The sequence below is a fragment of the Roseateles sp. YR242 genome (assembly GCF_900109745.1).
Lineage (GTDB): Bacteria > Pseudomonadota > Gammaproteobacteria > Burkholderiales > Burkholderiaceae_C > Roseateles.
Map to the genome: position 1 here is coordinate 1 of NZ_FOAV01000016.1, position 57,671 is coordinate 57,671.

General features: G+C 63.6%; 48 protein-coding genes (1 of these 48 running past the window's edge). 20 read left to right on the forward strand and 28 right to left on the reverse strand.

Translation table 11 applies throughout. The annotated features are described in order from the left end of the window. Together BMY53_RS21975 and BMY53_RS21980 are read left to right on the forward strand one after the other, a co-directional pair. The coding region (locus tag BMY53_RS21975) for an IS66 family transposase (protein ID WP_143074120.1) at positions 1–283 on the forward strand (283 nt) is incomplete at its 5' end. Positions 284–402: 119 nt separating this feature from the next. Continuing rightward, positions 403–867 carry a DUF5655 domain-containing protein gene (locus BMY53_RS21980; RefSeq protein ID WP_143074181.1) on the forward strand — a complete coding sequence of 155 codons (465 nt, stop codon included), beginning with the start codon at positions 403–405 and terminating at the stop codon, positions 865–867. Between the two features lie 59 nt (positions 868–926). On the opposite strand, the gene BMY53_RS21985 is transcribed toward BMY53_RS21980, so the two are convergent. From BMY53_RS21985 to dnaA, 16 genes are all read right to left on the reverse strand, one after another. Continuing rightward, positions 927–1,793: a hypothetical protein gene (locus tag BMY53_RS21985; protein WP_092948718.1), complete on the reverse strand. Its 867-nt coding sequence runs from the start codon at positions 1,791–1,793 to the stop codon at positions 927–929. After that, positions 1,790–3,451 (reverse strand): AAA family ATPase, encoded by a 1,662-nt coding sequence (locus tag BMY53_RS21990; protein ID WP_092948720.1) that lies wholly within the window; start codon positions 3,449–3,451, stop codon positions 1,790–1,792. Before BMY53_RS21990 ends, BMY53_RS21985 begins: the two co-directional genes overlap by 4 nt. Positions 3,452–3,465: 14 nt before the next feature. Beyond that, the gene (locus BMY53_RS21995; protein ID WP_092948722.1) at positions 3,466–4,944 is read right to left on the reverse strand and encodes a serine/threonine-protein kinase; all 1,479 of its coding nucleotides are present in this window, start codon (positions 4,942–4,944) and stop codon (positions 3,466–3,468) included. After that, positions 4,941–5,519 (reverse strand): hypothetical protein, encoded by a 579-nt coding sequence (locus BMY53_RS22000; RefSeq protein WP_092948724.1) that lies wholly within the window; start codon positions 5,517–5,519, stop codon positions 4,941–4,943. The genes BMY53_RS21995 and BMY53_RS22000 overlap by 4 nt, the downstream gene beginning before the upstream one ends. Further along, positions 5,512–7,197 carry an ATP-binding protein gene (locus BMY53_RS22005; RefSeq protein ID WP_092948726.1) on the reverse strand — a complete coding sequence of 562 codons (1,686 nt, stop codon included), beginning with the start codon at positions 7,195–7,197 and terminating at the stop codon, positions 5,512–5,514. The genes BMY53_RS22000 and BMY53_RS22005 overlap by 8 nt, the downstream gene beginning before the upstream one ends. After that, entirely contained in the window at positions 7,194–8,348 is a 1,155-nt protein-coding gene (locus BMY53_RS22010) for a hypothetical protein (RefSeq protein WP_092948728.1), read from the reverse strand. The genes BMY53_RS22005 and BMY53_RS22010 overlap by 4 nt, the downstream gene beginning before the upstream one ends. Continuing rightward, positions 8,349–9,182, reverse strand: a complete 834-nt coding sequence (locus BMY53_RS22015) for a hypothetical protein (RefSeq protein ID WP_092948730.1) — start codon at positions 9,180–9,182, stop codon at positions 8,349–8,351. It lies immediately after the preceding gene. After that, a complete protein-coding gene (locus tag BMY53_RS22020) occupies positions 9,179–13,456 on the reverse strand; it encodes a hypothetical protein (RefSeq protein ID WP_092948732.1) in 4,278 nt (1,425 codons plus the stop codon). The genes BMY53_RS22015 and BMY53_RS22020 overlap by 4 nt, the downstream gene beginning before the upstream one ends. Positions 13,457–13,511: 55 nt before the next feature. After that, positions 13,512–14,525, reverse strand: coding sequence for a hypothetical protein (locus BMY53_RS22025; protein ID WP_143074182.1), 1,014 nt, complete (start codon positions 14,523–14,525; stop codon positions 13,512–13,514). Between the two features lie 257 nt (positions 14,526–14,782). Beyond that, positions 14,783–16,324, reverse strand: coding sequence for a restriction endonuclease subunit S (locus BMY53_RS22030; RefSeq protein ID WP_092948736.1), 1,542 nt, complete (start codon positions 16,322–16,324; stop codon positions 14,783–14,785). Next, positions 16,324–18,450, reverse strand: coding sequence for an HsdM family class I SAM-dependent methyltransferase (locus BMY53_RS22035; protein ID WP_092948738.1), 2,127 nt, complete (start codon positions 18,448–18,450; stop codon positions 16,324–16,326). The genes BMY53_RS22030 and BMY53_RS22035 overlap by 1 nt, the downstream gene beginning before the upstream one ends. A 32-nt stretch (positions 18,451–18,482) precedes the next feature. Beyond that, positions 18,483–18,923: a hypothetical protein gene (locus tag BMY53_RS22040; protein WP_143074183.1), complete on the reverse strand. Its 441-nt coding sequence runs from the start codon at positions 18,921–18,923 to the stop codon at positions 18,483–18,485. 3 nt (positions 18,924–18,926) lie between these two features. Next, positions 18,927–21,071: a helix-turn-helix domain-containing protein gene (locus BMY53_RS22045; protein WP_092948742.1), complete on the reverse strand. Its 2,145-nt coding sequence runs from the start codon at positions 21,069–21,071 to the stop codon at positions 18,927–18,929. Between the two features lie 290 nt (positions 21,072–21,361). Continuing rightward, positions 21,362–23,881, reverse strand: coding sequence for a DNA topoisomerase (ATP-hydrolyzing) subunit B (gyrB, locus tag BMY53_RS22050; RefSeq protein WP_092948744.1), 2,520 nt, complete (start codon positions 23,879–23,881; stop codon positions 21,362–21,364). Between the two features lie 134 nt (positions 23,882–24,015). Then, positions 24,016–25,140 carry a DNA polymerase III subunit beta gene (gene dnaN / locus BMY53_RS22055; protein ID WP_092948746.1) on the reverse strand — a complete coding sequence of 375 codons (1,125 nt, stop codon included), beginning with the start codon at positions 25,138–25,140 and terminating at the stop codon, positions 24,016–24,018. A gap of 105 nt (positions 25,141–25,245) precedes the next feature. Continuing rightward, a complete protein-coding gene (gene dnaA, locus BMY53_RS22060) occupies positions 25,246–26,787 on the reverse strand; it encodes a chromosomal replication initiator protein DnaA (RefSeq protein ID WP_404947903.1) in 1,542 nt (513 codons plus the stop codon). Between the two features lie 515 nt (positions 26,788–27,302). Between dnaA and rpmH the strand changes: the two genes are divergently transcribed. The 5 genes from rpmH to mnmE all read left to right on the forward strand — a co-directional run bounded on the left by rpmH (position 27,303) and on the right by mnmE (position 31,682). After that, entirely contained in the window at positions 27,303–27,437 is a 135-nt protein-coding gene (gene rpmH, locus BMY53_RS22070; protein WP_058937081.1) for a 50S ribosomal protein L34, read from the forward strand. A 61-nt stretch (positions 27,438–27,498) separates the two neighbouring features. Further along, entirely contained in the window at positions 27,499–28,047 is a 549-nt protein-coding gene (locus BMY53_RS22075) for a ribonuclease P protein component (protein WP_255370330.1), read from the forward strand. Positions 28,048–28,049: 2 nt separating this feature from the next. Beyond that, positions 28,050–28,364, forward strand: a complete 315-nt coding sequence (gene yidD / locus BMY53_RS22080) for a membrane protein insertion efficiency factor YidD (protein ID WP_092948752.1) — start codon at positions 28,050–28,052, stop codon at positions 28,362–28,364. Beyond that, positions 28,361–30,055, forward strand: coding sequence for a membrane protein insertase YidC (gene yidC / locus BMY53_RS22085; protein ID WP_092948754.1), 1,695 nt, complete (start codon positions 28,361–28,363; stop codon positions 30,053–30,055). Before yidD ends, yidC begins: the two co-directional genes overlap by 4 nt. A gap of 244 nt (positions 30,056–30,299) precedes the next feature. Beyond that, positions 30,300–31,682: a tRNA uridine-5-carboxymethylaminomethyl(34) synthesis GTPase MnmE gene (gene mnmE / locus BMY53_RS22090; RefSeq protein WP_092948756.1), complete on the forward strand. Its 1,383-nt coding sequence runs from the start codon at positions 30,300–30,302 to the stop codon at positions 31,680–31,682. Positions 31,683–31,693: 11 nt separating this feature from the next. On the opposite strand, the gene BMY53_RS22095 is transcribed toward mnmE, so the two are convergent. From BMY53_RS22095 to BMY53_RS22115, 5 genes are all read right to left on the reverse strand, one after another. After that, the gene (locus BMY53_RS22095) at positions 31,694–32,236 is read right to left on the reverse strand and encodes an adenine phosphoribosyltransferase (protein ID WP_092948758.1); all 543 of its coding nucleotides are present in this window, start codon (positions 32,234–32,236) and stop codon (positions 31,694–31,696) included. A gap of 116 nt (positions 32,237–32,352) precedes the next feature. Then, positions 32,353–33,843: a sensor domain-containing diguanylate cyclase gene (locus BMY53_RS22100; RefSeq protein WP_143074184.1), complete on the reverse strand. Its 1,491-nt coding sequence runs from the start codon at positions 33,841–33,843 to the stop codon at positions 32,353–32,355. 179 nt (positions 33,844–34,022) lie between these two features. Beyond that, positions 34,023–35,285 carry an acyl-CoA dehydrogenase family protein gene (locus BMY53_RS22105; protein WP_092948762.1) on the reverse strand — a complete coding sequence of 421 codons (1,263 nt, stop codon included), beginning with the start codon at positions 35,283–35,285 and terminating at the stop codon, positions 34,023–34,025. 23 nt (positions 35,286–35,308) lie between these two features. Continuing rightward, a complete protein-coding gene (locus BMY53_RS22110; RefSeq protein ID WP_092948764.1) occupies positions 35,309–36,043 on the reverse strand; it encodes a histidine phosphatase family protein in 735 nt (244 codons plus the stop codon). A gap of 137 nt (positions 36,044–36,180) precedes the next feature. Continuing rightward, positions 36,181–38,175 (reverse strand): monovalent cation:proton antiporter family protein, encoded by a 1,995-nt coding sequence (locus BMY53_RS22115; protein ID WP_092948875.1) that lies wholly within the window; start codon positions 38,173–38,175, stop codon positions 36,181–36,183. 359 nt (positions 38,176–38,534) lie between these two features. Between BMY53_RS22115 and BMY53_RS22120 the strand changes: the two genes are divergently transcribed. Beyond that, on the forward strand, positions 38,535–39,806 hold the full coding sequence (locus BMY53_RS22120) for a Glu/Leu/Phe/Val family dehydrogenase (protein WP_092948766.1): 1,272 nt from the start codon (positions 38,535–38,537) through the stop codon (positions 39,804–39,806). Positions 39,807–39,852: 46 nt separating this feature from the next. On the opposite strand, the gene BMY53_RS22125 is transcribed toward BMY53_RS22120, so the two are convergent. The 3 genes from BMY53_RS22125 to BMY53_RS22135 form a co-directional block, all read right to left on the reverse strand. After that, positions 39,853–40,230: a ribbon-helix-helix domain-containing protein gene (locus tag BMY53_RS22125; protein WP_092948768.1), complete on the reverse strand. Its 378-nt coding sequence runs from the start codon at positions 40,228–40,230 to the stop codon at positions 39,853–39,855. Between the two features lie 147 nt (positions 40,231–40,377). Next, positions 40,378–40,956, reverse strand: coding sequence for a DJ-1/PfpI family protein (locus BMY53_RS22130; protein ID WP_092948770.1), 579 nt, complete (start codon positions 40,954–40,956; stop codon positions 40,378–40,380). Positions 40,957–41,049: 93 nt separating this feature from the next. Beyond that, complete coding sequence (locus tag BMY53_RS22135) at positions 41,050–41,829, reverse strand: phosphatase PAP2 family protein (protein WP_255370331.1); 780 nt, start codon at positions 41,827–41,829, stop codon at positions 41,050–41,052. 231 nt (positions 41,830–42,060) lie between these two features. Between BMY53_RS22135 and BMY53_RS22140 the strand changes: the two genes are divergently transcribed. The 6 genes from BMY53_RS22140 to BMY53_RS22165 all read left to right on the forward strand — a co-directional run bounded on the left by BMY53_RS22140 (position 42,061) and on the right by BMY53_RS22165 (position 47,642). Then, positions 42,061–42,714 (forward strand): response regulator transcription factor, encoded by a 654-nt coding sequence (locus tag BMY53_RS22140; RefSeq protein ID WP_092948772.1) that lies wholly within the window; start codon positions 42,061–42,063, stop codon positions 42,712–42,714. A gap of 68 nt (positions 42,715–42,782) precedes the next feature. Then, complete coding sequence (locus BMY53_RS22145) at positions 42,783–44,093, forward strand: sensor histidine kinase (RefSeq protein ID WP_092948774.1); 1,311 nt, start codon at positions 42,783–42,785, stop codon at positions 44,091–44,093. Positions 44,094–44,506: 413 nt separating this feature from the next. Continuing rightward, positions 44,507–45,496, forward strand: coding sequence for a KpsF/GutQ family sugar-phosphate isomerase (locus BMY53_RS22150; RefSeq protein ID WP_092948776.1), 990 nt, complete (start codon positions 44,507–44,509; stop codon positions 45,494–45,496). After that, complete coding sequence (locus tag BMY53_RS22155) at positions 45,496–46,092, forward strand: KdsC family phosphatase (RefSeq protein ID WP_092948778.1); 597 nt, start codon at positions 45,496–45,498, stop codon at positions 46,090–46,092. The genes BMY53_RS22150 and BMY53_RS22155 overlap by 1 nt, the downstream gene beginning before the upstream one ends. Then, on the forward strand, positions 46,092–46,841 hold the full coding sequence (gene lptC, locus BMY53_RS22160) for an LPS export ABC transporter periplasmic protein LptC (protein ID WP_092948780.1): 750 nt from the start codon (positions 46,092–46,094) through the stop codon (positions 46,839–46,841). The genes BMY53_RS22155 and lptC overlap by 1 nt, the downstream gene beginning before the upstream one ends. A 27-nt stretch (positions 46,842–46,868) precedes the next feature. Further along, on the forward strand, positions 46,869–47,642 hold the full coding sequence (locus tag BMY53_RS22165) for an SDR family oxidoreductase (RefSeq protein ID WP_092948782.1): 774 nt from the start codon (positions 46,869–46,871) through the stop codon (positions 47,640–47,642). A gap of 167 nt (positions 47,643–47,809) precedes the next feature. Here the strand turns inward: BMY53_RS22165 and BMY53_RS26095 are convergent, their stop codons facing one another. After that, complete coding sequence (locus tag BMY53_RS26095) at positions 47,810–48,307, reverse strand: RNA recognition motif domain-containing protein (protein WP_092948784.1); 498 nt, start codon at positions 48,305–48,307, stop codon at positions 47,810–47,812. 314 nt (positions 48,308–48,621) lie between these two features. Here BMY53_RS26095 and BMY53_RS22175 point away from each other — a divergent pair, with 314 nt between their 5' ends. From BMY53_RS22175 to BMY53_RS22195, 5 genes are read left to right on the forward strand one after another with little or no spacing between them, the layout of a single operon-like run. Beyond that, entirely contained in the window at positions 48,622–49,389 is a 768-nt protein-coding gene (locus BMY53_RS22175; protein ID WP_310732127.1) for a helical backbone metal receptor, read from the forward strand. Then, on the forward strand, positions 49,386–50,075 hold the full coding sequence (creB, locus tag BMY53_RS22180) for a two-component system response regulator CreB (RefSeq protein WP_092948786.1): 690 nt from the start codon (positions 49,386–49,388) through the stop codon (positions 50,073–50,075). The genes BMY53_RS22175 and creB overlap by 4 nt, the downstream gene beginning before the upstream one ends. 6 nt (positions 50,076–50,081) lie before the next feature. Beyond that, the gene (gene creC / locus BMY53_RS22185) at positions 50,082–51,554 is read left to right on the forward strand and encodes a two-component system sensor histidine kinase CreC (RefSeq protein WP_092948788.1); all 1,473 of its coding nucleotides are present in this window, start codon (positions 50,082–50,084) and stop codon (positions 51,552–51,554) included. A gap of 51 nt (positions 51,555–51,605) precedes the next feature. Further along, the gene (gene creD / locus BMY53_RS22190) at positions 51,606–52,994 is read left to right on the forward strand and encodes a cell envelope integrity protein CreD (protein ID WP_092948790.1); all 1,389 of its coding nucleotides are present in this window, start codon (positions 51,606–51,608) and stop codon (positions 52,992–52,994) included. 39 nt (positions 52,995–53,033) lie between these two features. After that, positions 53,034–54,704, forward strand: coding sequence for a GMC family oxidoreductase (locus BMY53_RS22195; protein WP_092948792.1), 1,671 nt, complete (start codon positions 53,034–53,036; stop codon positions 54,702–54,704). 42 nt (positions 54,705–54,746) lie between these two features. Here BMY53_RS22195 and BMY53_RS22200 read toward each other — a convergent pair whose 3' ends face one another. Continuing rightward, positions 54,747–56,123, reverse strand: coding sequence for a leucyl aminopeptidase family protein (locus tag BMY53_RS22200; protein WP_092948794.1), 1,377 nt, complete (start codon positions 56,121–56,123; stop codon positions 54,747–54,749). 352 nt (positions 56,124–56,475) lie between these two features. Continuing rightward, the gene (locus BMY53_RS22205; protein WP_255370332.1) at positions 56,476–56,898 is read right to left on the reverse strand and encodes a thioredoxin family protein; all 423 of its coding nucleotides are present in this window, start codon (positions 56,896–56,898) and stop codon (positions 56,476–56,478) included. A 238-nt stretch (positions 56,899–57,136) separates the two neighbouring features. On the opposite strand from BMY53_RS22205, the gene BMY53_RS26100 reads away from it, so the two are divergent. Continuing rightward, positions 57,137–57,298: a hypothetical protein gene (locus tag BMY53_RS26100; protein WP_177200997.1), complete on the forward strand. Its 162-nt coding sequence runs from the start codon at positions 57,137–57,139 to the stop codon at positions 57,296–57,298. A gap of 50 nt (positions 57,299–57,348) precedes the next feature. Here BMY53_RS26100 and BMY53_RS22210 read toward each other — a convergent pair whose 3' ends face one another. Then, on the reverse strand, positions 57,349–57,671 hold the end of the coding sequence (locus BMY53_RS22210; RefSeq protein WP_092948796.1) for a DEAD/DEAH box helicase. Its footprint extends 1,963 nt past the window's final position; only the last 323 of its 2,286 coding nucleotides appear in the window; its start codon lies beyond the right edge, outside the window — the gene reads right to left on this strand; it ends in the stop codon at positions 57,349–57,351.

Sequence of the window (57,671 nt, forward strand, 5' to 3'; positions counted from 1 at the left end):
CAAGCTCAAGCGCTACGTTGAGGACGGCCGCTACAGCATCGACAACAACGTCCAGGAGAACGCGATCCGGCCGTTCTGCGTCGGCCGACGCAACTGGCTGTTCGCCGACACCGTGGCCGGGGCCAATGCCAGCGCAAACCTGTACTCGCTGCTGCAAACCTGCCAGGTCAACGGCATCGACGGCTACCGCTACCTGCGCGCACTGTTCGTTGCGCTGCCCAAGGCCCAGACGGCGGACGACTACGCCGCATTGCTGCCCTGGCGCATCGACCTCGCGGCCTGAATCGCTTCTACCCCGACAACTCGTTGGCGCCAAGGGCGCAGTTCATTGACCGCTTACCAGAGTCTTACAGCAAGTTCGACATCGACACGGCTGAGGTCGTCCCTCTCAGGATCGAGCTGATGCGGTACCGGTACTACGAAGACGGTGTCTTTGCGCTCGAGCCGATCAACCTGCCGGAGGAGAAGTTGTTCTCTGCACCTCTAGCCAAGGCCGAGGCGGAGAAGGCTGCCGATGATGTGCCGCCCTCAGCGGGGGGGCTCCTGCACAAGGCGACGCCGGCGACGCGCGAGCTGTTCGAACAAATGCGCGAGAAGGTTCGCGCCATGGACGACGCGATTGTCGAGAAGGCGACGGCCTTCTACGTCGCGTTTCGGGTGTCCAACAACTTTGCAGAGGTACACATCGGCAAGAGCCAGTTGAAGATCCACCTGCGGCCTATCGACTACGTGGATCCAAAAGGCTTGGTGGACAAGATCCCTGAAGGCTACAACTGGACCATGGATCGCCGGATCTACCTGAAAGGGCCCGAGGATCTTGAGTACGTCGTTGGCATCATCGAGCAGTCTTACAAGAACGTGCTGTAGCCCGCAGGATTAAAAATTCGGAAGCTCAACCCAAGAGCAGACGACAGCACCTCCAGCCTCTATGCAAGCGCACTGTCCGCAACTCTTCCCGGCACTGCGAACCTTCCTGCGATCCATGCCGTAACTGGCGGATCAAGCAGGCCGGAGAGGAAGATCGAATCCCAGTTGTTTTTGCCCCCGTGTAGGTCGTCCAGACAATCACGTTCGCCTGCAAGGATTGCCTGGACCTCAGCCTCGGTCGCAATGTTCTTTGCAAAGGCTCGCACGATCAAACTGGGCCTGCGAATCAGCTTGCTCCAGCGATCGCGCACATACCCGACAACCGCTGATCTTTTCACGATGCTATCAACATGAAATTTGATGGCTGGATAGTTTGCATGCGCGTTGGAGACCAGCAAGACGAGGGAGACCTTGGGCACTGCTCCCAGATCCTCGAAATGAGCGCTCACCAGTCGCTCACCAAGACAGTTGTCGAAGTACGGATGTAAGACGCGTTCGCCCGGATTGGGGCCGAAGAGGATCTCGCCGCGCCTGCTGTTGCAGTTGCAAGCTGGGATGAGATTCTTCGAGAAGACCGAAAAGATCGGATAGCCGTTCTTGGGCAGGTAGTGATCCAGCGTACCACTGTGCATGGATCCACACATTGGGCATACCAGGTGCTTGCTTGACTCCCGCATCTTGGTGATGTGGGCCAAATCCGCCGGAGGATCCGCATAGTGCCCCTTAAGGAAAGTGGCCAAGGCATCGCTGATCGCTGGATTCTGGACAAGGGTCGGCGCACCGTTCACCGCCACATACTGTGCGTAGCTGGCTTGGACGGTGCCGACCAATGGTTGGAGGTGCGGATGGCTGCCAACCCTCGCGTTGTTGGATAGACCGGCAAATGCAGCGGCGTCATCGTAGGGAGGCGGCTGAACCCTATTCATCCGCGCCCCTCCCCTTCGATTGCTGCCCTCAGGTCATTCAGGATCTCGAGAGAAAGCTCCTCCTTGTACATCTCACAGATCTGAGGCCAAGATGCACCACTTGCCAGCAGCCTACTCCTGACGTCGGCAGCCAACTTCGAAGGCTCATCCTCTCCAAAGACAAAGTATGAGATCGCACCCACGTCAGCACCGAATGTGCGGAGCGTTGGTTGTTGCGCGTTGACGAAGTTGTTACTGTCGACGCTCAGCACAGTCACCTGCTCCCTAAAGACCTCGCGAACGAAGTATGCGGAGTGCGTTGCAATGATGGCTGCCGAGCCGGTCGCCTCCAGCAGACCGTCTAGCAGCAAGACGAATCGGCTGATGAAGTTGGGGTGAAGGTGAGTTTCCGGCTCATCCATCAACAGCAGAGAGCCGTTCTCAATTTGCAAGCTCACCTGCGCCGCAAACTTGAGGAACGAGATCTCGCCACTGCTCAGCGGGTAGCCTTCGCCATCTACCACGCGTATGGGTTCCCTCCTGGAATCGATCGACGCGAAGCGCTCCAACATGCGTTGCTCCGTCCCCCGGGGCAGCTTGGCCAGCGGCACATAGTCGCTCGATGTCGAGCGCGTCGGGAGGTGCAGCTCGTCAGACTTCGTGATGGCGCTGAGTGCCTCCGTAAAGATCTGCCATCGAGACTTCCCGGCAACCATCTGTGTAGATCGGGCCACCTGAACGATCAGGTCGGAGAGATATTCATTTCGCCGCGACCGGCGAGACCGATTCATCGAGTACCGCTGGTACCAGATTTGCGGGCGCTTCCGCTTGTCACTTGGGAAAACAGACTCGGCCTCGTTTGTTGGCGCGAAAGCAAGCAGCCGATTGATCAGTGGTCGTCCGCCGTCCGTCCCATCGGTAAGCGCGGCCGCTCCATCGAGAGCGGCGCGAGCAATACGGCCAAGTGTCTGGCTCTTGCCAACACCATTCTTCCCGATGATGACGGCGATGCGCTTCGGCAGGTTTGCCGCATGATCGAAGCTGAACCGCAGGTGATGCTCGTTCTGTCGACCCGGCAACTGAAAACGAATGGCCAACACTGGTGACAAGATGCCCGTCTGCTCGCTCGATAGGCCCCGCAGCAGAGAGCCAGCGTTCTTGTATGCGAAGTAGGAGTCAGAACTTCGCATGAAGGACAGGGAGAACACCTCCGACTGGATAGCCAGATCGAGGATGGCTGAGGTCGACTCAAATTCGTTCAGAGCAACGAGGTCGTTCAGCGCAGTCAGCGCTTGCACCGCGTCGTCTGCATCCAGAGTCTGGACAAGCCGCCGATAAGCCTCCATGTCCGGCAGCATGGTGAAAAATTGGTGATCAGGCGTAGCCGCGACCGTCGACCTGCCTTCTGTCGACACCAACTGCTGGAGCAAGTCCTTGCCGTTTTGCTTCGCTTCCGGGTTAATGAACCCAATGAAGCCGCTCGCCTCGACCGCCTCTTGGGAAGACCGCATACGGATCCGGTAGTCGACCCGTGTGTGGTGCCCAAAGTCGTTCCAGCCGTCCGACGACGGTACTACGAGGATGGTGTCCGGCGGCAGTTCCGCTGTCAGCGCTTCACGCTGCCCAAAGAGGACACGAAGGGCGGGTGAGTTGCCCTCGGTGGATTGCTTTTGCACCATGATCAGCTAACAAGTCACCAGATTCCCAGCGCCTGGTACCGCTGGCGTTTCACTTCAAGATCAGCGGCATCTCGAACGATCCTTAGTGCGTGCTTGAGATAGCCGACCGCGGCCGGGTAATCTCGCATCTGCTCGCACACTTGAATCAGCTTAATGAGAACCTGCGACTTCGAGGGCGCGGCGCGGTTGATTCGTTCCAAGAGCTGGCGAGCGAGGGCGAATTCCGCTTGCAAGCCGTGCAGCGACGCCTGCAGGAAGTCGAGGTCCAGTGATTCACCGTCAAGCGCACGGGCTTGGATCAAGAGCTCCCCTGCCGAATCCACTTCGCGCAACTTCAGCATCACCCTGATGGCCAAGTCGCGGATGCTTCGCGCGTCATTACCACTGACCCCAGCAAGGCTGGCGGCCTCCCGTTCAAAAGTCGCCTTGAAGTCAAAGAAGCGATTCGCCCGGTACAAGGCATTCAACTGCTGAAGCAGAGCAGTGAGGTCCCTTGATCGCTGGTACTCTGTAGCCGACAGCTTCGCTGCCCGCAGGTAATCCTTGGCTTCCAAGGCGCCGACAACTGCCGTTGACCAGTCTTCGTGCGGGGCACTTGCCGCGATGGGCAACGAAAGCCGCGGTTGAGACAGTTGCAGGGCTCGCGCTGACGCGAAAGCTTGCCGAAGTTCAACAACCGTGCCGAACCGGCCAGCGGGATCCTTTTCCAGGCAGCGCAGGACTACCTGCTCCATTTGAGGATGTATGCCGCCGTTGATCTCAGTGGGTCGTCTAAAAGGTGCATGACGTCGGACCTGTGCAGGTGTGTCATGCGGCAGTTGTCCGGTCAGCAGTTGATACAGCAACACACCTAGGCTGTAGATGTCTCCGCGGAGTAGGGCGTCGAAGGTCCCCTTACGGGAGGCGCTGTCGGAAAACTCCGGTGCTGCATACAGCACCGTCCCGCCGTTTTCTCGGGTTCTGACATAGATCTCGTCTGGCAACGCTGAACTGCCGAAGTCAGTCAACTTCACCAGGTCTGAGGCTCCAATCAGAATGTTGTGAGGCTTGATGTCGCCGTGCGAAACGGGTGGCGTCAACGCAGCCAGAAACTCGACGGCAGCCAGCACCTGGGCGAAAATATTGAAGAGCCGTTCAAATGTGTCACCGAACTGCTGGCTCCTTTGATCAAGCTTCTGGGCCAGGCTTTGGCTGGGGAAGTATTCCATCTCAATGAAGAACCACTCGTTCTCCGGTGGAATCCGCCCCATGTCCGTGATCCTGACCACGTTGAGATGAGGCTCGATCTCCAGCAACTCCTTGCCTTCGGCCAGGTGTCGATCCTCCTTGGTCAAGTCCTTAGGGATCTTGACCGCAACAACTGCTCCGTCAGCCAGCCGCTCGGCCCGCCATACCCAGCCGTGGCTGCCGTCCCCGAGGCATTCCAGAAGCAGGTACTTTTCACCGAGCTTCTTGTTGGTCCCGGGCAGAAAGTGCGCTGACTTGAGATTCATACCAACCTCTCGCACCGGGACTGGGTCAATGCGAGCGTCCCGTCGCGCTGGACATTGAAAATCATGCGATGGAACAGCACTGCCGCCCCACGGATCGGGGCTACCTGAACGCCCACTGCAGTCTTGAACCCCATTGCGCAACGCGCAGCAAGCTTCTTCGTGTCAGGCGCCGCAACGACCCCTTTGCTCCAGGCCGACAACACGAGAAGCTTAGGCACACCTTCCCATCGAGAGGATGCATCGCGCAGGTTGCGCACCTTCGCGTCTAACTTCAGCTCACCCGGCGAAGATCCGTCATAGCGCTCGAATTCAACCAGAACTTCTGGCGTTCGATCCCCTCGTGAGAACCAGACTGCGTCCGATCGGATATCGGCGCTGTATGAAGTCGGCACGGGGCACTCACAGACTGCCATGAAGCCCAGCTCCTGCCCCAGAGCCGTCCATGCGCTGCAGCCAAGGCTATGCACCAGCACATCTTGGTCCCGCACCCCCCACTCCGTGAGCATCGGGTAGGCCTTGGCAACGAAGTCGAGCGACGACATGGCTGCCACCACTTTGTCGAGCAACTCACTCATCAAACGAACCCCAGACGCGCAAGACCTCCGGCGATTCCCCGCCATGGATCAGTGCCTTTCCGCCAACCTTCACGAGGAGCGGCGCAGGAATCGACCGGCCGCAGATCAGGGCCTCGCCGGTCGACAAGCTGGGCAGCTCCTCCAAGTCGGCTTTGCTCACCATGTCTGAAGCCTTGGAGATGAACCGTTGGTCGTCCGGGTTCTTCAAACGCATCGTGATCAAGGTATTGCATTGCGAGGTCACGTCTGCGTCCAGCTTCGAGGGCCGTTGGCTCACGATCCCGAAGCCCACGCCGAACTTCCGCCCCTCGCCGGCAATCTTCTTGATCACCCGATGGCTGACGGCATTGCCACCGGCTGGCGCGAAGTTGTGCCCCTCCTCGTACACCAAGAAGCACGGACGGAGCGGATCGTTCTTGCTAGAAGCTGCGCGCAGTATTTCGCTGGACAGCAATGCGCATATGACTTGCTTTGCAGTGTCACTGAGCCCTTGCAAGTCCACAACGACCAGGCGGCCCTGTTTGTTGGACGGGCGACCAATCATCTTGTAGATGTCCGTCGGCATAGCCATCGTCGCGGAGTAGAAGCTTTGTGCCTCATTCAGAACGCGAGACAACTTCATCGAGGCCACCGCGGCGCTACGTCCACTGAGCGCCTTTGACTCAGCTTCGGACAAATCGTCCCAGCCGCGCAGTTCTTCGATGCCGTCACCGAGCAGATGCCTCAGCCGGTTGATGTCACGCGGCTCGGCCTTGTCCGCCGTGCGCCAGTATCGGATCGCCACGTCCAGCACCCGTTGCTGAGGCTCGGACAGTCCGGGCAAGATCTCCGCGATGTCATCCATCTCGAAGTGGTCAAACTGCAGCGCAAGCTGGATGTTCTTGTCGGCGTACTTGTACTTGAACGACTCATTCTGCGGCGTGTAGACATGGATGCCGGCACCCGCCTTCTGCAAGCGTTCGAACGTCTCGCGAATTCTGGGTAGCGCCTGCTCATCGCGCTTGTCCCGGTCGCCGTCGCCGCGCTCGTTGAAATTCAATTGCCCCTTGGCCAGTGCCTTGCCGTACTCGCCGTGCGGGTCAAACACCACCACGGTTCCGTTGTGCAGGGCTACCAGGCGCTCGATGATCCGCCCGACCGTGTACGACTTGCCCGAACCTGTCATCGCCAAGACCGCCATGTGCTCGGTCACCAGCTTGTTCACGTCCAGGAACACGGGGACTGTGTTCTCCCCACGTTCATAGCCCACCAGATTGCCGATGTGCAGGCTCGTGTGCTCGTTGAACTCGTAGAAGTCGCTCAAGAACTGGAAATCAACGGTTTCCACTGCTGCGCCCGGGTCCAAGGGCCGGCGTGGAATCTTGATCTGCCGAGAGATCGGATCGCGGTAACCGATGAGTTCGATACTCGCGGCCAAGTTTTCACCGGTGACATGTGCGCCAGGCAGCAGCTCGAGTTCGGTCACCCCCTCGCCAAAGCCTGCGTTGAACAGCATGTTGGATCGCTGGATGCGCGTTACACGGCCCAGAACGGCGACAACTCCTTCATCTCCCCGCTCTTGATGCATGACACGAACGAATTCGCCTCTGCGAACAGAGAACGAATCCTGGACGACCATCGTCAGCTGACTGGCTTCACCCGTATTTCCGACCAGTTTTCCGAGAACTTTGTGCTTCATGATTCTGTTCCTTCGTCTAAGCCAGACAACCACGTGGTCTCTACGTCGTTGCCTCGTAAGGCGTCCCCTAAACCCTTCTGGTAGTAAGCCGTGAACTTCTCCAGGATGCCCAACTGCTGGCGGCTGAGCAGCTGCGGCAAGGGCATCGCCTTTCGCTGACTCTGCATGTCCAACACCATCAGGCGCCAGGCAACCGTGTCCAGGCGGTCTGACGTCCAATCCTTCTGATCACCAGCCAACTGGGCGAGCCGAATCTCTCCAGGTCGGGAGCTTCGGTAGTGAAAGCCGATCACACCTTGCACTGCTTCGGAAGCAGGCTCCATGCGCGACCGATCCTCAGGGTTTTCAGCCATTCGGAATGCAATCGTGCGGGTGAAGCCGCCCAAGATACCGTTGATGAAGCGGGTGTCGCCGATGCCAACGAGACGCTCTTCAAGGCCCTTTAATTTTTGAACACCCGCATCATCTAGACCGTCGCTGACGAGCACCAATTTGCGGCCTTCTTCAGTCCGCAAATCTTGGCGCGCGATGCTCACGATGGCACTGAAACGTTCCACCAAGATGCTCACAAGTACGGGGCCGTTCACATTCCAAGGAAACAGCTTTGCGCGATGCTCCCGCCAAAACTGCTTGATCACGGCCCGCGTTTTCTCAAACTCGGCCCAGTGGCGAACGTTGCGCTTCAGCGGCGTCATCTCGCGGCTGATGAACAACGGCGTATCAATGAGAATCAAGTTGACGGGTCCGCCCTGCTGCAGCAAGCGCTCAACAAGCGCATAGCTGTTTCGCATCTCCACTAGATCCAGTCGCTTGCGCTGCGCCTCGAAGTCGATGTCGTCTAGCTCAGACACCGAATCCGTGCCGACCGTACTGACCTTGTTCTCCTGGATCGAAAGGTCGGTCCGCACCGCCGCAGACGCGTAGATGTACCCGCCCAGCGCCTTGCTGATGCAGGAGTGGCTCGCAACACCTGAAACAGCCAGGTCCACCGTCACCACTTTTGGGACGGCACGAATCAAGCCAGCCTCGCGGAACATGGGCGCAATACGCTCGATGTCTCGGATCTGCTTCAGCAAACGGCCTGCACTACCCGGAAGCCGTAGCTGACTATCGATCGCCAGGGCCTGGGCTAAGTTCGTGTTCTTCGCCATCTACACACCTTCCTTCATGCGGGCGGCGTAGCCCCAGAATGCACTTTGCCGCAGCAGTTCCAACCCCTTCGTGGTGAGCCCACGCTCCTCGACCAGACCCATCGCGTGCAGCCGGCCGTAGATGTCGGGCAGGTCGAAGCCGCGCACATCCATCAACTGCACAGGCTGTCGCTGCAGAGCTGCCACCAGTGCATCGGGCGTTCCAACTCCGTACGCATAGCAGCACACCATCACGGCGAAGTCTCGCGGTGTTGGCGTAGCCACGGCCTCCGCGTCAGCGGTGACTACAGTCTCGGCCGCCTTGCCGACATGCGAGAACAGGGCGGCCAGCCATTCCTGAACCAGCAGGCCTGAGTCCAGCAGCGTGATCGACCAGATGGGCAAGGTGGTCGCTGCAACCAACCCACTGTCGGAATGGGCCTTCCAGAAGCGGGTGTTCAGCTGCCCACTGGTCCACACATGCCCTTGCGAGCTGTCGCTATCGCCATCAATACCTGACAGCTGAAAACTCACCTCTGCCGCAAGCATCGCAGCGAGTGGCGCGTTCGCTGCCGTTGCAGGAGTGACCTGTGCGAATGCGGCAGTCCAATCCAGGCCGCTGACGATCGGCCCGACATTGAAGGGCGGCAGGAGCAACAGTGCGTGTCCAGGCTCCCTCGCCCATCGCAACCAATCTGCTTGGTCTGAGGATGGATCTTGAAACTCTTCCCCCGTCATCATCAACAGTGCTTCGCCGAGCCCGGCCTGCGCATCGGCGGGCTTGGCGTTCAGCAGCATGCGCAAGAAGCGCCCGCGTCGATGCGACTGCAACCCGGCTGACAAGAGCAAGTTCACGCGCCTACTCCAAAGGCAAGCTTCACCTTGAGAACACCTTTGTTGACGAGAACCGCCTGTGTGTTGACATCGATGGACGGGCTTACGCCGGCCAAGATGGCCTTTGCGAGCGGAATCCACCCGACCATCGTCATACCGGAACCTTCAAGCGCCTTGGCGCCCATCTGCTCCCACTGATGTCGACGCGCAGCGAGCTCCAACCCGAGATCGTGCAAGCTCAAGGTCGCGATTTGTTCGACTGCTACACGGGCAGGCGCCGGCTCGTTAGCGGGCGCATACAGCGGTTCCAATGCAGGCAGCAGTTCGTTCAGCTCGGACACCTTCGTCGATTGGTACGCTTGAACCGCGTTCTCAATCTTCAGCAGCTCGCCGCCCAACACCTGCAGCCGTGTCTGAATCGGCTTGAACAGGCGATCCGGCACGTCTTGAATGGCCGAAAACTGCCCCTTCATGGCCTGCGTACGGAACTTCTCTCGCTCCAGCGTCGCTTGCTCAACCACAGTCTCGAACGCATCAACGACCAATCCTTGTCGTTGCAGGACGGACTCCGCCGCTGCGGGATGCCCAGGCTCCGGGTAGTCCGCCGGCAAGGGGTCCAGAAGCAGTGCGGCGCCGTGTCCCCGAGCCTCCAGTTTTGCCAAACCCTGTGAGATGTCTTCGTACCGAGACTTGGCCAGCCGATAGGTGCTCATGATGAATCCGGAGACCTCGGCGAACGGCTGGTGCGAGTTGGCCCTCAGATCAACCCCAGCTTCTTCAGCCAGCAGCGTCAACCGCTCAGCTGCCTTGTCGAGCTGCAGGGAACGCAAGTAGTACAGCAGGGTGTCTGAACTTGCCGTGCCCTCGGCAGTGGCTGTTGCAGAGCTGTTCTGCTTTGCCAGAGCGCCCTCCAGAATATTGATGACGGTCTGGAGAGACAGGGTAAACATACTTCTTGGGAAGTGCTTCAGGTCAACGCACTCCCCGTCGATTCCGGCAATGAGCGTCTGGACCCTCTCGCTGATGGACTTTCCCGATCTTTCGACAAATTCCGCAAACAGGCGTGCCTGTTCGATGCGCTGGTACAGAGACTGCGTCTTATCCTCCAGCTGCAGCGTGTTGATGTTCGTCAGGTCAACGGTGCCGGCGCTACTAGGCTTGACGCAAGCCACTCTGTTCAGCACTTCGGCGCGTCCCTGAAGCATTGCGGGCAGCGCATCCACGGTGTCCTCGATCGATTTGCCGACCAGCGCCTCTTCCTCCACCTTCAGTTTGGCAAAGCGCGTCTGCGCGGCCGCAAGTTGCTCGTTGGCCACCACGGTTTGCGTACCCATGGGCACCTTGCCCAGCGGAGCGAACAGGCCCGGGATCCGGTCGTAGCCGAAAACGCGCTCAAGGGTGGCGACTGTGGCGCGGTAGCCATCGGTCGCACCGCCTTCGAACCAGGTTCTGGCCGTGTCGATCGCGCCTTCGATCGCCGCCCTGGGGTAAGACACCCATTGGGCCTGCGTCGCACTGGGGGTCTCCAGTTTCAAGAGATGCAGTTGGTCGCACCACCACATCCAGTCGTCGAAGACTGCCTTCGGTGTGGCCGCCCCCTGCTGCCAGAGGTAGGCCCAGTACCAATCCCGCTTCGCTTTGTCCAAGGTCCACTGATGGCTCGCGCCAGGGTTACCAATGCGAACAAGAAACGGTGGCACGTTGGCTGCTGCGAGTTGCGGGTTGGCCAGCTCCAAGAACAAGCCGGCGTGCTCGTCTGCCGCATAGCCTTGCGCGAGCGTCTTGCCGGGCGGAGCCAGCTTCTGAAGCAGTGAAGCGACCTCGTCTGCATTGAGTTGATGCTCGGGCTTCAGGTCGTGCAGGCTCGTCAGTGGGGGGTGCTCCACCACAAACAGGCTCCAAGTCTTGAAGAGCGTCTCTCGTTCGGCTGGTGTCAGCTTGCCTGCCGAGCGCATGGGCCAGGCAATCAGTCCGCGGCTGTTCAAGCGCTTGCGCCACTGATGCATCGCTTGGTAGGCGAAGTCTCGGAGCGCATTCAACTTGTTCTTGAACTTGGTGGTCAACGCGGCGTCGGCGAACTCGAAGCCCTGCTGATACCCGGCCAACAGGCCAACACGCTCGATCTGATCAACCTCGCTTGGGTTCAGGTAGTACATCAGCACGTCGTCGCGCAGTGCATCGGTGACATCGCCTCGGGTGTACTGCTCCATCAAGTGAGCAGAGGCGGTGAAGGCCACCACAGGCATGCGCCCGTCCTCGGCACGACGGCCGGCTGCAACCGCATGCAACTTGTCCAAGTCTTGGCGACTGTTGACCCAAGCAAACCACGCCAGGCCCTCGGGGTGGAGCTTCAGTGCATCGCAGAACATCAACCCACCCACTTGACCCGCGCCCGCCCGGCGAGGCGAAAGCAGGATTGATAAGCCTTGCGAGTTGGCATACGGCGCTTGCTCGTACGTCCAGTTCCTGTCGAGCAAGCGGAAGAGTCCGGTCAGCCGCACCTGCAAGCGGATCGCTAGGTTTGCGCCGGCGTCCTGCAGGAAGCGCTTCATCGACAACTCGTGTGCCGAAGCACAGGCCGGGTCACGGAAGATCGTGGAGTTCTGCTGCTGATTGCGGTACCGCAAATCCAGCCGAAGAAGCATGGCCACGCTCGGTCCGATGTGCGTGGCTTCCTCTGCCGGAAGCTGAATGTCCGCGCCGACCAACTTCTGCCAGAGTGCATCAGCCGCAAACTCGATGGCCGGGTGGTCGTGCAGCAGCGTCAACAGGTGCTTGAACTCCGCGCGAGCCAGCGGCAACAACAGCACCTGGCCGTTGGGCTCGTTGATGGCAAAGGTGCGCAGGTTGTTCAGCAATGCGTCCAAGCTCAGGGGCTGGTCAACTGCGGCATAGACCCACTCGTCCTGCTTCCGCGTGAACTTGGCATCTTCCAGCGCTTGGCGGCAGCGCAACGGGTCAAACGGCAGCTGGCGGTACAGGCTGGCTACAGGCTCACCGTCCTCGTTTTGCACGTCCAGCAGTTCGCGAGCACGGGGCGGGCACTTGTCCAGCGGTACAGGCAGCTGACCGTAGAGCAACGACTGGGCGGTGGCTCGAAGTTCATGGTCTGAGGTCTTGATGCCCTCGATGGCCTTGGCGTCCAGCACATGCTTGGCCACGCGGCTTGAACTTTCGACCACCGCATCAAACAGTTGGCCAATCTCCGGCACCGTCTTGCCTGCAGCCTTGTACTGCGCCATGACTGCGTCAACGGTGGCCATCACCACGTTGAACCAGCCGAAGTTGGCGCCGCTCATCGCGTAGGCGGCTTCCACCAGCCCGACCGGGTAGTCAACATCAAGCCGGCCGCTCGCCTTGAGTTGCTTCACGTAGTCGGACACGTCAGCGAACGCGCTGTGCTCCAGCTCCACCAATTCCACCCGCCGCGCCACAGACTGAATCTCGCGAAGCTGCTGTCCGAGCAGGGGGGAGCACAGCGCCACATAACGCAGCCAAGGCAACCGCCGCCGGGGGTCTTCCTCCTTGATGGCCTTGCCGATCAGCCGGATTGCCTGGCCGTCCAGGCGCTTTGTGTCGTCTTGCTCCAAGCCGTACGTGGCGGCTTCAGCAACAGTCTCCAACTCGTCCAACACGACCAGCACGTAGTCGATGCCGAACTTCTGCAAGTAGGCATAGGCGGCCTGCACCAGCGTGACCACCAGCGAGGGGTCTTCATAGAGTAGCTCGTCACTGTGCGCCTTATCGACCTGCAACGCTTCTGCCAGTTGTGCGGTGTCAAAGCCCATCGGCTCAAGCCGGCGCAGGGCCTGCTCGGCCACCTTGCTCTGGATGGAGCCGTCAAAGCGCTTCGTGGCCAGCGGAAGCAAGGCCTTGTAGAGACCGAAGCCAAACCAGTTATCGGAGTTTTGGTAGTCCGACGCCACTTGGGAGTAGCGGATGTACAGCGCCAGGTAGCGATCCTGCCCAGCCTGATCGAACAGCTTCTGGTCCGTCAACGCACTGGTTTGATCACGAACAAACCAGCCCTTCGAACAATCGTTGATCTGCGCGATCAATTCGTAGCCGATGCGCGACTTGCCTCGACCCCACTCGCCCTCCAGCGCGAACACATGCGCAAAGTTGTCGTCAGCGGTATCGACCGTGTGGATGAAGGTCCGGTAGCGCTTGAAGAAGCGGCTTTGCCCCACCAGCGGGTCGCGCGGCGGATAGTCGGAAACACCGGTGGCGGCCCAGCTGTGGCGTCGTGCCAAGCCGGCAATGTCATTGGCGGTCAGTTGATCGTTCTTGTTCATGTCGTGGACTCCCCTACAACTTTGTAACCCTCTTTAGGTTCTCTAACGCAGTGGTCTAGCGAATGTTTTTCCGCTCCTGATACAGCGCCTCGGCCGAAAGGCGTGCGGTCTGCCACAGCAGCTTTCCCGTACGGTTGAACACTCGGCTTGCAGGCAGGCTGTAGCACTGATCAGAGAACTGCGGATGAATCTGGTACTGCCCCGGCTGGCTGCCGGCGCCCTCCTGATAGCGCCAGACCGAATGCTTGAGCAACAGTCCGAGCAGCGGCGCTAACTGGGCATTCAATAATGCAACCGTAGGCTGCTGTGGAAAGCAGCCCACACCCAGCCTTGCGAGCATGCCCAGCAGCAAGTCGGCCAGCGTGCCGCACCGCACCTCATCGCCTTCTGCGCCCATCACGGTGACGGTCACTTCAGTGGGCGCGAAGGCGTTCTGGCCTGTGGGCAGTTCCAGCAGTAAACCACCCCGGCTCTCCGCCCGCCAAGCGTCCTGAGCAAAGGCCAACATCGTCAGCAGCAATGCCCACGGGTGGGTCAAGACCCAGCGCATGACGGTTGAGTCACTGGCGAACCCCGGCGCAATGCCACCTGGCAAGATCACTCGGGTATCGGGCGTCGGCTTGCGTTCGGCTTGGTCCAGCACGTAAGGCAGGGTCAACAAGCGACCATGGCACCAGTTCTGCTGCACCTGGTGGCCGCTGGCATCCAGCTCGGGTAGCGGAGGTAGCCCATCGCTGAACGAGGCCAACCGGGCGGCCGTGGCCAAGATGCGCACCAGTCCAGGCGTGGCAGCCGCCTGCTCAAAGCTCACGCCAATGAGGTCCCGTTCCAGCGTCGCGTAGGGGCTGGCCGTGAGGTGTGCGCTGGCCAGAGCCGACTCCACCCCAGCTGCAGCGGTTCCCAATCCAGAGACCAACGCCACCAGGGGGGCTGTATCCGACATCTCACCCGCCTCTTTGCAGCGCGCTGCAGCAATCCCCAGCCATGCAGCGCGCACCTCGGGCTGCTGCGCCAGGAGAGCACAGATCAGTTCGTCGTCAGACGCCAAGGCCGGACGAACGGCCAGCAAGCGCTGACTGATGATCCAACCCTCGCCGAGGGCCTGGTGATGCTGCGTGCCAGCGCTACTCACCACGCGACCAGCACCGATGTAGTCCCTTGCGGTGCCAGCTCCCTCTGTCTCGACCGGGTGAGCCAGGTTGCGCCACTGCGGCGAGCCATTGCACTCATTGGAAACCGCAGCCATCGATCCCGTCGAGAGCAAGACACGCAAGCGCGGGATCAAGGCGTCCGCTTGCGTCAGGGAACTGGCATGGGCGCTGGTCATTAGCCCCCCTCAGCCTGGGTCAACAAGTTGTACAGCTCGTCCAGATCACCAAACAGTGCCGGTCCTTGGCCGTCCACGCCATCGACTCTCAACCGATTCAATAGGCCGCGATCGGATTGGTTGTTACCCGCTTGCAGAGCTTGTTCAGCGTCGATCAGCTCGACTTCCGTGAGTTTGCCTTCGATAAGGGCTTCGACAAGGAATTTGGCGGCATTGGTCAATTGCTTGGCTAAATTCAAGCTTATATGATGCTGCCGCCAGGATGAAGCAATAAAACTTTCAGATCTAATTCGTGGGATATTCAGTAAAGCAATCCATTCCTGCGTGATGTGGGGCTGAGCTACTCCGGTGGCAAAACTTGATATCTGGCACTGAACAAACTCATGAGCAAGAGCGAACTCAAGATAGTAGGCATCAATATCGCTTGTAGCCTTCTTACGCAACCTGGCTACGGTTGACCCAGCAGCGATTCGGTTCGGCAAACTGGGAACAACTATCGCCTTCCCAATCGTTCCATCCTTTGTGAACGCAATATCTCCTTCTTTGAGGTGGATTTGGGGCTGCTCTAAGTATTTATGCTCTTCAACGCAAACAAGGTCTTCGGTGCGAATTACCCCGGAACCAAATTCAACCCCACGCAACAACCAAGGGCCTGTTGTTGTGTAGTTTTCAGTGGTTAATCCTTTCCACCCAATCATTGCCGATATTTCGACAAGCTCATCTAGTTGCTGCAACTTGGCGTTTACCTTTTTGGCATGCCGAATGGCTGCCAGTCTCTGTGGCGAGTTGTACTTCAGGTCCAGCCTATTCTCAAGCTCATCCACGCTGAGGCGATTGAATGGCTTTACGGACAGAACCGCACCATCCCAATGAAAATCTTCCTGAAAGGATTTGCTTGCGTGCTGCTCAAGCTTTAGCGCCCAAGCCCGCAGCCGCTCAGCTTGGCGGACTTTGTCGCCGATGTACCTTTGTACATCAGAATTCGCAGCGAATAGCGGGATGGAGTAAAGGGCGTCCTTGGCTATGTAATTGATGATGGTGTTACTTGTGAGTCGATTCTTCAGCACCTGGCCGTGCTTAGATTTCAAAAATGCCAGTACGTAACGTGAGTTTGTTTCGGCATTGAAGGATGCTTTGTACAGCGAACCACTGACCATCAAGTATTTTGGGAAATCCTCTGGAATCATACCGACCTTCGAGACATTCCCCTTTACCTCAATCAGCAGTTCACCTGCTACGGCCAAACCCTTCGGATAGTCGTCTTTGTAGTAAAGCGGCAATTTATCTGCAGCGCTGAAGTCGATGCTTCCTTGATCATCAATCTGTGTCGGAGAGAGGAATGGCAATAACTTTTCTTCAGGGATGCCATTTGTTGAATCGGTGCCGTGATAAACCACGCGATATCCGTCAACAATGAGCTGCCCAAGTCGTTTTGTCTTGCCCAAAGCATCTATTTTTTGCACCGTTTTCAGTGCTTCTGGGTTGTAGAACTCGGCGTCGAGCCGGTCTTCAAGTTGCGAGTGAATGCGAACGGTATACATCACTCACCCCGCTTATAGGCACCAACAATCTTGTCGAGGTCATTTGGCACGCCAGCCGAGTAGTCCTCGATATTGTTTTTCACTACATAGCCCAGCGTTTCTGCCACGGCCATGAACACATCGCCTTGCGGTTCAGGCAGAAACTGCTCTGGGTGTTCCTTGCTGGCGTGGCGTTTTTGCAGGTACAGCACCGAGGTCTTGGCTCCCGTGCCCGAGAGCTTGAAGGTGTCCGCGGGGAGTGACAGCACTGCTTTGACGATCGCCTTGCCGCCCACAAACTGCCCAGTTTTCTCGTCCTTGACGCCCATGATGTACTCGCGCACATAACGGTCGCCAGAGTTGCAAAGCACCCCGTCCGGCAACACGATCAGCAGACGGCCACCGGGGCGCAGCAGTTGCAAGCAGCGGTCGATGAACAGCACCGCCGGGTCGATGGTGGCGCCGACTGGCTTCCAGTTGCCCTTGTTGTCGGGCTTACTGCCCAGAGCCAAACCGCTGGTGCTGGGGAAGAGCTTGTAGACCGCCTTCTTGCCGGTAGATACGTTGCGCAAATCGGTGCGGTAGCCGGGCCACTTGGGGGCGCCATCCTCATCCAGATAGAGATCGCCCGTGTCTTCCCACTTCATTTTGAGGTGGTCGTAGTAGGCGACATATTCGTCGACCACTTTTTCGGTGGGGCGGAAGCCGCCCAGCACCTGCTCCATCTGGGCCTCGTAGCGATCTTTGGACTCCTTGCCCTTCTTGTCGCTGGTGAACTTGGGCGTCCCAAATGGAGGGTTGGTGCAGATCAGGTCAAAGCTGTTGGGCTTGAACGCCTTGGTGGTGAGCGAGTTGTCGGTGTAAAAAATCTTGGCTTTCGGGGCGCCTTGCAGGGCCATGTTGACGCGGGCCAGCATCACCATGCGCGGCGCTGCATCAGCTCCGGTGAAGGCCGTGTCGCGCAGCGTTTGCTTGAGCGCCTTCTTTTGCGCGTCACTCATGCCGCCCAGGTGATCAACCACGCTTTCGATATGGCTGAGAGCCACAGAGCCAAAGCCGAAGGAACCGCAGGTGGGGTCGCAGAACCGGAACGCGCCGGCCGTCAGGCGCTCCATGGCGGCGTTGTGTTGCTGGATATCGTGCATGGCGATTTCCAACATGGCCTGCTTGACCGGGTTGGGCGTGAGGTACACCCCCAAGCCGCCTTTGGATTCAAAGTTGGCACGCAGGAACACGTCGAACACCCGGCCCAACAGATCGCCTGCCACGTCGGCCAGGGTGCCCACCTCTTTGCCGGCAATCATGCGGCCTTGGTTGTCGGCGACCGGGCCAAGGTCTTGCATGGCCTCTAGCAGGGTTCGATAGTTTTCCGGTTGGCTCAGGCGCAGGTGTGAGTCACTCGGGAAGATGGCATTGCGGGTGCCGTCGTCGCTGACCACCACGTAATCTTCGTGGGCCTTGAAGGCTTCGAAGGCCGCCTTGATTTGCTCGACGGCCTTGGGGCCGTGCTTGGCGACGTAGTGGTGATCAAACACCTCGCGAAAGCGCTGGGTCTTGCCTTCATGATCGGTGAAGCTGAGGTCGTCACCGTGATGCACGCGGAACGTCTCCAAGAACAGCAGCTTGGCCACTTCCTCAATGATGTCGTTCTTGTCGTTGACGCGATCCTTGACGGTCTGAAATACCTGCTCATGAAAAGCGTCGAAGCGGTGCATCAGGCGGGTGTAGATGCGCATCGACCAGCGAAAGGTCGGGTCCTTTTCCAGCTTTTCGTAGTTCCGAATCAGCTCGATGGAGGGCACTTCATCAACTGAGTGAGTGCCATCGCTGCCATCGACGCCGAACAGGCTGTAGCAGCGCGTGTTCTTGTCGTCTTGTAGATGGGCGAAGACAGGCCAATCTCCACCCACGCTTGCCAGCAGTTCGTAAGCCAGTTGGTCCAGCTTGTCCTCGCGGGAGTAGTCCCAGTGCCCGGGCTCCAGCGCGATCAACAGCACGGAGGGCGTTTGGTTGCCTTGGTCCTCGCCCCAGATGAGCCCAGCCTTCACGAAAGCGTGATCACTATTGAGGGGGGTGTGCTCGGTGTAGTCGTGGTACTTGTCCCGGATGGCTTGGTAGCGTTGGTCCAGTGTTTGTTCGGTGGCCATGAGTTCTTTTGTCCTGTGTGTCCGGCTATCGGTCAGTGGGCCAGCTTGAGCAGCGGGCCTCTCAATTCGAGTCGAGGGTCTTGTTGGGCCGCGCTGCGTAGCATGGGCTCGGTCACCACCAGGCCAGCGGGCAACTTGTTGATCAGCTGAGCCAGGGGCATGGGGCGGCCGGCATGGCTCAGCAAAGCCACCATCTCGTCAGCCAAATCAAAGGCACCAGCCTTGTTCTCTGCAGCCCCACTTTTGATTTGGTAGATCAAAGCCTGACCACCGGGGTGATTGCCCGCTTCTTCCTGAGCCACCACACCGGGCAAGCACTTCAGGTACAGCCTGGCTTGAGCTTCGTTCCACCCCAGGGTCTGCCACAAGCTCCCGTGCTCTTGCCAGAGGTCAGCAAAATGGGTTGGAGCGAGGCTGAGCTTTTGCCTGAGTCGCTTCAGTTCGAGTGCGACTTGGGAGTTCGGCGTGTTCATGGGTCAGTCCTCGGCCCCCAGAACGCCTTCAATGCGGGCAAGGGCACCATCCCACTCCCGCTGGATCAGTGTGAGCAGTTCACCTTCCAGCTCCAGGCGCTCAGCACTTCCGAACCAATCCCGGCTGTGGCCGGCCACGCGGTCTTTGTAGCCAGCGCCACGCCCCCACTCGCCCTGACACGCGCCCCAGAAGGCTTTGTCCAGCTTCAGCTCATCGCGGAAGGAGGTCTGGCCCATCAGCTGAACCTTTTGCAGCAGGTCGGTGTAAGCAGACTCCAGCAGGCGTTCAGCTTGGGCAATCAGCTCCTTGGCGTCTTCCATGCCAGGCGTTGCTGCCAAGGTCTGACAAACTTCGCTGAAGCCTTTCACCGCTGAATCCAGTGACAGGGCTGCCAGGCGGCGTGCGCCGTAGCCCAGGTGGTGGCCATAGTTCAAGTTGTGCCAGTCGCCCTCCCGATTGACTGATGCACGCAAAGTCGCGGCGTAGGCCTTGGTCATCTGCTCCATCAAGCTGTCTTGAACATGGGCATTGAGGCGCTTGGGCTTGCGATGTAGCCCAATCCAAGCCTGCAGCTGCAAAGCGGCCTGCTGAATCACGGCCTGGGTCTGCTCTTGCTGGTAGTTCAGCAACAAGGCCTTGGCGTTGTTGACGATCTCCAGCAACCGGCCCCGAAACGTCTTGCGGGCCAGCGACAGGCGTTCCGCCAGAAACCGCCGAAGACTCTCGGGGTCGTCCTGGTACGAGTTGAAGAAGCCCACCGCCAGATCGCCAACGCCAATCGGCTGCAAGCTCATGGACACCTGCTCGGCCTTGAGTTCGTAGCCCTCTTCAACGGTCTCGACCTTTTCACCGGCCTCGTCTTTGACAGCGAGCGCCTCATTGGGACGCGGGAGCACCAGCAGTGCAGCTTTCTCCCTCAGACCTCGAACACCTGCTTCGCGTGCACGTTCAAGCAGCAGGCGCGCCTCGGCAGCAGGAGCGTTGTTGAACCCTGAGCACAGCACAGCCACGGTGTGTGGATCGTCCAGCAGGCTTTCCAAGTCGGCACGCGCGGCTGTGCGATCGATGCCCTTGGTGTCGATAAACCGAATGGCCAAGTCGTCAACCTGCAAGAGGTTGTGGGGCACGACCACCTCAATTCGCCTCGGCAAGGTGAACTCTGGGTGCCGGCCGTTGTTGACCTTCTCGAACGTCTCTTTCAGCCACTCCAAAGGCTGTTTGCCTGTGCTGGCCTCGTGCCAGATGTCGCGCCGATCACGGCGCGGCAACTCCATCCGCGACAGGATCTCGACCACCAGCTCTCGGGTGCTGCCAACTTCCTTGGCCAACTCCTTGGCCTCGTCTCGACGCACCGTCTTGCCCCCGTCGACCTTGTCGCGGCGGACTTTCAGTCCCGCCAGGTTACGAATCGCGCGCTCGACTTCTTTTGAGATGCCCTGAGAGTCTTCTTCTGCTTCAGCGTCAGCCAAGGAAGCGTCGGAGCCACGCACGTAGTCGGCGAAGTCGGTGACGTCTGCGCGGATCTCCTCGTCGTTCCGAGGTTCGATGATCAGTCCATAACCGGGGCCTCTGCGAAGATGAACCTCGCAGATGGTGATGCCGCCGGCACCAGCTTCCAACACAGGGGCGGGGTGAGGGCCATCGGGGGATGCCACTTCCAAACCTGCCAGACGACAAATGGCGGTGGACTTTCCGATGCCGATGCTGCCGATGAATGCAACTTGGTGCTCGCGCTTGAGCAACAGTCCGGCCACCGCACCCAGCTCATCCACGTACGCAGCGAGACGACGCTCAAAGGCATGCTTGACATCGGGTTGCTGGGCCAGAGCTTGCAGCTGCTGAGCAACCTCCTCAGCAGACCAAAGCAGCTCCTGGTCAGGGTGATCCAAGCCGGGGCGAGCCAACACAGACCATTCCCGGTGGAGCGCGGCCTTCAGCTGCTCTGCTTCAGGCGTTGCGATGGCATCAAGCAGCTGATCCAGCTCTTCAGGCGCGATGACACGGTCACCACTTTCGATCCGCGACAGTACGGCCTGGCTCCATGTGACCCGTCGAGCCAGCTCTGCCTGCTTGATGCCTGCCTTGTCGCGGACTTGCGTGAGGTAACTACCCAGTTCGATCGGCGAGATGTGCACTTGGCTCGACATGACCTCTCCAGTACCGCTTTGTTGCCGCAAGTATGCAGCAACGTTTCATAAACGTCTACTAGAGAGTCATCCTGCTCAACTTCCCTGCCATTGGCTGCTCCGCAAGCCTGCCGCCAGAGGCGACATGCCGAGATTCTCAGGAGCACGCGAAAAAAAGCCCGGCGATGCCGGGCTCTCATGCGTCAGGCTTTCTCAACGGCTGATTGCCCGATACGAGCCTCAGGTCACCACGACAACCGGCAGAACTTTGCGTTCAGAACGGCAAAACTTTGCTCGCGCCCACAGACACCTCAAACGTCAATATTCGCCGCCCTCAACGCATTCTGCTCAATGAACTCACGCCGCGGTTCCACCTCGTCGCCCATCAGCATCGTGAACACGCGGTCGGCCTCGATCGCGTCTTCGATCTGCACGCGCAGCAGGCGCCGCACGGTGGGGTCCATCGTCGTTTCCCACAGCTGCGCGGGGTTCATCTCGCCCAGGCCCTTGTAGCGCTGGCGGCCCACGCTGGACTCAGCCTGCGTCATCAACCAGGCCATCGCGGCCCGGAAGTCGCCCACCTTGGATTCCTTGGCCTTTTCGCCTTCGCCCTTCTTGATCACCGCTTCTTCGGTCACCAGGCCCTTGAAGGTCTTGCCGGCCTCGGCCAGCACTTCATAGTCGGCACCGTGCACGAAGTCGGAGGTGATGATGCTGGAGCGGACGTTGCCGTGCTGACGGCGGCTGATGCGCAGCAGCAGCTTGTCGGTGCGCGGGTCCACTTCCGCCGTCACCACGGCATCGTGCAGTTGCGTCTGCAGTGCCGTCGCGGCAATGTCCGCCGCGTCCTTGGTGTCCAGGTTCAGCGCCAGGCCGGACGCCAGCAGATGCAGCGCCTCGCCATCCATCCATGCCGACAGACGCTCAATCACGTTCTGCGCGGCGATGTATTGACGGGCCTTGCTCTCCAACTCCTCGCCCTTCAGCGATGGACCCCCCACGCCCTGCAGATGCAGCTCGGCATCCTGCAGCGCCACGCGCAGAAGGAAGCCATCCAGCTCATGGCCGTCCTTCAGGTACTGCTCGTGCTTGCCCACCTTCACCTTGTACAGCGGCGGCTGCGCAATGTAGATGTGCCCACGCTCCACCAGCTCAGGCATCTGGCGGTAGAAGAAGGTCAGCAGCAGCGTACGGATGTGGGCACCGTCCACGTCCGCGTCAGTCATGATGATGATGCGGTGGTAACGCAGCTTGTCCGGGTTGAAGTCGTCACCCCCCGCACCACGGCCGATGCCGGTGCCCAGGGCGGTGATCAGCGTCAGGATTTCGTTGCTGGTCAGCAGCTTCTCGTAGCGCGCCTTCTCCACGTTCAGGATCTTGCCGCGCAGCGGCAGGATGGCCTGGAACTTCCGGTCACGGCCCTGCTTGGCAGAGCCACCGGCGGAGTCACCCTCCACGATGTAGATCTCGCACAGCGCGGGATCCTTTTCCTGGCAGTCGGCCAGCTTGCCGGGCAGGCCCAGGCCGTCCAGCACGCCCTTGCGGCGGGTCATTTCACGGGCCTTGCGGGCCGCTTCACGCGCGCGCGCCGCATCCACGATCTTCCCGCAGATGATCTTGGCGTCGATGGGATTCTCGAGCAGCCAGTCCGTCAGCTTGGCCGCGACGATTTCTTCCACCGGGCCACGCACTTCGCTGGACACCAGCTTGTCCTTGGTCTGGGAGCTGAACTTCGGTTCCGGCACCTTGACGCTCACCACACAGGCCAGGCCTTCGCGCATGTCGTCGCCGCTGACATCGACCTTGGCCTTCTTGGCCAGCTCGTTGTCCTCGATGTACTTGTTGATGACGCGGGTCATCGCGGCGCGCAGGCCGGTCAGATGGCTGCCGCCATCACGCTGCGGAATGTTGTTGGTGAAGCAGAGGACGTTTTCATTGAAACCGTCGTTCCACTGCATGGACACTTCCACGCCGATGTTGGTGTTCTGATCCGACATCTTGTCGCCCTGGGCGTGGAAGATGTTGGGGTGCAGCGTGGTCTTGCCCTTGTTGATGAACTCGACAAAACCGCGCACGCCACCAGCGTAGGCAAAGTTGTCTTCCTTGTTGTTGCGCTCATCCGCCAGCCGGATCTTCACGCCGTTGTTCAGGAAGGAGAGCTCGCGCAGGCGCTTGGCCAGGATGTCGTAGTGGAACTCGTGGTTCTGCGTGAAGATCTCGGTGTCCGGCAGGAAGTGCACTTCCGTGCCCCGCTTGTCGGTCTCGCCGACGATCTTCATGGGGCTGGTCTCGACACCATCCCGCAGTTCGATCACGGGGTCCTGCGGCACACCCTTGCGGAACTCGATCTGATGCACCTTGCCCTCGCGGCGCACTGTCAGGCGCAGCCACTTGGACAGGGCGTTCACGCACGACACACCCACACCGTGCAGGCCGCCTGACACCTTGTAGCTGTTCTGGTTGAACTTGCCACCGGCGTGCAGCTCGGTCAGGGCGATTTCTGCCGCACTGCGCTTGGGCTCGTGCTTGTCATCCATCTTCACGCCGGTGGGGATGCCGCGGCCGTTGTCGATGACCGACATGGAGTTGTCGGTGTGGATGGTGACGACGATGTCGTCGCAATAGCCAGCCAGTGCTTCGTCGATGGAGTTGTCCACCACTTCGAAGACCAGATGGTGCAGGCCCGTACCGTCGGAGGTGTCCCCGATGTACATGCCGGGGCGCTTGCGAACCGCCTCGAGGCCTTCCAGGATCTGGATCGAATCTGCGCCATAGCCGCCGTTGTTGCTGGCGGAATTCGGCGTGTTCTCAGGGGAGGTGTTATCGCTCATCAGAGAGTATTCCAGGCCGCCGTGGCGGCCATTTGTCAATCTAGTCAATCTAGCTAGAACCCCCCGCCTGGCGGGGGCCGTGGGAGCGCTGCCTGATGCTCATCCGGTGAGCAGCGCAGGCCGCGCCAGCGGCCTTAGATTCTCATGGGCATCACGACGTACTTGAAACCGGTCTGGTCCGGGATGCTGATCAAGGCGCTGGACGAGCTGTCGTTCAGGTCCACTCGCACCATGTCCTGGCTCATGTTGGCCAGCACATCCATGAGGTAGGTGACGTTGAAGCCGGTCTCGATCTGGTCGCCGCCGTAGTCGATCTCGATTTCTTCCTTGGCCTCTTCCTGCTCGGCGTTGCTGGAGGCAATCGAGAGCAGGCCCGGGTCGAAGGCCAGGCGCACCGCCTTGAACTTCTCGCTGGTCAGGATGGCCGCCCGTTGCAACGCGGCCAGCAGTTGCTGCCGACCCAGGATGACGTGAAAGCGATGGTTCTTGGGGATCACGCGGTTGTAATCCGGGAACTTGCCTTCCACCAGCTTGGTGACGAACTCCATGCCGCTGAAGCTGAACTTGGCCTGGTTGCCGGCAAAGCGCATCTCGATGGGCTGCTCTTCCTCGTCACCCTTGCCGCCATCCTTCAGCAGGCGCATCAGTTCCAGCACCGTCTTGCGGGGCAGGATCACCTCCTGCTTGGGCATTTCGGTGTCCAGCTCGGCCTGGGCCAGCCCCAGGCGGTGGCCGTCGGTGGCCACCAGCGTGAGGGTCTTGCCCTCAGCAACGAACAAGATGCCGTTGAGGTAGTAGCGGATGTCATGCACCGCCATGGCGAAGTGCACCTGGTTGATCAAGCCCTTGAGCGTCTTTTGCGGAACGCTGAAGGCGGGGCCGAAATCGGCCGCTTCCTGGACCAGGGGGAAGTCTTCCGCCGGCAGGGTCTGCAGGGTGAAGCGGCTCTTGCCGCCCTGCAGGGTCATCTTGTTCTGGTTGGAGGTGAGGCTGACGGTCTGGTCCGAAGGCATGGACCGCAGGATGTCGATCAGCTTGCGGGCACCGATGGTGGAAGAGAAATCCCCTTCATCCCCATCGAATTCAACCGTGGTGCGCACCTGGATCTCCAGGTCGCTGGTGGTGAGCTCCACCTGTGAGCCCTGCTTGCGGAGCAGGACATTGGCCAGGATGGGCAAGGTGTGGCGCCGCTCCACGATGCCCGACACCGCCTGCAACGCGGCAAGCACTTTGTCCTGGCTGGCTTTCAACACGATCATGTCAACCTCTCTCCACTGTTGGCTGTTCGCTCTTCCTGGCAGCCGGTACGGCCGTCGCCACTCTGGCAAACGCGCTATTTTCGCTGATGACGCGGGGTTTTTTCGTCATCCCTTGAGTGTCTGTTCCAGCACATGCAACTGCTGGTTCAACTCGGTGTTCTTCTGGCGCTCGCCACCGATCTTGCGCACAGCGTGCAGCACGGTGGTGTGGTCCCGCCCGCCGAACAGCTCGCCAATCTCCGGCAGGCTCTTCTGGGTCAGTTCCTTGGCCAGGTACATCGCAATCTGGCGGGGGCGGGCGATGCTCGCTGGCCGCTTCTTGGAGTACATGTCAGCCACTTTGATCTTGTAGAAATCCGCCACCGTCTTCTGGATGTTCTCCACGGAGATCTGGCGGTTCTGGATCGAAAGCAGGTCTTTCAGCGCCTCGCGGGCGAGCTGAATGTTGATTTCCTTGTGCGAAAAGCGGCTGTAGGCGAGCACCTTGCGCAGCGCGCCTTCCAGTTCCCGCACGTTGGCACGGACGTTCTTGGCGATGAAGAAGGCCACGTCCTCCGGCATGGGGGCGCCTTCGGCATCCGCCTTCTTGATCAAGATGGCCACCCGCATTTCCAGCTCGGGCGGCTCGATGGCCACCGTGAGGCCGGCGTCGAAGCGGCTGGTCAGGCGCTCATCGATGTCCACCAGCCCCTTGGGGTAGGTGTCGCTGGTCATGATGATGTGGGCGCGCTTGGCCAGCAGGGCTTCAAACGCGTTGAAGAACTCTTCCTGTGTACGGTCCTTGCCGGCGAAGAACTGCACATCGTCGATGAGCAGCAGGTCCAGCGAGTGGTACTTCGCCTTGAGCTCGTCAAAGGTCTTGCGCTGGTAGTTCTTCACCACGTCGGAGATGAACTGCTCGGCGTGCAGGTACAGCACGCGTGCATCCGGCCGGTCCTTGAGCAGCGCGTTGCCCACCGCATGGATCAAGTGGGTCTTGCCCAGGCCCACGCCGCCATAAATGAACAGCGGGTTGTACATCTGGCCCGGCGCGCCAGCCACATGCAGTGCGGCCGTGCGGGCCATCTGATTGGCGCGGCCAGGCACCAGCGTGTCAAAGGTCAGGCTGGTGTTGATGCGGTGACGTGTGGCGCTGGGGGGCAGCGTCTGGGCAGCACCGGGCGGCGGCGCATTGCCCACCAGGCTGGCGGCCGTGATCGGCTGGGCCGGCTGCGTCGTGGCGGCCTGGGCAGCAGGCCGCCCCATGTGGCCACCGGCAGCGGGCGTGTCGGCCCCGGGCGCGGCCACCGGGCCACTGCGAAGGCCGTGCTGCTGCAGCACCTGCCCCATGGCCACCGTCGGCGCGCTGTTGCGCGGCAGTGGCGCGATGGTCTCGCGAGGCGCCAGCGTCAGTTCCAGGCGGGCCGGCTTGCCGGCCAGCTCGCCCAGGATGATTTCGATGCGGCTGGCATACTGGCTGCGGATCCAGTCCAGCTTGAAGCGGTTGGGCACGCGCAGCGACACCAGGACGGCGCCCTCGCCGTTCCCTTCCTGGAGGTGGATGACCTCGGCGGCGGGTAGCGGCCGGATCCAAGTATTGAATTGCTGTTCAGGCAACTCGGTGGCCAAGCGTTCACAGACGCGTTGCCACAAAGTCGCCTCAGACACGTCTGCGCTCATTGTGGAAAACTTATTCTTCGAGCGGCCAGATTGTACCGATGACGAGCCGCGAAGTCTGGGTTATCCACAGAATATTTGGCAGGGTCAAGCCCAGGTAATCCCCCGCTGCCCGATGGCGCTGCATTGACCCTGCGTCAATTCTTTGCTGTAATCGCGGGTTTTCCGGATGCCTGGGCGTTTGTTCGTGGGCCTCCAGAATTTGCTTTTAGGCATCAACGCCTGATTCGTTTGCACCGCCAACTGGCGCCCACCCGCAGACCCGCCCCACCCGCCCATCAGCGGGTTCCCCATAGGGAGAGGCGGGTTCCCCGCGAGGAAATCGGAGTCCCCATGGGGAGTTCCAAGGGTTCCAAGAGGCTTCAAACGTTTCGGGTGCGCGCCGGACGTCGCTTCAGTGCCATTCACCGTCAGTGTGGATGCGAGGGTGCGGGGGTCGGCGTTCCAGATGCCGCTGTCGGTGTCCGACAGTACCCACCAGTCCGACATTTCGATAGAGGTTGAACATGAAACGCACTTACCAAGGTTCCAAGACCCGCCGCGCCCGTACCCACGGCTTCCTGGTTCGCATGAAGACCCGCGGTGGCCGCGCCGTCATCGCCGCACGTCGCGCCAAGGGCCGCAAGCGTCTGGCCGTCTGAGGCGGATCGGGCACAGCCTGATCGTCTCAACACGTCGCGTCTTCTCCAGTCCGACCAAGCCGTGACCGGCCGCATCGTTCGATCGGCCGATTTCGAGCGCGTGCTGGGCAGCCCCAGCCGCGCCCGCAGCACGCACTTTGCCGTGCACCACCTGGCCGCCAGCCCTTCGCTGCCGGCACGCCGCCTCCCCAAGGATTCCTCCACAGGCCCATCCACAGGAAAGAGCGAGTTGTCCACAGGTGATGCGCAGATTCATCCACAGGCTGTGGATGAAGCGGTTCCCGACCTGCCCGCTGGCGCCTGGCTGGGGTATGTCGTGCCCAAGCGCCATGCGCGCCGGGCCGTGACCCGCACCCTGCTCAAACGGCAGATCCGCCAAGTGTTCGGTACGCTCCCCACCCTGCCCCCCGGGCTCTGGGTGGTGCGCCTGCGCCTGCCGTTCGACCGCAAGCAGTTTCCCAGTGCGTCGTCCGATGCGCTGCGTGCCGCTGCGCGTGAAGAGCTGCAATACCTGATCCGCAAGATCTCGTCGGGCGCCAGCAAGCCACCGCCGGCCGCCAAGCCGGTTCCTGCCGGTGCCGTCACTGGCTCCTCCACAGGCGCTGCCTGAGCATGGACGCCCGCCCTGGTTTGCCAACTCGCGTGCTCATGGGGCTGGTGCGTGCGTATCAGCTGCTGTTCAGCCCCTGGCTGCGTGCAGGCTGCCGGTATTCGCCCAGCTGTTCCAACTACGGCATGCAGGCGCTGCGGCAACATGGCGCTGCGGCGGGTACCTATCTCGCGGCAGCACGTATCCTGCGCTGCAATCCGTTCTGTCCGGGCGGGCATGATCCCGTGCCTGACAATGCGCCCCGTCTCTTCACCTTCCTTGCTCGGCGCAAGGCGGGTCGAGCCTCTTCAACCGCCAATTCAAAAGCTTCCCCATGACTGATATACGCCGCACCATCTTGTGGGTGGTGTTCACCATGTCGCTGGTCCTTCTGTGGGACGGCTGGCAACGGCATAACGGCCATGCGTCGATGTTCGGCCCTGTGCCGGCCAAGACGGCCAGCGCCCCGGGTGAACCTGCCTCCGCCGTGCCTGGCGCCGCGTTGCCTGCCTTGGGGGCTTCGGCACCCGCGGCCGTGGCAGCCGCCGATGCCGCCTCGGCCCCGACGCCGGTGAAGAACGAACTGGTGACCATCACCACCGACGTGGTCAAGGCCACGCTGGATACCCGTGGTGGTGCCCTGGTGCGTGTGGAGCTGCTCAAGCACGTCGACGAGAAGGACCCTAGTGGCCACGTCGTGGTGCTGGATCCGCTGCGTCAATACAGCGCCCAGTCCGCCCTGCGCAATGTGCCGGGCGCGCCCAACCACCAGACCGTCCTGACGCTGGTGGACGGCCCGCGTGAACTGAAGGATGGCACCGACAGCCTGTCGGTGCGTCTGGAGTCCGCCGCCATGGGCGGCGTGAAGCTGGCCAAGATCTACACCTTCAAGCGTGGTGGCTATGCCATCGACGTGCAGCACGAAGTGACCAACGTCGGCACCGCGCCGGTGGCGCCGGAACTGTCGGTGTGGCTGGTGCGTGACGACCACGTCGAGCACACCGGTCCGTCCATGGCGCCGAGCTCCTTCACCGGCCCGGCGGTCTATACCGACAAGGGCAAGCTGCAGAAGGTCCCCTTCGACAAGCTCAAGGACGGCAAGGCCGACTACGAACACCGTGCGGACGATGGCTGGATTGCCATGGTCCAGCATTATTTCGTCGGTGCCTGGCTGCGCAATGACGCCGGTCCTCGTGCGTTCGACGTCAGTGAATCGCCCAGCAAGCTGGTGACGCTGTCCATGGTCAGTGCCTTCCCGAGCATCGCGCCGGGAGCCACCGCCAAGCTCGACAGCCTGCTGTATGTGGGTCCGCAGGAAGAGAAGAAGCTGGAAGAACTGGCGCCGGGCTTTGAGCGCGTCAAGGACTACGGCATGTTCACCATCCTGGCCAAGCCGCTGTTCTGGGTGATGGACCAACTGCACAAGATCCTGGGCAACTGGGGTTGGGCGATCGTGGGTGTGGTGGTGCTCCTGAAGGTGGGCTTCTACGGCCTGAACGCCAAGGCCTATCGCAGCATGGCCAAGATGAAGGCGGTGAACCCGCGCATCCAGGAAATGCGTGAGCGCTTCAAGGACAAGCCGCAGCAGCTTCAGCAGGAGATGATGCGGATCTACAAGGAAGAGAAGATCAACCCGCTGGGTTCGTGCCTTCCGATCCTGCTGCAGATGCCGGTCTTCCTGGCGCTGTACTGGGTGCTGCTCTCCAGCGTGGAAATGCGCGGTGCGCCGTGGGTCCTGTGGGTGCATGACCTGTCGCGTCCGGATGCCTTCTTCGGCACCATCCCGCTGCTGAATGCCCCGTGGGGCCCGCTGCCGCTGCTGATGACGGCCACCAGCCTGTTGCAGGTGTGGCTGAACCCGCAGCCGACGGATCCGGTGCAGGCCAAGATGATGTGGATCATGCCGCTGGCTTTCAGCGTGATGTTCTTCTTCTTCCCCGCAGGCCTGACGCTGTACTACTTCGTCAACAACCTGCTGTCGATCGCCCAGCAATGGATGATCAACCGGCAGCTGGGCGTGAACAAATAACGTTCACCGCGCCCGCGAATCAGGCCCCCGCATGCCGGGGGCTTTTTTTCGTCCGCGCGCTGGCGCTTAATGGGTACATGCGGGGGTGGTTTCCAAGGGTCGGGATATCCAAGGGACCGAAGGCGCGAGGTGATGGGGCACGCGCACCATCATCCGGCCTACCCCGCGCCACATCTTCACTGCGGCTGGTGAAACCGAGCCCGCAGCGCGGCGTGAACATGAGGCGTGCGAGACAATCGCCCCCATGCTGTCGCGCCACCAGGATCCCATCGCCGCCATTGCCACCGCGCCAGGACGCGGCGCCGTGGGCATCGTTCGTGTCTCCTCGCCGCAGGACCTGTCATCGCTGGTGGGGGCCATCTGCGGCCGGACGTTGAAGCCGCGCGAAGCCACCTACCTCCCTTTCCGCAGCGCCCAAGGCGAGGCGATCGACCACGGGTTGGCCTTGCTGTTTCCAGCGCCGAATTCCTACACCGGCGAGCATGTGCTGGAGCTGCAGGCGCACGGCGGGCCCGTGGTGCTTCAACTGCTGCTGGCGCGATGCCTAGAAGCGGACCCGGCGCTGCGCATCCGGCTCGCCGAACCGGGTGAATTCACCCGCCGGGCCTTCCTGAACGGCAAGCTGGATCTGGCGCAGGCCGAGGCCGTGGCCGATCTGATCGATGCGAGTACCGAGGCCGCTGCACGCAGTGCAGGCCGCGCGCTGGCCGGGGCCCTGAGTGGCGAGGTGGGGCAACTGCGTGACGCGTTGATCCAGCTGCGCATGCTGGTGGAAGCCACGCTGGATTTCCCCGAGGAAGAGATCGACTTCCTTCAACAGGCCGATGCGCTGGGCAAGCTGCGCCGCCTGCTGGGCCGGCTGGATGCGCTGCAGGACCGCAGCCGCCAAGGGGCGATTCTTCGCGAAGGCATCAAGGTGGTGCTGGCCGGGCAGCCCAACGTGGGCAAAAGCTCGCTGCTGAATGCCTTGGCGGGCGCGGAACTGGCCATCGTCACGCCCATCCCTGGCACGACGCGGGACAAACTGAGCCAGACCATTCAGATCGAAGGTGTGCCCTTGCACATCAGTGACACCGCCGGGCTGCGCGACACCGAGGATGAGGTTGAGCGCATCGGCGTGGCCCGCAGCTGGGACGCGATTCATGATGCGGATGTTGTGCTGTTCCTGCACGATCTCACGCGGGTGGGGCAGCAGGACTACGAGCGTGAGGACGCAGAGATCCGGGGCCGCCTGGCCGCTGTGGACCCGGCGCGCATCCTGCAGATCTACAACAAGGCGGATGCGCCGCAGGTGGACGGTGTTGCGGCCGTGGACAACGCGCTGAAGCTGTCCGCCAAGACGGGTGCGGGCCTGGATGCCCTGCGTCAACGGCTTCTGCAGCAGGTCGGCTGGCATGCGGTGCCAGAGGGTCTGTTCATCGCACGAGAGCGCCACGTGCAGGCGCTGCGCCGCACCCGTGAGCATGTGGATCTGGCGCTGCAGCAGGCTGCCGCCGTGCCGGCAGCCTTGGACCTGATGGCCGAGGAGCTGCGCATGGCCCACGATGCCCTGGGCGAGATCACCGGTGCGTTCACGGCGGATGACCTGCTGGGGGAGATCTTCAGCAGGTTCTGCATCGGCAAATAAGCCGACTGGCTTCAATGCCCTTCGAAATCCACCAACGCAAACACCGGCAATCCACTCGCGCGGATCTTCTGGGACCCGCCCAGCTCCGGTAGATCCACGATCACAGCGCCTTCGATCACGGTGGCGCCCAGTCGCTCCAGCAAGCGCTTGCCGGCCATCATCGTGCCGCCGGTGGCGATCAAGTCGTCGATGAGCAGCACGCGGTCCCCCGCCTTCACGGCATCGGTGTGCATCTCCACGGTGGCGCTGCCGTATTCCAGCTCGTAGGTCTCCTGCACCGTCGTGAACGGCAGCTTGCCCTTCTTGCGGATGGGCACAAAGCCGACGTTGAGCTCATACGCCAGGACGGAGCCAATAATGAAGCCCCGAGCATCCAGCCCCGCGATGACGTCCGGACGGGCGTCGAAGTAGCGGTGCACAAACTGGTCGATCAGCACCCGGAATGCCCGCGGGTTGGCCAGCAAGGGTGTGATGTCGCGAAACTGAACGCCGGGCTCGGGCCAGTCAGGCACGGTGCGGATCTGTTGCTTGAGGAAGGCGATGGCGTCTTGCATGGCCCGATTGTCGCGCCGTTGCGACCGGATCGGTTCATGCGGTTCATGCGCCGCATGTGCCCCATGTGGCCGATGTGGCCGATGTGGCCCATGTGACCAGGCTCGACCTGGTCGACCTAAGCGATCTGCTGGCAGATCAACCGTGCCCGTCCGCTCTGCTTGGCGTCGTACAGGGCGCGGTCGGCCGTCTCGATCAGCCGCTGCGGAAGATGCGCGATCTGTGGCACACACGCCGCCACACCGATCGACAAGCTGACCGACCGCCTCACTGGCGAACCTTCATGCTCGATCGCAGCCAGCCGCACGCTGTCCAGGCAGCGCTGTGCCACTACCTGCGCGCCCTCCAGATCCGTGTCCACCAGCACCACGGCGAATTCCTCGCCGCCGTAGCGGCAGACCGCTTCGCTTCCCCTGCCCACGCAGCTGCGCAGCAACGTGGCCACACGGCGCAGGCAGTCATCACCGGCCACGTGGCCGTAACGGTCGTTGTATTGCTTGAAGTGGTCGATGTCCACCATCACCAGCGCCAACGAGCGTGCCGCACGTGCCGCCCGCTGCCATTCCTGCTGCAGCAATTGATCGAACAGGCGGCGGTTGCCCACGCCGGTGAGCCCGTCCGTGGTGGACTGGCGAGCCAGCAGCTCGTTGGCCCGCTTCAGCCGTTCTTCCTGCCGCTTGCGCTCTGTGAAATCGGTGACGATGCACACGTAGAGGTGGATGGTGTCCGTGCGCACTTCCGCCACCGTCAGCTGAAGCGCCAGCATCTCGCCACCGCGATGACGCGCATTCAGCTCGCGCGGGGAACCCAGCAGGTCCTGCGGATGCATGAGGTCGCCCGTGCTGCCGAACAGCATGCCCAGATGGACGCCCTGCAACTCCGCCGCACTGAAACCAAACAACTGTTCAGTGCTGGGGTTGACCTCCAGCACATGGCCGCCCGAATCCAGCGTGAGGATGCCGTTGCCGGCCGCCTCGATGGTGGCCTTCAGCTGCGCGCGACTGGCAGCCAGGCTCTGCTGTTCATGGATGAGGTCGGTGACCTCCATGCGCACACCCACAATGCCGCCGGACGGGGTGCGGCACTCGAAGATGCGCAGCCACATGTCGTCATGCACGCGCTGCAGCAGCGGCGCGGGCTGCTTGCCGCGGGCGTCCTTGCGCTCCTGCAGCCATTCGTCTTCCCGACCACGGGCTTCCGGTACGCCGCCCCGAGACAACGACTCGCGCACCAGTTCCTCGAAAGTGCACTTGCGCTGGAAGTTGCGCAGCATGTGCGGATAGATCTCCACCAGCCGGCGGTTGTAGGCCACCAGGCGGTCGTCCTCGTCGAAGATTTCCACGCTGGCGGGCAGGGCGTCGATGGCCTCCTCCAGGGTGCGCTGCGCCCGGCGCGCCCGGCTCTGGGCCCGCGACAGCCCGCCCATGACGCTCACCGCCAGCACGACGGTGATGGCCAGCGCCGCGGCGCCCAGCCAGGGCAGGACCGGCTCCCAGCCCGGCATGTCTGCCAGCCCGCCCAGCGAGGCCATGAGCACCGACGCCTGCAGCCCCACCAGCAACGCAAATGCGAGCAGTGGCCAGATGCGGGCTTCGGCGAGTCGGGTCATCGGCGGGGATCCGGCAAAGAGGTGGGCGCATCCTAGCCAGCTGGCGACAGCCCCGATACGCCCCCGAGGGGGGACCCCGCGACACAATGTTGTGTACGGAACAACACCGTCCCTCATTCCACGGACGCGTTGGCCCAGACCAGATCGGACAAGTCAGAACAGATCAGCGCAGGGCTGGCTCAGCTCCCTCGGGTGATGGGCATGTCCACCCCGCTGGTGGGCAACTTCATGTGGCGCGCCAGTTCCAGCTTGGCCAGGGAGTTGCGATGCACCTCGTCCGGGCCGTCGGCAAAGCGCAGGGTGCGCTGGCCGGCCCACATGTAAGCCAGTGGTGTGTCCTGGCTGACGCCCATGCCGCCATAGACCTGCATGGCCCAGTCGATCACCTTGAGCGCCATGCTGGGCGCCACGATCTTGATCATGGCGATCTCGGCCTTGGCAACCTTGTTACCGGCGGTATCCATCATGTAGGCGGCTTTCAGCGTCAACAGGCGGGCCTGCTCGATGCTGCATCGGGACTCGGCAATGCGTTCCTGCGTCACCGTCTGCTGTGCGATGGTCTTGCCAAAGGCGGTGCGGGCGATGGCACGTTGGCACATCAGCTCCAGCGCACGCTCGGCGGCGCCGATGGAGCGCATGCAGTGGTGGATGCGCCCGGGGCCCAGCCGGCCCTGCGCGATCTCGAAGCCCCGGCCTTCGCCCAGCAGGATGTTGTCCACCGGCACGCGGACATTGCGGAGCTCGATTTCCATGTGGCCATGTGGCGCGTCGTCGTAACCGAACACGCTGAGATGGCGCTTGACCGTGATGCCGGGCGTGGTGGCCGGCACCAGCACCATGGACTGTTGCTCGTGCCGCCCGGCGTCCGGATTGGTCTTGCCCATCACGATGTAGAGGGCGCAGCGCGGGTCGCCGGCACCGGAGGACCACCACTTGGTGCCGTTGATGACGTATTCATCACCATCGCGCTCGATGCGGCACTGGATGTTGGTGGCATCCGAGGACGCCACGTCCGGCTCCGTCATGAGGAAGGCAGAGCGGATCTCGCCGCGCAGCAGCGGCTCCAGCCAGCGGTCCTTCAGGCCTTCGGAGGCGTAGCGCTCCAGGGTTTCCATGTTGCCGGTGTCCGGCGCGGAGCAGTTGAAGACCTCCGGCGCCCAGTACACCCGGCCCATGATCTCGCACAGCGGCGCGTACTCCAGGTTGGAGAGTCCTTCCGGCGCACGCGCCGAGCGCGGCAGGAACAGGTTCCACAGCCCGGCGGCCCGGGCCTTGGGCTTGAGTTCCTCGATGACCTTGGTGGGCACCCAGGCGTTGCCGGCCTGGCGGTTGGCCTCCACCTCCTCGTGGTAACGCTTTTCGTTGGGATAGATGTGCTGGTCGAAGAACGCAAGCAGGCGTTCGCGCAGCTGTTCAACTTTGGGGCTGTAGTCGAAGTTCATGGATCTTCCCGGAGGCTTGGCGCTCAAGCGCGCTGTTGACGGTAGCGCAGGTACTGGGCGAAGAGCGCTTCCATGGTGGTGGACCGTTCATCCGCATGCAGCGGATGCAACGGAGCGTAATTGCAGGTACGCAGCAGCCAGTCCCCGGGGCCTTCGCCCAGGTCCAGCACATTGATGCAGGCGGGGGATTGCACCCAGCTGCCCAGCATGAGGCGCTGCCCGCCAGTGACGGCATGGGAGAGCAGCGCCGCATTGACCACCCCATGCAGCACCAGCAGGGCGCAGTCCCAGTCCGGGTCAGCGCGCAGGCGGGCCATGCCGCCCAGGACCCGGTCCAGCAGTTCACCGACGCTTTCCCCGTTCAGGAAACGCTGGCCCTCGTCGACGGGGTTGCGCTGCAGGCCGGTGAACGCGTGGACCAGTTGGTCGTGGGGGATGTCGGCCAGGCGGCCGCCACGGATCTCCTGCCACTCGGGCCAGACCTGGGGCTGCAGGGCGGGTTGCCCGGCGTGCGCCAGGACAAGGTCAGCCGTCTGCACGGTGCGCGGCAGGCCGGAGACGATGACACGATCAAAGCGCACACCCGCCTGGGCGAAGGCCAGGCCTGCGGCTCGCGCCTGCGCCAGGCCTTCTTCATTGAGCTGCACCTGTTCCGGCAGGACCGGTCGACCGGTGGCGCCATCGAAATAGGTCACCGCGCCGTGGCGCATCAGGTAGATGCGGCGGCGGTGCGGGCTGCGGGGCAGGGTGTCCAACATGGGCACCAGTGTGGCGCATCGGCCGGGCCCGTTCTGTCGCGCAGGCGGCAGTGGGACTATTCCCGGGAAGGGTGTTTCATTCCGGCGTCATGGGGCGATGACGCATGGGTGACAGCGCCGCGCAGCCCGAGGGGCGCTCAACCCACCAACAACCCGTGTTCCGCACGCGCCAGCGCCTCGGGCGTGCCCGAGATCACCAAAGTGTCGCCGCCATACAGCACCAGCTCGTCGTCCGCGTTCTGCACCGAGCCATTGCTGCGCTTGACGGAGATCACGCTCACCCGCCAGGCGGCGGTGACGACCTCACCCAGCTTCCGGCCGTTCAGGGCACTGGCGGCGGGAAGCGAGATGGATTGCAGTCGGGCCTGGTCGCGGTCTTCCGCCGTGTCGTCATCCGTGCCGTGGAAGTAACCCCGCAGCAGGCCATAACGGCGGTCCCGCGCCTCCCGGGCAATGCGCAGCACCCGGCGCATCGGCACCCCCACCAAGGCCAGGGCATGGCTGGCCAACATCAGCGAGCCCTCGATGGCCTCAGGGACGACCTCGGTGGCGCCGGCTGCGCGCAACTTCTCCAGGTCGCTGTCGTCAATCGTGCGGACCACCACGGGCACCTGCGGCGCATGGCTGCGCACCTCATGCAGCACCTTCAGCGCCGAAGCGGTGTCGTGATAGCTGATGACCAGGGCACTGGCCCGTGAAAGGCCCGCAGCAATGAGGCTGGGCAAGCGCGCCGCGTCGCCGAACACCACGCTCTGCCCCGCCGCTGCAGCCTGGCGCACCCGGTCCGGGTCCAGGTCCAGCGCCATGTAGGGGATGTTCTCCGCCTCCAGCAGGCGGGCCAGGTTCTGGCCGCTGCGTCCATAGCCGCAGATGATGACGTGGGCCTCGGTCTTGATGGACTTCTTGGCGATGGAGGTGAGCTGCACCGACTGCAGCAGCCAGTCGCTGGCCGACAGCTTCATCACGATGCGGTCGCTGTATTCGATGATCAGCGGCGTCATCAGCATGGACATCACCATGGCCGCCAGCACCGGGCTGACCCACTGCGCCGCAATCAGGTTGTGCTGGGCGCCCAGCGTGAGCAGCACAAAGCCGAACTCGCCCGCCTGGGCGAGGTACAGCCCAGTGCGAAGTGCCACTCCGGTCGGGGCTTTGAACAGCTTGGCCAACCCGGCCACCAGGACGAACTTGGCGAAGGTGGGAACCAGCGTCAGCACAATGACCAGCGGCCATTGATAGACCAGCGTCTGCCAGTCCAGCCGCATGCCGATGGTGATGAAGAACAGCCCCAGCAGCACATCGTGGAAGGGGCGGATGTCGGTCTCCACCTGGTGGCGGAACTCCGTTTCTGCGATCAGCATGCCCGCCACAAAGGCGCCCAGCGCCAGGGACAGCCCCGCATGCTCGGTCAGCCAGGCCAGGCCCAGCGTCACCAGCAGCAGGTTGAGCATGAAGAGCTCCTGGCTCTTGCGCCGGGCCACCAGCGTCAGCCAGCGGCGCATCACATGCTGGCCACCGGTAAGCAGCAAGGCCAGCAGCAGCACCGCCTTCAGGCCCGCCCAGGCCAGGGACTGGGCCATCGCGGCCCCGGTCCCGCTCAGCGCCGGAATGAGCACCAGCAGCGGCACCACGGCCAGATCCTGGAACAGCAGCACGCCGATCACCCGGCGGCCGTGCTCACCCTCCAGCTCCAGCCGCTCGGCCATCAGCTTGACGACGATGGCAGTGGAGCTCATGGCCATGGCCGCGCCCAGGACCAGCGCGCCCTGCCAACCCAGGTCCCAGTGATGGCCGGTGAGGTCAAAGCCCCAGCGCAGCAACCCGTGGCCCAGCATCGTGCCGCCGATGGTGACCACCACCTGCAGCAGTCCCAGCCCGAAGACCAGGGAGCGCATGCTGTGCAGCTTGGGAAGGTTGAACTCCAGGCCAATGGCGAACATCAGGAACACCACCCCGAACTCCGCCAGGTGCTGCACGCCCGGGACATCGCTGGCCAGCGACAACGCATTCGGGCCGATGACCACCCCGACCACCAGATAGCCCAGGATGGGCGGCAATTTCAGGGAACGGCAGACCACCACCCCCAGGACGGCGGCGATGAGATAGACGAGAGTCAGATCCAGGGCACTCAACATGGGCTTGATAGTACTGGCCCGCCAAAGGAGGACGGTCCTGGAACGGGCAAGGATTCACGCCGGGTCCCCTCTTGGGACCCGCAGGAAGCCAGGACGTCTCTTCAAGTCGACAGACGCCCCCCCTGTCGGGTGGTGCGACGAGCCCGCCATGTCTCTCCCGCTTGGTGTGCCCCGGTACCCCTTCCGGACGACCCGACTCCCCATTGGGGAGACTGGCGTTCGTCACGCCCGACGTGCAAACTTACGGCCTTATGCATGGGGCGCATGCCCGCATGTGCAAGCGGCTTTGCCGGACATGGCGGACCGGGGAGGCTTCGGGGTACCGTTCGCGCCACTGAAAAGTTACGGAGCATTTCATGCCCAATCTGTCTTTCGTTTCTCCCACGCGTAACAGTCCCTGGGGCACCTACCTGTCCCAGATCGATGCCGTCGAGCCCTACCTGGGCAAGCTGGCGCGCTGGGTGGAAACGCTGCGCCGGCCCAAGCGCGCGCTGATCGTGGACATCCCCATCGAACTGGACAACGGCACTATCACCCACTTCGAGGGTTACCGCGTGCAGCACAGCCTGACCCGCGGCCCCGGCAAGGGCGGCGTGCGTTATCACCCGGACGTGACGCTGGAAGAAGTGATGGCGTTGTCGGCCTGGATGACGGTGAAGAACGCTGCGGTAAACCTGCCCTACGGTGGCGCGAAGGGCGGTATTCGCCTGGACCCCAAGGCCCTGTCACTCAAGGAGCTGGAAAAGGTCACCCGGCGCTACACCAGCGAGATCGGCATCATCATCGGCCCGACGCAGGACATCCCCGCACCGGACGTGAACACCAACGGCCAGATCATGGCCTGGATGATGGACACCTACTCGATGAACGTGGGGGCCACGGCCACCGGCGTCGTCACCGGCAAGCCGATCCCGCTGGGCGGCTCGCTGGGCCGTGTGGCGGCCACCGGCCGCGGCGTGTTCGTCGTGGGGCGTGAGGCCATGCGCCGCCTGGGCGTGGACATGGACGGCGCCCGTGTGGCCGTCCAGGGCTTCGGCAACGTGGGTTCGGTCGCCGCCAAGATGTTTGCCTCCAACGGCGCCAAGGTCGTGGCCGTGCAGGACCACACCGGCACCATCCTGAACGAGCAGGGCCTGGACATGGTCACCCTGCTGGATCACGTGGCCCAGACCGGTGGCGTGGGCGGCTTCAAGGGCGCGGATCGCATCGAGAATGAACAGTTCTGGGACGTGAAGTCCGACGTGCTGATCCCGGCCGCGCTCGAAGGCCAGATCACCGCTGAACGTGCCAAGCGTCTGCAGACCCGTGTGGTGCTGGAAGGTGCCAACGGCCCGACGACGCCGGACGGCGACGCCGTGCTGGCGGACCGCGGCATCATCGTGGTGCCGGACGTGATTGCCAACGCGGGTGGCGTGACGGTCTCCTACTTCGAGTGGGTGCAGGATTTCTCCTCCTTCTTCTGGACGGAAGACGAGATCAACGTTCGCCTGGACAAGATCCTGATCGGTGCTTTCAAGGGCATCTGGGAAACCTCCGAGCAACACAAGATCCCGCTGCGCACGGCGGCGTTCACGGTGGCATGCACCCGGGTGCTGCAGGCCCGCGAAGAGCGCGGCCTGTATCCCTGACGCCACCCCGGCGTCTGGCTCCCCCTGCCGCTTTGCGGCCGGGGGATCAGGCGAGCTGGATGCGGCGCGGTGGGGCGGCCCAGGAGGCAGGGAGGCCGCCCAGGACCGTGCCAGGGTCCAGCGAACGCAGTGGCACCGATGGGTCTGCCGGAATGCGCTGCTGGGCGACCAGCGCCATATAACGCAGCGCCGAGACCCGCAGGAAGGACGAGAAGTTGCCTACCGCCCCGCGAGCCTGCACCAGCTCGTCGTAGAGCCGGGAAATCAACTGGGTGACCGACAGGCTGTCCCGGGCCGCAATCTCTTCGAGAACCTCCCAATGAAGGTTCTCCAGCCGGATGCTGGTGACCACGCCGTGCAAGCGCACGGAACGGGTACGCGATTCATAACTCTGCGGATCTGCGCTGATGAAGACCTGGCACATCTTGAGCTCCCCTTGACCTTCTGGCGTGTGAACCTCTCGTCACGCCTCAGGCCCGAAGTGACGTGGCGGCAGTTGCGGGCGTGATGACGAGGGTCCCTCGGCCACGCGGCCCATTGTGCGCCGCCTCATTGTGAAATCAGTGGGGAATCAGTGCGAGATGCGCGTGCCCAGCACGGCCAGGAACTGGGCGATCCAGGCCGGGTGTGCCGGCCAGGCTGGCGCAGTGACCAGGACGCCGTCCGTCACCGCCTGGTCCACCGGGATGTCGGCATAGCTGGCGCCCGCCAGTTCCACTTCCGCCGCGCAGGCGGGGTAGGCCGAGACCCGCTTGCCCCGGATCACGCCAGCAGCGGCCAGCAGCTGGGCGCCGTGGCAGATCGCCGCAATGGGCTTGCCGGCCTGGGAAAAGTGCTGCACCAGCGGCAGCACCCCGGGGAGCGTGCGCAGGTATTCCGGGGCCCGTCCGCCAGGGATCACCAGCGCGTCATAGGTCTTGGCGTCGATGTCGTCAAAGCTCGCGTTGAGCGTGAACCGGTGGCCCGGCTTTTCCGAATAGGTCTGCGCGCCCTCGAAATCATGGATGGCGGTCAGGACATGGTCACCGGCTTTCTTGCCGGGGCATACCGCGTGAACCTGGTGGCCCACCGCCAGGAGGGCCTGGAAGGGCACCATGATTTCGTAGTCCTCGACATAGTCGCCAGCCAGCAGCAGAAGCTTCTTGCCCATGGGATGTCTCCAGAATGGAATCGGAACGCCGATTCTGGGAAGGGCACGGCCGCCGCGGGTAGTAGCCGGCTATAAGAACGCTGGCAGTAGGGTTCAGTCGGGGCGTACGGCGGCGGGCCGGGGCCGTGCCAGGGTCACGATGCCGACGGTCATCGCCCAGCAGATCCAGCCCGTCCAGAACGTGTGGCTGGGGTAGTGGGCACCGCGTGCCATCTGGGCCAGGCCGTAGAGCAGCCCCATCATCAGCACACCGGTCAACGCGGCCCGGGCCTGGCGCGGGTAGGCGCGGCGCAGCATGAAGAACAGGCTGAAGAAGGCAAATGCCGAGCTGGCATGGCCGGACGGGAAACAATGGCCCGGGCCCCCATCATTCAGGCCGAAACGCCAGTGGGACACGTAGTGTGCGGTGCCGCCGAACTCCGCCAGGTCCCAGGGGCAACTGGTCGTGCTGCCCTGCTTGATGAGCGGAATCGCCACCAGGCAGACCGCCGTGATCGCCACTGCCAACCAACGCTCCCGCCGTGTCAGGCCGGGCCACAGCGGCCGGACGGCATTGACCAGCAGCACCACGGCCAGCCCGGTGGCCAGCCATCGCCCGCCCTGGTGCAGCAGGCCGGCTGTGAGCCAATGGTTCCGCCAGGCGAATCCGTTGGCGTCGCCAAACCAGCGGACGGCGGACAGATCCAGCCCCAGGGCGTCCCAGGTCAGCACGACCAGCAGCCCCAACACCACCGACCACGCGCCGGCAGACAGGCGTCGCAGTGCCCGCGGATGGGCCGATGTGATGGACGGGCCGGTCGGCGCCATCGTAGGCAGCACGTTGGCGGCGCCCATACCGGTGACGGTCAGTTCGGTCAGGGAAAGTGGCTTCATGGCTGCGCGAGTGGGCCTGCCGCCTCTGAAGCGCCCCTGAAGTGAAACTGAAGCCCACCTGAAGCCGCCGGGGCCGACGCCACCGGCCCCTCAAGGGCATAGGGGGAAAAGGGGGCGCAAAGGGCGGCCAGGGAAGTCCCGGGGCGTGTGAGATCGTTCTGCCGAGCTGCGGCCAGGGCCTGTTATCGTTCCACCGGGACTTCCGACCGCCTCTTCATACGCCTGCCGCCCATGCGATTGCTCCTGCTCGAAGACGATGAACTGCTGGGCAGCGGCCTGCGGGACTTCCTGGCCTCGGAAGGGCATGAGGTCACCTGGGTCACCCGGCTTTCGGAGTTGCTGCCGCGCCAGCATGAGGACGTGGATGCCCTGCTGGTGGACTGGCAACTGCCCGACGGCTCCGGCCTGGACTGGCTGCGAGGTCTGCGCCAACGCGGCGTGGCCATCCCTGCCCTGATGATGACGGCCCGCGATCTGCTTGCTGACCGGCTGCAGGGCCTGGATTCCGGCGCGGACGATTACCTGGTCAAGCCCTTCGCCCCCGAGGAACTGACGGCTCGCCTGCGCGCGGTCAACCGACGCCACATGGGCGCCAGCAGCTCGCAGCGCCAATATGGCGAAGTCTGGCTGGACCTGGCCGCCAAGCGAGCCACCCGCGCCGGCGTGGCGGTAGAGCTGACGGCGCGTGAATGGGCGGTACTGGATGCCCTGGCCCAGCGCGCCGGCCGGCTCTATCCCAAACACGAGCTGGAATTGCAGGTGCTGGGCACGGAGGCCGAGGTGCACAGCAATGCGCTGGAGGTGCACATCTCCAGCCTGCGGCGCAAGCTCGGCCGCAGCCTGATCGAGACGGCGCGCGGCATGGGTTATCGCCTCGGCGTCTGACCGTTGCCCCGCTGGTTGTCGAGTGTGAGCCCCGTTTCGGTCCTGCCCTTTTATCGACATCTGCGCCCATGAGCACTGCCCCCGCACGCAAGCCCTCCATCGCCGGGCGTCTGGCCAGCCAACTGCTGCTGATCTCTGTTTTCTGGGCGCTGGTGGCTGGTGTGTCCGTCTGGCTGGTGGTGCAGGAGGAGGTGGACGAACTGCTGGACGAGACCTTGCAGGCCTCCTCGCAGGTGTTGGGCCAGTTGTTGCGTCAGAGCAGCGCCATCCTGCCGGCCGAGGTGTCGGACGCGGACGACCTGAGCACCCACTTCGCCTGGCAACTCGTCTCGGCGGACGGTCGGTTGTTGCACCGCTCCCCGCTGGCGCCCAGCAAGGCGTGGACTTTGCCGCCCGGCTTTACGGACTGGAAGGATGATGGCAGTGATGGGGATGACTGGCGGGTGCATGTCCGTCCGCTGAAGTCGGATGCTGGGGCCCGTTGGTTGATGGTGGCGCAGACCAGCGCGGAGCGTCGTGAGGTGCGTTCTCGTGTTGGCATGGCCAGCGCCCTGTCGGCCTTGCTGGTGGGCAGCCTGTGCATGATCTGGCTGAATGGCCGGGCCCGGCGCGAACTGAAGCCGCTGGCCCGTCTCAGCGAAGCCTTGGGGCAGTACGACCCGCTGGACAGTCGCCAGAGTTTGCCCGAGCAATCCCGCAGCGAACTGGCGGAGATCCGTGCGGCGGTTCTGGACCTGGGCCAGCGTCTGGCGTTGCGGGTAGCGAATGAGCGTGCCTTCAGTGCCCATGCGGCGCATGCGCTGCGCACGCCGCTGGCCGGCATGGATACCCAGCTGGCCATGGCCTTGCGGGAGGCGCCGGCCGATCAGCGTGAGCGCCTGCAGCGCACACGCGAGGCGGCGGACCGGCTCCGCCGAGTGGTGACGGCGTTGCTGACGCTCTTCCGAAGCGGCATGAGCCTGCAGTGGCAGCGCCTGGATTTGGCGGCGCTGATGGATCATTTGCCATTGCCTGAGAAGCTGGAACTCGATTTGCCGCCTGAGCCCTGGGTCCATGCCGACCCGGATTTACTGGCGGCGGCGCTCATCAACCTGTTGGACAACGCCTGGCGTCACCGGGCCACCCGGCTGGTCCTGCGTTTGCTGCCCCAGCCGGACGGGGGAGTGCTGGTGGAACTGGCAGACGATGGCAGTGGCGTGACTGAATGGCAGCGCGTGGACTTGAACGATGCTTTGGAGCGCCAGCACTACGAGGGCCGAATGGGGTTGGGCCTGATGATGGCGGACTTGGTTGCCCGGGCGCACGGCGGCGACCTGCGCCTTCTCCCCGCCGACCGGGGCTTCGCCGTAGCGCTTCGCCTGGGCCCGCCGCCTCAATAGCGGGGCTGAGAGTCAGCGAAGAGGGCCGCCGCCGGGCCGCCCCAAGGCGGCCCTTAGCCCCCGTGGGGGGCGGGCCTGGGCGCGCCCCAGCGCGAAGCCGATGCATCCAGTCGTGCAGAACGCGCGCAGCGCCGTTCAAGCGGGGCTGAGAGTCAGCGAAGAGGGCCGCCGCCGGGCCGCCCCAAGGCGGCCCTTAGCCCCCGTGGGGGGCGGCCCTGGGCGCGCCCCAGCGCGAAGCCGATGCATCCAGTCGTGCAGAACGCGCGCAGCGCCGTTCAAGCGGGGCTGAGAGTCAGCGAAGAGGGCCGCCGCCGGGCCGCCCCAAGGCGGCCCTTAGCCCCCGTGGGGGGCGGCCCTGGGCGCGCCCCAGCGCGCCCAGGACCGGGGGCACGTTAGGTACACTTGGCCCCGCTATGACGACGCAAGCCGCCCTCACCCATTCTCGTGCCCTTGAAGTGGCACGCCAGGCCCTGAAGGTCGAGGCCGACGCCCTGCTGGCGCTGGGCCCGCGCCTGGGAGACGCCTTCGAACAGGTGGTGCAACTCATCCTGTCCAGCAGCGGCCGTGTGGCCGTGATGGGCATGGGCAAGAGTGGCCATGTGGGCCGCAAGATCGTCGCCACCCTGGCGTCCACCGGCACGCCCTCCTTCTTTGTGCATCCGGCCGAAGCCAGCCATGGCGACCTGGGCATGGTCACCAAGGCCGACATCGTGCTGGCACTCTCCAATTCCGGCGAAAGCGACGAGCTCAACGCCATCATCCCCACCCTCAAGCGCCAGGGCGTGAAGCTGATCGCCATGACCGGCCGCTCGGACTCCTCCCTGGCCCGTCACGCGGACTTCGTGCTGGATTCGCGAGTGGATCAGGAGGCTTGCCCGCTGAACCTGGCGCCCACGGCCAGCACCACCGCGCAGATCGCCCTGGGTGACGCGCTGGCGGTGGCCCTGCTGGACGCGCGGGGCTTCCGCGCCGAAGACTTCGCCCGTTCCCACCCGGGCGGTGCCTTGGGCCGCAAGCTTCTCACCCATGTGCGTGACCTGATGCGCAGCGGCGATGCTCTGCCACGTGTCAAGGCAGACATGACCCTGCTGGAGATGATGCGGGTGATGTCCGCCAAGGGCCTGGGCTGCGCCATCCTGGTGAACGACCAGGAACACGTGACCGGCATCTTCACCGACGGCGACCTGCGCCGCCTCATCGAACGTGGCACCGATCTGCGTGGCCTGACCGCAGGTGACGTCATGCATGGCAGCCCCCGCACCGTGCAGGCCGATGCCCTGGCGGTGGTTGCCGCCGACCTGATGGAATCCGCCCGCATCACCCTGGTACTGGCGGTGGATGAAGAGCAACGCCTGCTCGGCGCCATCAGCATCAACGACCTGATGCGCGCCAAGGTGATCTGATGTCCGTGGTACGAGAACTCCAGCCGGCGCTCCGGTTCCCTCCCGAACTGCTGCTGCTGGCGCAAGGCCCGGCCACCGGGCTCAAGGCCGCCATCTTCGATGTGGATGGTGTGCTCACCGATGGCCGCATCTATATCAGCGAGCGCGGTGAAGACTTCAAGGCCTTCTCCACGCTAGACGGCCATGGCCTGAAGCTGCTGGCCCAGGGCGGTATCCAGCCTATCGTGATCACCGGCCGCGACTCGCCCGCAGTGCGCCGCCGGGTGGCGGACCTGGGTCTCCCCCATGCCGTGTATGGCGCCAAGGACAAGCTCGCGGCCGCCCAACCCGTGCTGGATGGCTTGGGTGTTCGCTGGGAAGAACTGGCCGTCATCGGTGACGACTGGCCCGACCTGCCGCTGATGGTGCGTGCGGGGTTCGCCTGCGCGCCTGCCCAGGCTCATGCGGAAACCAAGGCGGCGGCGCACTACGTCACCCAGGCCGCCGGTGGCCACGGGGCTGCCCGTGAATTCTGCGATCTGCTGCTGATGGCGGCCGGCCAGTACGCCCGGCTCCTGCATGGCCACCTGGATACGCTGGACGGGAGCTCCCGCTGATGGCGGCCGCCCTGGCTCCGCCGCCCACGGGCCCCCGGCGCCGCGTGCAGCCCCTGTTGTGGCGGCTGCAGTCCTTCCTGGCCAGTTATGTGCCGCTGCTGCTGATGGCCGCGCTGGCCGGGTTCACCTGGTGGCTGATCAAGAGTACGCCCCAGATGGAGACGCCGCGTGAGAAGGCGCCGGTGCGCCACGAGCCCGACTACCGCATGCAGGGCTTCGAGCTGGAGCGCTTCAGCAGCGACGGCCGGCTGCTGGCTCGCATCCTGGGCCATGAACTTCGCCATTACCCGGACAACGACACGGTGGAGATCGACGTGCCGGAGCTGCGGGCCTATGGCGAGAAGGGCGAGCTCTTGATCGCGCAGGCGCGGCGTGCCATCTCCAATGGCGATGGCAGCGAGATCCAGCTGCTGGGCGATGTGAAGCTGCACCGCTACCCGAACGGCGACCCGGCCTCCGCGCCGGACCTCGAGCTCTACGGCGAGTTCCTGCATGCCTTCGTGCCCGACCAGAAGATGCGCTCCCACCTGCCCGCCCGGGTGGTAGGCCTGGGCGGTGAAATGCAGGTCCGCAGCTTTGAATACAACAACCTCACCGGGCTGCTGAGCTTCAGCGGTGGTGGCAAGGCGCAGTTCAACGCTCAACCGCGTCGTGCAGCCCCTGCAGCTGCGCCGGCCCGAGCGGCCTCTGCCGCAGCAGCCAGCGCCCGACCCGCCGCTTCGTCGGGTCGGTCTTCCTCTCGTCCCTGAGCTTCGGCCTTGCGGCCCGGCCCCCACATGCCACGTCTTGTCTATATCACCGGTGCCTCCAGCGGCATCGGCCAGGCCCTTGCCCTGCAGTACTACCAGGAGGGATGGTCGCTGGCGCTGGTGGCGCGGCGAGTGGAGGAGCTGACAGCCTGGGCCGAGTCCCAACGGCTGGCGCCGTCGCGCTGGCGTGTCTACCGTGCCGATGTCAGCGACATCGCCGACATCACCGCCACGGGCCGGCGCTGCATCGAGGAGCAAGGGCTGCCGGACGTGGTGATTGCCAATGCCGGTATCAGTATCGGCATGGATACCGCCGTGGAAGAAGACCTGGCGGTGATGCAGCGCATCTATGCCACCAACAACGTGGGTATGGCGGCCACCTTTCAGCCCTTTGTGACGCCGATGCGTGAGCGCCGCAGCGGCACCCTGGTGGGCATTGCCAGCGTGGCGGGTGTGCGTGGCCTGCCGGGCCACGGTGCCTATTCGTCCAGCAAGGCGGCCGTGTTCACCTATTGCGAGAGCTTGCGTGGTGAGTGCCGTCCGGATGGCGTGCGCGTGGTGACGATTGCGCCGGGGTATATCGATACCCCGCTGACGCGCCAGAATCGCTATCGCATGCCATTCCTGATGCAGCCGGAGGCCTTCGCCAAGCGTGCCTTCGAGGCCATCGAGGCGGGCGCTCGGGTGCGTTTCATTCCCTGGCAGATGGGTGTGGTGGCCCGTGTGATGCACGTGTTGCCGGGTGCTGTTTTCGACCGCCTGCTGGTGGGGCGGCCGCGCAAGCATCGGCAAGGTGAATAGAGGCTTGAAACAGGGCCACAAATAGGCCCAGCAACACGCCCGGAACCAGGCCCGGAAGCAGGCCCGATGTGGCGCTAGAAAATGGCCAAGAAGGCCAATAAAAAAGGCACTCCGAGGAGCGCCTTTTTGTTGCGAGGGCCTAGGCCCTCACGGCATGATCGAGTGGATCAGTAGCCGCCACGGCCACCGCCGTAACCACCACCGCCGCTGCCGCCGCTGCCACCACCGTAGCTGCCACGGCTACCGCCGCCGCCGCCACCGCCGTAGCCGCCGCGACCACCGCCGCCGCCGCCACCACCGTAGCCGCCACCGCCGCCGCCGCCACCGTAGCCGCCACGGCCACCGCCGCCGCCGCCACCGAAGCCGCCGCGACCACCGCCGCCGCCGCCGAAGCCGCCACCGCCGCCCGGACGCTCTTCACGAGGACGAGCGATGTTCACCACAATGGCGCGGCCGTCGAGTGCCTGGCCGTTCATGCCGTTGATGGCGGCTTGCGCCTCGGCATCAGTCGCCATTTCCACAAAGCCGAAGCCCTTGGAACGACCGGTCTCGCGGTCCATCATGACCTTTGCAGACGTGACGGTACCGAATTGCGAGAATGCCTCCTGGAGCGTCTCATCTCGCACGCTGTAAGCGAGGTTGCCCACGTATAGCTTGTTTCCCATGGGGAAGCCCTTTCAAAAACCAAATAACCCAATGTGCTGCTTCAACCCATCGTGAACCACTCATACGAAGGCGCTGCATTCAGGCCGTCTGATTATGTGTGACAGGATTGGCGATTCGCAACGCGTCAACCGCGATGTTGTTTTTCGGCTTCTGCGAGCAAACCCCGAGCAGGTGTCAAGAAGATTCAACCATCTTGGTGACGACGTTAAGTAGATGGCAAAAGCTGATCCCGAAGAGAGCCGCCTTTGCAAGTGAATTTCTACTATTGGGTCGTTCCCTCACCATTTGTCACTGTTTGGGGGGTCAGAAGACAGTGATTCGCATCATTTCATTGGTCCCGTCAGTCACCGAACTACTGGTCGCAGTGGGACTTGGGCCCTGGTTGGTCGGTCGCACCGGGTTTTGTACGCATCCCCCAAAAGTGGTGGATGAGATTCCCAAAGTCGGTGGTACGAAAAACCTGAATCTGGAGAAGATCCGCCGTCTGGCGCCCTCACATGTCGTCGTCAATGTTGATGAAAATCGTCTCGAAGATGTCGACGCGATACGACGGATGGGGCCGACGGTGATCGTCACCCACCCCTGCGCACCGGAAGACAACCTGCAGTTGCTGCAGCAATTGGTCCTCCATTTTGCGGGAGAAGTGACAGGGGTTCGGGCGCATGCCGCGCACCTCGAACAGCGTCTGACCCTTGAACTGGGGGAATGCCGGCGGCAGGTCTGGCCGGCCCGTCGGGTGCTGTATCTGATCTGGCGGGCGCCCTGGATGACCGTGGCACAGGACACGTACATTTCGCGCATGCTGGCGGAGGTGGGCTGGTGGACCTGGCCACCGGTCAAAGGCGGCGACACTGGCGCCGCCCGCTATCCGGCGCTGACCGGGGATGAGCCCTGGCTGGAAGACATGGACGAATTGCTCTTGAGTTCCGAACCCTATCGTTTCGGGCCACAGCATGTGGCCGAGGCCCAGGCGCTGTGCCCCCGGGCCCGTGTGCGGCTGGTCGATGGCGAGTTGCTCAGCTGGTACGGCCCGCGCGCCGCCCAGGGTCTGGCTTATCTGCGGAGCCTGGCCCGCGCATGACCGCGCCTGCTGCACGCGTGCTGCTGCTGGAGGACGATCCGGCCATCGCCCAGACGGTGGACTTCGCGCTGAGCCGCGAGGGTTTCGAGGTCCGTTATTGCGGTTGGGTGCATGAGGCGCGAGCCCAGCTCGCCCGGGGCGACCTGGACCTGGCCATCCTCGATGTCGGCCTGCCGGACGGCAACGGCCTGGACCTCTGCCGTGAGATGCGCCAGGGGCCCCAGGCGCGTTTGCCCATCCTGGTGCTCAGCGCACGCAGCGAGGAAGGCGACAAGGTGCTTGGCCTGGAGCTGGGCGCCGATGACTACCTGGCCAAGCCCTTCAGTCCGCGTGAGCTGGTTGCACGGGTGCGGGCCTTGCTGCGCCGTTCGCAGGCGCCGGCGGAGCCGCCGGTCAGGACGATCGGCGGTTTTGTCATCGAGGCTGAAGGTTCGCGGGTGCGCTTCCATGGCGAGCTGCTGCCGCTCACGCGGCGGGAGCTGGGCCTGCTGCTGCGTCTGCTGAGCGCACCGCGACGCATCCACTCGCGCGAGGTGCTGCTGGATGCGGTGTGGGGCATGGAGGCCGACAGCGGCGATCGCACCGTGGACACCCACATCAAGACCCTGCGCGCAAAGCTGCGCCAGGTGCGCCCGGACCTCGACCCCATCCGCACCCATCGCGGCATGGGTTATTCGCTGGAGTGACGGCGCATGCGTCTGGGCCTGCGGGTGTTCTTCGGCTTCTTCCTGATCGCGGGCCTGAGCTCCCTCATCTTGCTGCGCGTGGTGCTGGGCGAGGTGAAGCCCAGCGTGCGCGAGGTGATGGAAGACATCATGGTGGACACCGCCAACCTGCTGGCGGAGCTGGCGGCCGATGACCTGGCGTCGCTGCCTGCAGGGGGGGCACTGGACCAGACGCCATTCGCACGGCAGGTCAGGGACTATGCCAACCGTCCGGTGGATGTGCACATCTGGGGCCTGCGCAAGCAGACGCTGGATTTCCGCATCTACGTGACCGACCCCCAGGGGCAGGTGATCTTCGACACCGTGCAGGGGCCGGGCTCCGCGTTGGGGCAGGACTACTCCCGCTGGAACGATGTGGCCCGCACGCTGCGGGGTGGCTACGGCGCCCGCTCCACCCAGGACCGCTACGGGGGAGACGTCAGCCCCGTCATGTATGTGGCCGCCCCGGTGTATGCGCAGGGCCGGCTGCTGGGTGTGCTGACGGTGGCCAAGCCGGTGGCCACGGTGCAGCGTTTCATCGACCGGGCAGAACGCCGCATCTGGGCGGCCGGTCTTGGCCTGCTGGCGGTCTCCCTGGCCATCGGCGTGGCGGTGACCTTGTGGGTGGTGGGCCATGTGCGACGGCTGCGTCGTTATGCGCAGGGCGTGCAGATGGGCCAGCGCCAGCCGCCGCCCAAGGTGCCGGGCGAACTCGGCGAGTTGGCCCAGGCCATGGATGCGATGCGGGAGCGGCTGGATGGCCGCGAGCGCATGGAGCATCTGGCCCGTGCTCTCACGCATGAGCTGAAGAGTCCGCTGGCGGCCCTGCGCGGCGCTGGCGAGCTGTTGCAGGACGACCTGGCGCCGGCGGATCGGCAACGTTTCGCGGCGCAGGTGGTGGCGCAGAGCGAGCGGATGACCGAACTGGTGGAGCGGCTGCTGGCGCTCTCCGCCCTGGAATTGCGGCGCGGGCCTGAACACCCCCGTGCGCTGCGGGTGGATGAAGCGGTGGACCTTGTACTGGCGGAGGCAGGGGATCGGCTCCAGCAACGCGACATGACAGTGCATTGGCAACGCCGTGACCTCGTGACGCTCCAGGCCGACCCCGAATTGCTATCCCTGGCGCTGAGCAACCTGCTGAGCAATGCCGTGGACTTCAGCCCGCCGGGATCGACGCTGACGGTGAGCGTGGGCCAGGACGGCGCAGGCGCCTGCTGGTTCGAACTGCGCGACCACGGACCGGGTGTTCCGGCCGCAGCCTTCGGGCAACTGGGCCAGCGCTTTTTCTCCACCGCCCGGCCCGGCAGCCTGCGCAAAGGGTCGGGCCTGGGCCTGGCGATCGTGCGGCAGATCGCCGGCCTGCACGGCTGGCAGCTGAGTTTTCTGCCCGCCGACCCCGGCCTGCGAGTTCGGCTGGACTTCGCCCCCCACTTCACACGCACTTCACAAACTTCGCCCTGAGCTCACACGCCGTTTTCACACTGCCGTCTTCCCTGTGAAGGAGCAAGACAAGTGAAAACGAAAGCGCTTTGGGTGAAGTTGGCCATCCTTGCGGCAGTCACCCTGCTGCTGCTGGTGGTGCTGGCCCGTATCGGCTGGCTGGTGGATGAACGCCAGCAACGTCAGCGGGAGGCCGCCGACAACGTGGCCGCCTCCCAAGCTGGTGAACAGATGCTGCTGGGTCCGATGCTGTCGCGCTGGTGCGTTGAAAACTGGGAGGAAACTCAGGGCACCGGCAAGGATTTGCGGGTGGAGCGCCAGCGGCGCGAGTTCACCCTGATGCAGTTTCCCGTGCGCCTGAACGTGGACGGTGAGCTCAACCAGGAGACCCGTTACCGCAGCCTGTTCAAGGTCCGCGGTTATGCCGGGCGGGTGGCGCTGAAGGCGCACTTCGCCGATCTGGCCGGGCTGGTACCTGTGGCCGAGCACAAGGACGGGGTCCTGACCTGCTCAGACCCGCAGATGGTCGTCTCGGTCTCGGATCCGCGCGGTCTGCAGGCGGTGGAGATCCGCCGGGGTGAAGAAGCGCTGACTGTGGTGTCGGGCACCACCAACAGCGCCTACCCCCGCGGCCTGCACGCCGCATTGCGGGGCCAGGCCCTGGACCAGCCGCTGGACCTGGCCGTGACCCTGCAACTGACGGGCACCACTCGTTTTGCGGTGGTGCCTGCGGCATCCGCCACCGACGTGACGCTGCGCTCCAATTGGCCGCATCCGAGCTTTGGTGGCCGCTTCCTGCCTTCGCCCGCCACACGCACCATCGACGCCAACGGCTTCTCCGCGCAGTGGACCGTGTCCGAACTGGCCACCGATGCGATGACGGACGTGCTCAAGGGAAACAAGCAGCCCGATTCGCTGGACTTCTCCATGGTGGACCCGGTCAATCCCTACGTGATGAGCGACCGCGCCATCAAGTACGGCCTTATGTTCATCGTCCTGACCTTTGTCTGCGTGGGCATGCTGGAGTTGCTGGCCGGCCGCCGTGTGCACCCCGTGCAATACCTGCTGGTGGGCCTGGCGATCAGCCTGTTCTTCCTGCTGCTGCTCAGCCTCTCCGAGCACCTGAGCTTTGCCGGGTCCTATGGTGCGGCGGCCGCAGCCGTGGTCCTGCTGCTGGGCTATTACGGTGCGGCGATGCTGGGCCAAACCAGCCGGGGACTGGGCTTCGGCACCTTGGTCGCCCTGTTGTACGGTGCGCTGTATGTGGTGCTCATCCAGGAACAGGCGGCTTTGCTCATCGGTGCATTGCTGCTGTTCTCCGTGCTCACCATCGTGATGGTGCTCACCCGACGCATTGACTGGTATGCGCTGCAAGGCAGCCTGGACGCATCAGCGACACGCAAACCCGCCGCCGCATCGCGCACCTCGGGAACAACGCCATTGCCTGACTGGACGCCTTGAGCCAGCATGGGGCTCAAAAAGCCCCATGAGGCTGCACCCATGCGAGACCCCTTCGGAGACCTGCGGTTTGACTACATCATCATCGGTGCCGGAACGGCCGGCTGCCTGCTCGCGAACCGGCTGAGTGCCGACGCCGACAAGCGGGTGCTGCTGCTGGAGGCCGGCGGGCGGGACGACTACCACTGGATCCACATCCCTGTGGGTTACCTCTATTGCATCGGCAACCCCCGCACGGACTGGCTGTTCAAGACCGAACCCGACCCCGGCCTGAACGGCCGCAGTCTGCGCTACCCCCGGGGCAAAGTGCTGGGCGGCTGCTCCAGCATCAACGGCATGATCTACATGCGGGGCCAGTCTCGGGACTACGACGGCTGGGCCTCGCTGACCGGCGACGACGCTTGGCGGTGGGACGCCGTGCTGCCGTTCTTCAAACAGCATGAGCATCACTGGCGGCTGGATCCGGGCGCGGAGCAGCCGGCGGGCTTCGACCCGGCGTACCACGGCCATGGTGGTGAATGGCGGGTGGAGAAGCAACGGCTGCGTTGGGCGGTGCTGGACGCGTTTTCGGCGGCGGCCCAGGAGGCCGGCATCCCCGCATCCTGCGACTTCAACACCGGCAACAACGAAGGCGTGGGCTACTTCGAGGTCAACCAGCGCGGTGGCTGGCGCTGGAACACGGCCAAGGCCTTCCTGCGACCCACCTGCATGGCCCGGCCCAATGTCGAGATGTGGACAGGTGCCCACGCCCAGCGCCTGCTGCTGGCCGATGGCGGTGGTGGAACACGCTGTGAGGGCGTGGAAATCCGCACGCCGCAGGGCCTGGAGGTGGCGGGCCTCAATCCCGGGGGCCAGGTGTTGCTGGCGGCCGGGGCGATCGGATCACCGCAGCTGCTGCAGCTGTCCGGGCTCGGGCCGGCGGAACTGCTTCAACGCCACGGCATCGCCGTGCATCAGGATCTGCCTGGGGTCGGGGCCAACCTGCAGGACCATCTGCAGATCCGCGCCGTGTTCAAGGTCCAGGGCGTCAACACGCTCAACACGTTGGCCAGCAGTTGGTTCGGCAAGGCACGCATCGGCCTGGAATACGCCTTGCGGCGCAGCGGGCCCATGAGCATGGCGCCCTCGCAGCTGGGCGCGTTTGCCAGGAGTTCGTCGGCCCAGGGCTGGCCGGATCTCCAATATCACGTGCAGCCGCTGTCGCTGGACGCCTTTGGTGAGCCGTTGCATGGCTTCAATGCGTTCACCGCCAGCGTGTGCAACCTCAACCCGACCAGCCGGGGCAGCGTGCAGTTGCGCAGCCCGGATGCGGCCGCGCCGCCACGCATTGCGCCCAACTACCTGAGCACGGAGGCGGACCGGCGAGTCGCTGCGGACAGCCTGCGCCTGACGCGACGCATCGTGGCGCAGCCGGCGCTGGCGCGCTATCAGCCGCAGGAATACAAGCCAGGCCCGCAGTACCAGACGGACGAGGAACTGGCGCGCCTGGCGGGCGACATCGCCACCACCATCTTCCATCCCGTGGGCACCTGCCGCATGGGCCGGGCGGACGATCCGCAGGCGGTGGTGGACAGCCACCTGCGGGTGCGTGGCGTGTCCGGCCTGCGGGTGATCGACGCGAGCGTCATGCCCACGATCACCAGCGGCAACACCAATTCACCGACGCTGATGATCGCGGAGCGAGCCGCCGCCTGGCTGCGGCGGGGTGAGTGACAGTCAGCCCGAGCGTGCGGCCCAAGCGTGCAGCCAGAGCGTTCAGCTTGAGAAGCGCTCTTCCAGATACGCCAGCAGCGTACGGAGGGTTTGCGCCTCGCCGCCCACCGGCCGGCCGGGGCGGGGCACATCGTTCCAGGCGAACAGGTCGATGTGCAGCCAATCCTGGCCGTCCGGCACAAAGGCTTCCAGGAACAGCGCCGCGTTGATGGCACCGGCCAGGGCGCTGCGGCCCGTGTTGACGATGTCGCCGATGCTGGAGGCGATGCCTTCCTTGTAGGGCGCCCACAGCGGCATGTGCCACAGGGGGTCGTCCATCTTGAAGCCGAGGTCCACCAGATCACGCGCGGTGTCCATGTGCCGGGAGAACAGCGCCGGCAATTGGGCGCCCAGGGCGATGCGGGCGGCACCAGTGAGCGTGGCCATGTCGATGATCAGTTCGGGCTTGAACTCGGCGGCGTAGGCCAGGGCGTCGCTCAGGATCACGCGGCCTTCGGCATCGGTGTTGCCGATCTCGATGTGCAGGCCGGCGCGGGTCTTGATGACATCGCCCGGGCGGTAGGCATTGCCCGATATCGAGTTTTCGACAGCCGGGATCAGCACCTGCAGGCGCACCGGCAGCTTCAGGGCCATGATCAGCGTGGACAGGCCCAGCACGTTGGCGGCGCCGCCCATGTCCTTCTTCATCTGGCGCATGCCGTCGGCCGGCTTGATGTCCAGGCCGCCGGTGTCAAAGCACACGCCCTTGCCCACCAGGGTCAGGCGAGGGTGCTTGTCGCTGCCCCAGTTCAATTCGATCAGGCGCGGCGCGCGGTGGCTGGCACGGCCCACGGCATGGATGGCCGGGAAGTTCTTCTTGAGCAGATCGTCGCCGACCACCTCCTTGAACTTGGCACCATGCTGCTTGGCGACCACGGCGGCAGCACGCGAGAGTTCTTCCGGCCCCATGTGCTCTGCCGGCGTGTTGACCAGGTCGCGCACGGCGCTGATCGCGGTGGCCAGGGCCAGGCCGCGCTGGCCATCCGGACTGGTCTTGACCAGCAGTTGGGCCGGCGCGCGCTTGCGCGGCTTGTACAGGTCGAACTGGTAGCAGCCCAGCTCCCAGGACAGGGCGGCCGCCTCTTCCTGCAGCTTCAGGCCTTCCGGGGACAGGGTGTAGTCGCCCTCCGGCAGCGCCATCGGCAGGGCCGACAGGGCATACGGGTGGGCCGCATGGGCCACGCCTGCGAACACCTGGGCCAGCTTGCCGTCATCGCCCGGGATCAGCGCGAAGGTGTCCGGTGCGGCACTGAAGCCCAGCGTCGCCAGCCACTGCTGGGTTCGCTTGGGCAGTTGGGGCGCCAGAGTCTGGTAGGTGGCGCGGTCCACCGCGAGGATGGGCGTGGCACGGGCCACCGAGCTCTTGAATTGGACGTTCATCGATCTTGCCGTTGGGCTGGAAAAAGGCGGCCCTGGTCGGGGCCGGGGGTAGAGCGCGATTCTCGCCTGGGGTGGCCGCCTGGACACAAGTGACCTGCGGCCGGTGCCAGGGACAACGGTTCCCGGTGAGGAATGGTGGACGGCCGGGGCCGCAGCGCTGGGCGATCAGCGGCTCATTGCTCGGCGCCCAGCACTCAAGGAGGCTCTGCATCACTCCTCGCGGCCGAGGCGACCCCGCTTCGTGCGGTCCGCGGCCTTGCAAATCCATAGCGCCGGCTAGGGCTGTGGTTTGCGCCTTGCGCCCCATCCCGAATTCAGGGCCACCTCGGCTCGCGGGTGATGCAGAGATTCCTTAACAGGCCTGGCGTAGCCGGCACAGCAGCGCCTGGGCCGCCGCCGTGGTGCCCGCCGGCGCGGAAGCGCTGGCGGCTGTCATGGCCGGGTTCTCCACGGCTGCCTGGACCAGCCGCTGGGCCGCACCAGGTTGGGGCAAAACCGGGCCGATGAAACACAGCCGCTCCTGCTGCCCGATCAGCAGGGTGGGGAAGGTCTCCACTTCCAGGTCGTCCACCAGTTCGGCGTCGTCCTCGATGTCCACCCAGATGAATCGGGCGCCAGGGTATTGCTGTCGCAACTGGGCAAAGTCGTCCCGGTAGGTATCGCACACCCGGCACCAGGCGGCACACAGGCAGGCCACCAGCAAGGTTGATGCAGGCGTCTGCCCGTCAGCGGCAGGGCCGGCGGGAGACATGGAGGCGGAAGGCAACACGGACATGCCGGGCAGCTTAGCCACAAACCCGGCGTGGCGACGAGCGAAGGCAACAAAGTCCCGTTGCACCCCTGCGACGGTCGAACATGAAATGTTCTTTAAAAGAACGCAACAACCCGATGCAGTGTTTCGGTGCATCACAGGCGTCTGGAATTGTTAGATGCTTGTCAACGGGGCGTAGACCGGCCGCGTTAGGTGCCACAAAGCGGTCATTGCCCGCTTGGAAGCCAGAAGGTCCAAGACCATGATGAAGTCCCAATCCCGTACCGAATCCCAAACCCGTCGCGCGCCGCTGCCCGAGTGGCAGAACGACAAGGGCCGCAAGCACGAGGCCTTTGAAGTGGCCAGCCTGGGCTGCGACCGCCGTAGCGTCGCCCGCGCCCTGCGCTTCGACCGCAAGCGCTGAGCGCTGCACCAGGACCGTGCGTGTCCCGCGCACTGTACGGTCCGGCCTGATCAGGCCACCTCGTCCCCGTCATCCATCAAGGGCGCCAGCAGGCGTTCGATGTCCGCGGGACTGAATTTCTCCAGCGCCTCCCCACTGTCGCGGCCCAACAGGCCGTCGGCCAGTGCCCGTTTGCGTGCCTGGAGTTCCAGCATCCGTTCCTCGATGCTGCCCTCGATCACCAGTTGATGGACAAACACCGGCCGGGTCTGGCCCAGCCGGTGCGCCCGGGCCATGGCCTGGGCATCCACCGCCGGGTTCCACCAGGGATCCACCTGGATGACGGTGTCCGCCGCCGTCAGCGTCAACCCCACCCCGCCCGCCTTCAGGCTGA

Bases quoted from the DNA above. Each gene is read 5' to 3' on its own strand.
- rpmH (WP_058937081.1), top strand. From the start codon at position 27,303: ATGAAACGCACTTACCAAGGTTCCAAGACCCGCCGCGCCCGTACCCAC.
- BMY53_RS22010 (WP_092948728.1), bottom strand. From the start codon at position 8,348: ATGGCGAAGAACACGAACTTAGCCCAGGCCCTGGCGATCGATAGTCAG.
- BMY53_RS22005 (WP_092948726.1), bottom strand. From the start codon at position 7,197: ATGAAGCACAAAGTTCTCGGAAAACTGGTCGGAAATACGGGTGAAGCC.
- BMY53_RS21995 (WP_092948722.1), bottom strand. From the start codon at position 4,944: ATGAATCTCAAGTCAGCGCACTTTCTGCCCGGGACCAACAAGAAGCTC.
- gyrB (WP_092948744.1), bottom strand. From the start codon at position 23,881: ATGAGCGATAACACCTCCCCTGAGAACACGCCGAATTCCGCCAGCAAC.
- dnaN (WP_092948746.1), bottom strand. From the start codon at position 25,140: ATGATCGTGTTGAAAGCCAGCCAGGACAAAGTGCTTGCCGCGTTGCAG.
- creC (WP_092948788.1), top strand. From the start codon at position 50,082: ATGCGTCTGGGCCTGCGGGTGTTCTTCGGCTTCTTCCTGATCGCGGGC.
- BMY53_RS22205 (WP_255370332.1), bottom strand. From the start codon at position 56,898: ATGTCCGTGTTGCCTTCCGCCTCCATGTCTCCCGCCGGCCCTGCCGCT.
- BMY53_RS22140 (WP_092948772.1), top strand. From the start codon at position 42,061: ATGCGATTGCTCCTGCTCGAAGACGATGAACTGCTGGGCAGCGGCCTG.
- BMY53_RS22035 (WP_092948738.1), bottom strand. From the start codon at position 18,450: ATGGCCACCGAACAAACACTGGACCAACGCTACCAAGCCATCCGGGAC.
- BMY53_RS22045 (WP_092948742.1), bottom strand. From the start codon at position 21,071: ATGTCGAGCCAAGTGCACATCTCGCCGATCGAACTGGGTAGTTACCTC.
- lptC (WP_092948780.1), top strand. From the start codon at position 46,092: ATGGCGGCCGCCCTGGCTCCGCCGCCCACGGGCCCCCGGCGCCGCGTG.
- BMY53_RS21985 (WP_092948718.1), bottom strand. From the start codon at position 1,793: ATGAATAGGGTTCAGCCGCCTCCCTACGATGACGCCGCTGCATTTGCC.
- BMY53_RS21980 (WP_143074181.1), top strand. From the start codon at position 403: ATGCGGTACCGGTACTACGAAGACGGTGTCTTTGCGCTCGAGCCGATC.
- BMY53_RS22110 (WP_092948764.1), bottom strand. From the start codon at position 36,043: ATGTTGGACACCCTGCCCCGCAGCCCGCACCGCCGCCGCATCTACCTG.
- BMY53_RS22120 (WP_092948766.1), top strand. From the start codon at position 38,535: ATGCCCAATCTGTCTTTCGTTTCTCCCACGCGTAACAGTCCCTGGGGC.
- yidD (WP_092948752.1), top strand. From the start codon at position 28,050: ATGGACGCCCGCCCTGGTTTGCCAACTCGCGTGCTCATGGGGCTGGTG.
- BMY53_RS22125 (WP_092948768.1), bottom strand. From the start codon at position 40,230: ATGTGCCAGGTCTTCATCAGCGCAGATCCGCAGAGTTATGAATCGCGT.
- BMY53_RS22000 (WP_092948724.1), bottom strand. From the start codon at position 5,519: ATGAGTGAGTTGCTCGACAAAGTGGTGGCAGCCATGTCGTCGCTCGAC.
- BMY53_RS26100 (WP_177200997.1), top strand. From the start codon at position 57,137: ATGATGAAGTCCCAATCCCGTACCGAATCCCAAACCCGTCGCGCGCCG.
- BMY53_RS22020 (WP_092948732.1), bottom strand. From the start codon at position 13,456: ATGAACAAGAACGATCAACTGACCGCCAATGACATTGCCGGCTTGGCA.
- BMY53_RS21990 (WP_092948720.1), bottom strand. From the start codon at position 3,451: ATGGTGCAAAAGCAATCCACCGAGGGCAACTCACCCGCCCTTCGTGTC.
- creB (WP_092948786.1), top strand. From the start codon at position 49,386: ATGACCGCGCCTGCTGCACGCGTGCTGCTGCTGGAGGACGATCCGGCC.
- BMY53_RS22130 (WP_092948770.1), bottom strand. From the start codon at position 40,956: ATGGGCAAGAAGCTTCTGCTGCTGGCTGGCGACTATGTCGAGGACTAC.
- BMY53_RS26095 (WP_092948784.1), bottom strand. From the start codon at position 48,307: ATGGGAAACAAGCTATACGTGGGCAACCTCGCTTACAGCGTGCGAGAT.
- BMY53_RS22105 (WP_092948762.1), bottom strand. From the start codon at position 35,285: ATGAACTTCGACTACAGCCCCAAAGTTGAACAGCTGCGCGAACGCCTG.
- BMY53_RS22145 (WP_092948774.1), top strand. From the start codon at position 42,783: ATGAGCACTGCCCCCGCACGCAAGCCCTCCATCGCCGGGCGTCTGGCC.
- BMY53_RS22100 (WP_143074184.1), bottom strand. From the start codon at position 33,843: ATGACCCGACTCGCCGAAGCCCGCATCTGGCCACTGCTCGCATTTGCG.
- yidC (WP_092948754.1), top strand. From the start codon at position 28,361: ATGACTGATATACGCCGCACCATCTTGTGGGTGGTGTTCACCATGTCG.
- BMY53_RS22095 (WP_092948758.1), bottom strand. From the start codon at position 32,236: ATGCAAGACGCCATCGCCTTCCTCAAGCAACAGATCCGCACCGTGCCT.
- BMY53_RS22155 (WP_092948778.1), top strand. From the start codon at position 45,496: ATGTCCGTGGTACGAGAACTCCAGCCGGCGCTCCGGTTCCCTCCCGAA.
- BMY53_RS22200 (WP_092948794.1), bottom strand. From the start codon at position 56,123: ATGAACGTCCAATTCAAGAGCTCGGTGGCCCGTGCCACGCCCATCCTC.
- BMY53_RS22195 (WP_092948792.1), top strand. From the start codon at position 53,034: ATGCGAGACCCCTTCGGAGACCTGCGGTTTGACTACATCATCATCGGT.
- BMY53_RS22165 (WP_092948782.1), top strand. From the start codon at position 46,869: ATGCCACGTCTTGTCTATATCACCGGTGCCTCCAGCGGCATCGGCCAG.
- BMY53_RS22150 (WP_092948776.1), top strand. From the start codon at position 44,507: ATGACGACGCAAGCCGCCCTCACCCATTCTCGTGCCCTTGAAGTGGCA.
- mnmE (WP_092948756.1), top strand. From the start codon at position 30,300: ATGCTGTCGCGCCACCAGGATCCCATCGCCGCCATTGCCACCGCGCCA.
- BMY53_RS22030 (WP_092948736.1), bottom strand. From the start codon at position 16,324: ATGTATACCGTTCGCATTCACTCGCAACTTGAAGACCGGCTCGACGCC.
- BMY53_RS22135 (WP_255370331.1), bottom strand. From the start codon at position 41,829: ATGAAGCCACTTTCCCTGACCGAACTGACCGTCACCGGTATGGGCGCC.
- BMY53_RS22040 (WP_143074183.1), bottom strand. From the start codon at position 18,923: ATGAACACGCCGAACTCCCAAGTCGCACTCGAACTGAAGCGACTCAGG.